Annotated in this window: 49 protein-coding genes (1 of these 49 running past the window's edge); 26 read left to right on the plus strand and 23 right to left on the minus strand. The window is 62.7% G+C overall.

Features of this window, described 5'->3' with window-relative positions:
• Nucleotides 1-227 precede the first annotated feature (227 nt).
• Nucleotides 228-515, plus strand: coding sequence for a GIY-YIG nuclease family protein (locus HNS03_RS15805; RefSeq protein ID WP_367196607.1), 288 nt, complete (start codon nt 228-230; stop codon nt 513-515).
• 438 nt (nt 516-953) lie between these two features.
• On the plus strand, nt 954-1580 hold the full coding sequence (locus HNS03_RS15810; protein ID WP_367196777.1) for a hypothetical protein: 627 nt from the start codon (nt 954-956) through the stop codon (nt 1578-1580).
• Here HNS03_RS15810 and HNS03_RS15815 read toward each other — a convergent pair.
• From HNS03_RS15815 to HNS03_RS15840, 6 genes are all read right to left on the minus strand, one after another.
• Nucleotides 1524-2345 (minus strand): biosynthetic peptidoglycan transglycosylase, encoded by an 822-nt coding sequence (locus HNS03_RS15815; RefSeq protein ID WP_367196608.1) that lies wholly within the window; start codon nt 2343-2345, stop codon nt 1524-1526. The genes HNS03_RS15810 and HNS03_RS15815 overlap by 57 nt on opposite strands.
• Nucleotides 2346-2429: 84 nt before the next feature.
• Entirely contained in the window at nt 2430-5123 is a 2694-nt protein-coding gene (gene uvrB / locus HNS03_RS15820) for an excinuclease ABC subunit UvrB (RefSeq protein ID WP_367196610.1), read from the minus strand.
• Nucleotides 5124-5170: 47 nt separating this feature from the next.
• Entirely contained in the window at nt 5171-6196 is a 1026-nt protein-coding gene (locus HNS03_RS15825; RefSeq protein ID WP_367196611.1) for a DUF1624 domain-containing protein, read from the minus strand.
• A gap of 267 nt (nt 6197-6463) precedes the next feature.
• Nucleotides 6464-7354 (minus strand): LysR family transcriptional regulator, encoded by an 891-nt coding sequence (locus tag HNS03_RS15830; protein ID WP_367196613.1) that lies wholly within the window; start codon nt 7352-7354, stop codon nt 6464-6466.
• A 75-nt stretch (nt 7355-7429) separates the two neighbouring features.
• On the minus strand, nt 7430-8398 hold the full coding sequence (gene trxB / locus HNS03_RS15835; RefSeq protein ID WP_367196615.1) for a thioredoxin-disulfide reductase: 969 nt from the start codon (nt 8396-8398) through the stop codon (nt 7430-7432).
• A gap of 210 nt (nt 8399-8608) precedes the next feature.
• Nucleotides 8609-9616: a mitochondrial fission ELM1 family protein gene (locus HNS03_RS15840; protein WP_367196617.1), complete on the minus strand. Its 1008-nt coding sequence runs from the start codon at nt 9614-9616 to the stop codon at nt 8609-8611.
• Nucleotides 9617-9723: 107 nt separating this feature from the next.
• On the opposite strand from HNS03_RS15840, the gene HNS03_RS15845 reads away from it, so the two are divergent.
• Entirely contained in the window at nt 9724-10191 is a 468-nt protein-coding gene (locus tag HNS03_RS15845; protein WP_367196618.1) for an Lrp/AsnC family transcriptional regulator, read from the plus strand.
• A 7-nt stretch (nt 10192-10198) separates the two neighbouring features.
• On the opposite strand, the gene HNS03_RS15850 is transcribed toward HNS03_RS15845, so the two are convergent.
• The 3 genes from HNS03_RS15850 to HNS03_RS15860 form a co-directional block, all read right to left on the minus strand.
• Nucleotides 10199-10747, minus strand: coding sequence for an LptA/OstA family protein (locus HNS03_RS15850; protein WP_367196620.1), 549 nt, complete (start codon nt 10745-10747; stop codon nt 10199-10201).
• Nucleotides 10744-11412 (minus strand): LPS export ABC transporter periplasmic protein LptC, encoded by a 669-nt coding sequence (lptC, locus tag HNS03_RS15855; RefSeq protein WP_367196622.1) that lies wholly within the window; start codon nt 11410-11412, stop codon nt 10744-10746. Before lptC ends, HNS03_RS15850 begins: the two co-directional genes overlap by 4 nt.
• Before the next feature lie 156 nt (nt 11413-11568).
• The gene (locus tag HNS03_RS15860; protein ID WP_367196623.1) at nt 11569-12183 is read right to left on the minus strand and encodes a ribonuclease D; all 615 of its coding nucleotides are present in this window, start codon (nt 12181-12183) and stop codon (nt 11569-11571) included.
• Nucleotides 12184-12397: 214 nt separating this feature from the next.
• Here HNS03_RS15860 and ftsH point away from each other — a divergent pair, with 214 nt between their 5' ends.
• Nucleotides 12398-14254, plus strand: coding sequence for an ATP-dependent zinc metalloprotease FtsH (ftsH, locus tag HNS03_RS15865; RefSeq protein ID WP_367196624.1), 1857 nt, complete (start codon nt 12398-12400; stop codon nt 14252-14254).
• Between the two features lie 107 nt (nt 14255-14361).
• On the opposite strand, the gene nadC is transcribed toward ftsH, so the two are convergent.
• The 3 genes from nadC to HNS03_RS15880 form a co-directional block, all read right to left on the minus strand.
• Complete coding sequence (gene nadC / locus HNS03_RS15870; RefSeq protein WP_367196625.1) at nt 14362-15207, minus strand: carboxylating nicotinate-nucleotide diphosphorylase; 846 nt, start codon at nt 15205-15207, stop codon at nt 14362-14364.
• Nucleotides 15208-15218: 11 nt separating this feature from the next.
• Nucleotides 15219-16241, minus strand: a complete 1023-nt coding sequence (gene nadA, locus HNS03_RS15875; RefSeq protein WP_367196627.1) for a quinolinate synthase NadA — start codon at nt 16239-16241, stop codon at nt 15219-15221.
• Between the two features lie 185 nt (nt 16242-16426).
• The gene (locus tag HNS03_RS15880; protein ID WP_367196628.1) at nt 16427-17395 is read right to left on the minus strand and encodes a hypothetical protein; all 969 of its coding nucleotides are present in this window, start codon (nt 17393-17395) and stop codon (nt 16427-16429) included.
• 241 nt (nt 17396-17636) lie between these two features.
• Here HNS03_RS15880 and HNS03_RS15885 point away from each other — a divergent pair, with 241 nt between their 5' ends.
• Nucleotides 17637-18410 carry a phosphatase PAP2 family protein gene (locus tag HNS03_RS15885; protein ID WP_367196630.1) on the plus strand — a complete coding sequence of 258 codons (774 nt, stop codon included), beginning with the start codon at nt 17637-17639 and terminating at the stop codon, nt 18408-18410.
• Between the two features lie 16 nt (nt 18411-18426).
• On the opposite strand, the gene HNS03_RS15890 is transcribed toward HNS03_RS15885, so the two are convergent.
• Both HNS03_RS15890 and HNS03_RS15895 read right to left on the minus strand, forming a co-directional pair.
• Nucleotides 18427-18999 (minus strand): hypothetical protein, encoded by a 573-nt coding sequence (locus tag HNS03_RS15890; protein WP_367196632.1) that lies wholly within the window; start codon nt 18997-18999, stop codon nt 18427-18429.
• Between the two features lie 427 nt (nt 19000-19426).
• On the minus strand, nt 19427-20020 hold the full coding sequence (locus HNS03_RS15895) for a cyclopropane-fatty-acyl-phospholipid synthase family protein (RefSeq protein ID WP_367196634.1): 594 nt from the start codon (nt 20018-20020) through the stop codon (nt 19427-19429).
• Nucleotides 20021-20524: 504 nt separating this feature from the next.
• Between HNS03_RS15895 and asnB the strand changes: the two genes are divergently transcribed.
• The 3 genes from asnB (at nt 20525) to HNS03_RS15910 (ending at nt 24775) form a co-directional block, all read left to right on the plus strand.
• A complete protein-coding gene (asnB, locus tag HNS03_RS15900) occupies nt 20525-22519 on the plus strand; it encodes an asparagine synthase (glutamine-hydrolyzing) (RefSeq protein ID WP_367196636.1) in 1995 nt (664 codons plus the stop codon).
• A 62-nt stretch (nt 22520-22581) separates the two neighbouring features.
• Nucleotides 22582-23622, plus strand: coding sequence for a glycosyltransferase family 4 protein (locus HNS03_RS15905; protein ID WP_367196638.1), 1041 nt, complete (start codon nt 22582-22584; stop codon nt 23620-23622).
• Between the two features lie 79 nt (nt 23623-23701).
• A complete protein-coding gene (locus HNS03_RS15910) occupies nt 23702-24775 on the plus strand; it encodes an EpsG family protein (protein WP_367196639.1) in 1074 nt (357 codons plus the stop codon).
• Nucleotides 24776-24825: 50 nt separating this feature from the next.
• Here the strand turns inward: HNS03_RS15910 and HNS03_RS15915 are convergent, their stop codons facing one another.
• The 6 genes from HNS03_RS15915 to HNS03_RS15940 form a co-directional block, all read right to left on the minus strand.
• Nucleotides 24826-25941, minus strand: a complete 1116-nt coding sequence (locus tag HNS03_RS15915; RefSeq protein WP_367196641.1) for a glycosyltransferase family 4 protein — start codon at nt 25939-25941, stop codon at nt 24826-24828.
• Between the two features lie 60 nt (nt 25942-26001).
• Nucleotides 26002-26517 carry a YdcF family protein gene (locus HNS03_RS15920; protein ID WP_367196643.1) on the minus strand — a complete coding sequence of 172 codons (516 nt, stop codon included), beginning with the start codon at nt 26515-26517 and terminating at the stop codon, nt 26002-26004.
• 198 nt (nt 26518-26715) lie between these two features.
• A complete protein-coding gene (locus HNS03_RS15925) occupies nt 26716-27711 on the minus strand; it encodes a GNAT family N-acetyltransferase (RefSeq protein WP_367196644.1) in 996 nt (331 codons plus the stop codon).
• The gene (locus HNS03_RS15930; RefSeq protein ID WP_367196646.1) at nt 27708-28655 is read right to left on the minus strand and encodes a polysaccharide deacetylase family protein; all 948 of its coding nucleotides are present in this window, start codon (nt 28653-28655) and stop codon (nt 27708-27710) included. The genes HNS03_RS15925 and HNS03_RS15930 overlap by 4 nt, the downstream gene beginning before the upstream one ends.
• 244 nt (nt 28656-28899) lie before the next feature.
• Nucleotides 28900-29922 carry an NAD-dependent epimerase gene (locus HNS03_RS15935; protein ID WP_367196647.1) on the minus strand — a complete coding sequence of 341 codons (1023 nt, stop codon included), beginning with the start codon at nt 29920-29922 and terminating at the stop codon, nt 28900-28902.
• 179 nt (nt 29923-30101) lie between these two features.
• On the minus strand, nt 30102-31388 hold the full coding sequence (locus HNS03_RS15940) for a nucleotide sugar dehydrogenase (RefSeq protein WP_367196649.1): 1287 nt from the start codon (nt 31386-31388) through the stop codon (nt 30102-30104).
• 324 nt (nt 31389-31712) lie between these two features.
• On the opposite strand from HNS03_RS15940, the gene HNS03_RS15945 reads away from it, so the two are divergent.
• The 6 genes from HNS03_RS15945 (at nt 31713) to HNS03_RS15970 (ending at nt 39828) form a co-directional block, all read left to right on the plus strand.
• Entirely contained in the window at nt 31713-33752 is a 2040-nt protein-coding gene (locus HNS03_RS15945) for an FAD-dependent oxidoreductase (RefSeq protein WP_367196651.1), read from the plus strand.
• Nucleotides 33753-34407: 655 nt separating this feature from the next.
• Nucleotides 34408-35958 carry an ABC transporter substrate-binding protein gene (locus HNS03_RS15950; RefSeq protein ID WP_367196652.1) on the plus strand — a complete coding sequence of 517 codons (1551 nt, stop codon included), beginning with the start codon at nt 34408-34410 and terminating at the stop codon, nt 35956-35958.
• A 268-nt stretch (nt 35959-36226) separates the two neighbouring features.
• The gene (locus HNS03_RS15955) at nt 36227-37234 is read left to right on the plus strand and encodes an ABC transporter permease (protein WP_367196654.1); all 1008 of its coding nucleotides are present in this window, start codon (nt 36227-36229) and stop codon (nt 37232-37234) included.
• Between the two features lie 61 nt (nt 37235-37295).
• Nucleotides 37296-38117: an ABC transporter permease gene (locus HNS03_RS15960; protein WP_367196764.1), complete on the plus strand. Its 822-nt coding sequence runs from the start codon at nt 37296-37298 to the stop codon at nt 38115-38117.
• Nucleotides 38114-38992, plus strand: a complete 879-nt coding sequence (locus tag HNS03_RS15965) for an ABC transporter ATP-binding protein (RefSeq protein ID WP_367196656.1) — start codon at nt 38114-38116, stop codon at nt 38990-38992. The genes HNS03_RS15960 and HNS03_RS15965 overlap by 4 nt, the downstream gene beginning before the upstream one ends.
• Nucleotides 38989-39828, plus strand: coding sequence for an ATP-binding cassette domain-containing protein (locus HNS03_RS15970; protein WP_367196657.1), 840 nt, complete (start codon nt 38989-38991; stop codon nt 39826-39828). Before HNS03_RS15965 ends, HNS03_RS15970 begins: the two co-directional genes overlap by 4 nt.
• A gap of 134 nt (nt 39829-39962) precedes the next feature.
• Here HNS03_RS15970 and HNS03_RS15975 read toward each other — a convergent pair whose 3' ends face one another.
• A complete protein-coding gene (locus HNS03_RS15975; protein WP_367196659.1) occupies nt 39963-41531 on the minus strand; it encodes a phytoene desaturase family protein in 1569 nt (522 codons plus the stop codon).
• A 141-nt stretch (nt 41532-41672) separates the two neighbouring features.
• On the opposite strand from HNS03_RS15975, the gene HNS03_RS15980 reads away from it, so the two are divergent.
• The 12 genes from HNS03_RS15980 to HNS03_RS16035 all read left to right on the plus strand — a co-directional run bounded on the left by HNS03_RS15980 (nt 41673) and on the right by HNS03_RS16035 (nt 55410).
• The gene (locus HNS03_RS15980) at nt 41673-42461 is read left to right on the plus strand and encodes a cyclase family protein (protein ID WP_367196660.1); all 789 of its coding nucleotides are present in this window, start codon (nt 41673-41675) and stop codon (nt 42459-42461) included.
• A 33-nt stretch (nt 42462-42494) separates the two neighbouring features.
• Nucleotides 42495-44069 (plus strand): phytoene desaturase family protein, encoded by a 1575-nt coding sequence (locus tag HNS03_RS15985; RefSeq protein WP_367196661.1) that lies wholly within the window; start codon nt 42495-42497, stop codon nt 44067-44069.
• Between the two features lie 401 nt (nt 44070-44470).
• The gene (locus HNS03_RS15990; protein WP_367196663.1) at nt 44471-44959 is read left to right on the plus strand and encodes a MarR family winged helix-turn-helix transcriptional regulator; all 489 of its coding nucleotides are present in this window, start codon (nt 44471-44473) and stop codon (nt 44957-44959) included.
• Nucleotides 44960-45058: 99 nt separating this feature from the next.
• Nucleotides 45059-45613, plus strand: coding sequence for a VOC family protein (locus HNS03_RS15995; protein WP_367196766.1), 555 nt, complete (start codon nt 45059-45061; stop codon nt 45611-45613).
• Between the two features lie 38 nt (nt 45614-45651).
• Entirely contained in the window at nt 45652-47799 is a 2148-nt protein-coding gene (locus tag HNS03_RS16000; RefSeq protein ID WP_367196664.1) for a thiamine pyrophosphate-dependent enzyme, read from the plus strand.
• A gap of 5 nt (nt 47800-47804) precedes the next feature.
• A complete protein-coding gene (locus HNS03_RS16005; protein ID WP_367196666.1) occupies nt 47805-49385 on the plus strand; it encodes an indolepyruvate oxidoreductase subunit beta family protein in 1581 nt (526 codons plus the stop codon).
• Nucleotides 49386-49479: 94 nt separating this feature from the next.
• Complete coding sequence (locus tag HNS03_RS16010; protein WP_367196668.1) at nt 49480-50604, plus strand: cupin domain-containing protein; 1125 nt, start codon at nt 49480-49482, stop codon at nt 50602-50604.
• A gap of 331 nt (nt 50605-50935) precedes the next feature.
• A complete protein-coding gene (locus tag HNS03_RS16015) occupies nt 50936-51847 on the plus strand; it encodes a fumarylacetoacetate hydrolase family protein (protein ID WP_367196670.1) in 912 nt (303 codons plus the stop codon).
• 4 nt (nt 51848-51851) lie between these two features.
• On the plus strand, nt 51852-52508 hold the full coding sequence (locus HNS03_RS16020; protein ID WP_367196671.1) for a flavin reductase family protein: 657 nt from the start codon (nt 51852-51854) through the stop codon (nt 52506-52508).
• The gene (locus HNS03_RS16025) at nt 52505-53428 is read left to right on the plus strand and encodes a carbon-nitrogen hydrolase family protein (RefSeq protein ID WP_367196673.1); all 924 of its coding nucleotides are present in this window, start codon (nt 52505-52507) and stop codon (nt 53426-53428) included. Before HNS03_RS16020 ends, HNS03_RS16025 begins: the two co-directional genes overlap by 4 nt.
• Before the next feature lie 95 nt (nt 53429-53523).
• Nucleotides 53524-54111: a hypothetical protein gene (locus HNS03_RS16030; RefSeq protein WP_367196675.1), complete on the plus strand. Its 588-nt coding sequence runs from the start codon at nt 53524-53526 to the stop codon at nt 54109-54111.
• Between the two features lie 150 nt (nt 54112-54261).
• Complete coding sequence (locus tag HNS03_RS16035) at nt 54262-55410, plus strand: DUF4147 domain-containing protein (protein ID WP_367196677.1); 1149 nt, start codon at nt 54262-54264, stop codon at nt 55408-55410.
• 66 nt (nt 55411-55476) lie between these two features.
• Here HNS03_RS16035 and HNS03_RS16040 read toward each other — a convergent pair whose 3' ends face one another.
• Together HNS03_RS16040 and HNS03_RS16045 are read right to left on the minus strand one after the other, a co-directional pair.
• Nucleotides 55477-56892 (minus strand): adenylate/guanylate cyclase domain-containing protein, encoded by a 1416-nt coding sequence (locus HNS03_RS16040; RefSeq protein WP_367196678.1) that lies wholly within the window; start codon nt 56890-56892, stop codon nt 55477-55479.
• Between the two features lie 681 nt (nt 56893-57573).
• On the minus strand, nt 57574-57671 hold the end of the coding sequence (locus HNS03_RS16045) for a winged helix-turn-helix transcriptional regulator (protein WP_367196680.1). The gene runs 337 nt beyond the window's last position; the window shows 98 of its 435 coding nt (coding positions 338-435); its start codon lies off the right edge, out of view; its stop codon occupies nt 57574-57576.

The following is a 57671-nucleotide window of genomic DNA, read 5'->3' on the forward strand; positions in this document are numbered from 1 at the left end:
AGGGCCAAACTCATCCTCGGTCGCGTCACGACAGACACGACCCGCGGAGTGACGGCCGCCTGACCGCGTCGGGAGGCCTCGCCACGCCTTCCGACGCTCAAGCAAACCACAAATCAAACACACAAGCGGAGTGTGAGGGGAGGCCGAGCCAATAACGGCAGCAGAGGAGGGCGAGCACTCCGCACATCCGGCGCGTCTTTCCGCACATATGGGCGTAAGCTCGCCCCATGGCCTTCACAGTCTATCTTCTAGCCAGCGGACCATCGGGCACCCTCTATGTCGGCATGACCGACGATCTTGCGCGCCGTGTGCACGAGCACCGGGAGAAGCTGCGCCGCGGCTTCACCCGGACCTACGGTGTCACTCGGCTCGTCTGGTACGAGATGCACGACACTCGCGAGGCGGCCTTCGCCCGCGAACGGCAGATCAAGAAATGGCGGCGGGCCTGGAAGATCGAGTTGATCCAGCGCATGAACCCGGAATGGACTGACCTCTACGAAACGCTTCAGAATTGAACCGGAGGGCATGGAGGCTCGCGGTTCATCTGCCGATCGTCCGTGGACGGTGATCATGCGGAGGGGGGTGCAGGTGCGCTCGGCTTCCGTCCACTCTCCACTATGCCTGTTTGCGGGCGCCAGCCCAGAGTCCGCCGGAACAGGTACGTGTGGCGTAAGCCCCACCCGCTCATTCCCGCGCAAGCGGGAATCCATAGGGCCTCTCGGGGATCATCGGCCCGGCGGCTCGGAGAACGGTAATCCGGATCGGCCGAACGGACGTCTCGAGTGCTTTTGAGTGCCGCCGCCTCATGATGGATTCCCGCTTTCGCGGGAATGAGCGGAGTGTGTAGGCTCCACATTACATGCTGGTATGATAACCAGAAATAATAAATCTCGCTTCCCGCTCTTAACACGGGACGCTAAAATTTCGCTGTAAGCCATGTTTTGGAGGCCGACATGATCGAAGGATTGTTGCTCTTGTTGATAACAATCGTTCTGTCGATTGTCGGCGCTGCTGTTGCAAGTTCCCTCCAGCACAAGGCATGGGAGGTTCAAAACAGAAGGTCGATAGAAGATGCTCAGCTTGTTCGAGCTCAGGAACTTTCGGACAAAATAGTACATCTAGCTGATCGTAGGATCTACAGGGCTCGGCGCCTTTGCTGGAGCTTGGAGGGGAATAGCTCTATTAGCCGAGATCGCGCTTTAAATGATTATAGAGAATCTGTCTTTGAATGGAACGATAGTTTTGGTTATATTAGGGCGAATTTATTATCTCTCTACAATTTCGATTGTGTTACTAATTTCGAAGAAGAAATTCATGCTGAATTCCAGAGTATAGGGTCTCTGTTGGAGCGTGCTCTCCGTGGCAGGTGTGTGCCGAGTCCAGCCCTTCAGAGGCGTTTGGACGTTCTTTCTAGCAAGTCTTATAAATTCACTGCTCGTTTGAAAGGGCCTATAAGAGAGAGAAATCTTCCCCATTTTGAAGATTTGGATGCTATTGAATACGAGAATGCAGATCGATTGTCATCAGTATATCTTGTAAAGAGGCTTTACGGTATAAGTACGAAGCCTCGCCGCATATGAGGCCCGCCGGCGCATCCGCTCGACCCATCGCGGTTCGATTTTTTCAAAGAGGGTGAATATTTCTTCCGTGGATCCGAAGGGTGGAGCTTTGGAAGCCCATACTTTATGTACAGGAATAACAATTTTTTTTGGTATTGGGTATACTAATAGGCTAGCTATAAAGTCAGCTTGATCCTTTTGTAATTGGGCGGCCGGCTTGCCGAATAGCATTATCGAAGGGGCATCTATGCCGGTCAAACGGTAGCCTGTATATGCAATGGACAAATAGGTTCGAAGAATTGTGAATTTCCGCTTTCTATAGCTTACAGCGTTCGCGACAATGCTCTCTCTTATTTTCCGAGAAATTGTCCTTCGGCGATCATCGAGCACGGTTCTAACCAACTGCTGCTCGATAGTGCTTATGCCTCCAACTCGACGAAAAGTGACGAGCTGGCGAACAACTCGTAGGCACGCACGGGGGAAATCCACTCCAGCGTGAACTAAAAATCGGCGATCTTCGAGTAGGAGAACGGACCACTCAATTTCAGAGATATTGTCATGTTCAAATAGTGAGCACTTGATCGGATACGCAAATCGTTGGTTATCGATCTCTTCGATGACCGCGTCAGCGGACTTATTTAAAGCTATAAGAATGCTTTTGGGATGCGGGGGCCAAATAACTCTTCGAGATTTAAAAGTATATCTAGCAAGATCTGGGGCACTGAGGAGATATCTCGCGATTCGCTGACGCGTTGCAGGTAACGTAAATTTATGACGCCAGCTCATCGGTCAGTTTTCTGTTCCATTGCCTTCGTAGCGTAGCATATCAGAGAATGCCCACGTAGCAGTAGATGGCCCCTATCACTCCCCCTACCGCTCCCGCTTCGGCAACGGCCCCCTGCGCTTCGGCTTTTCGGTGCGTCCCACCGTCATCTCGTCCAGTGTGTTTTTGCGGGCGCGGGTCTTGGGCTCCCCGTCCGAGCCGCGGCTGCCTCCGCCTGAGCCACCCTTGCCGGAACCGGCCATGCCGGCGCTGGCGCCGCGGGAGGTCCTGGTTGTCCCGGGATCGTCGGCGTAGGCGAGGGCGGCGTCGTTCAGCCGCTTGATCTCGTCGCGGATGCGGGCGGCCTCCTCGAACTCGAGGTTGGCGGCGGCGTCGCGCATGCGCTTTTCCAGGTCCTCGACGGTGGCTTCCAGGTTGTGGCCGATGCGGGCGCCATCCTCGGCAAAGCCGGTGTCGACGCGGACGTGGTCGCGCTCGTAGACCGACTCCAGAATGTCGCCGATGGAGCGCTTCACCGATTCCGGCGTGATGCCGTTTTCCGCGTTGTAGGCGAGCTGCTTTTCGCGCCGGCGCTCCGTCTCCGCCAGCGCCCGCTCCATGGAGCCGGTGGTGCGGTCGGCGTAGAGGATCACCTTGCCGTCGACGTTGCGCGCCGCGCGGCCGATGGTCTGGATCAGCGAGGTTTCGGAGCGCAGGAAGCCCTCCTTGTCGGCGTCCAGGATGGCGACCAGCCCGCACTCGGGGATGTCGAGGCCCTCGCGCAAGAGGTTGATGCCGATCAGCACGTCGAAGGCGCCGAGGCGGAGATCGCGGATGATCTCGATGCGCTCCAGCGTGTCGATGTCGGAGTGCATGTAGCGCACCCGCACGCCCTGCTCGTGGAGATATTCCGTCAGGTCCTCCGCCATCCGCTTGGTGAGCACCGTCACCAGCGAGCGGTAGCCGGCCTGGGCGACGGCGCGGACCTCGCCGAGCAGGTCGTCGACCTGGTGGCGCGCGGCGCGGATCTCCACCGGCGGGTCGACCAGCCCGGTGGGGCGGATCACCTGCTCCACGAACACGCCGCCGGCCTCCTCCATCTCCCAGGAGCCGGGGGTGGCGGAGACGGCGACCGACTGCGGCCGCATGGCATCCCATTCCTCGAAGCGCAGCGGCCGGTTGTCCATGCACGACGGCAGGCGGAAGCCGAACTCCGCCAGCGTCGCCTTGCGGCGGAAGTCGCCCCGGTACATGCCGCCGATCTGCGGGATGGTGACGTGGCTCTCGTCGACGAACACGAGCGCGTTGTCGGGCAGATACTCAAACAGCGTCGGCGGCGGCTCGCCCGGCTGGCGGCCGGTGAGGTAGCGCGAATAGTTCTCGATGCCGGGGCAGGAGCCGGTCGCCTCCATCATCTCCAGGTCGAAGCGGGTGCGCTGCTCCAGCCGCTGCGCCTCCAGGAGGCGGCCGGCGTCGTTGAGCTCGGCCAGGCGGGCGCGCAGCTCCGCCTTGATGGCCTTGGTCGCCTGGTTCAGCGTTGGCTTGGGCGTGACGTAGTGGGAGTTGGCGTAGACCTTCACGAACTCCAGCTCGTCGGTCTTGTGGCCGGTGAGCGGGTCGAACTCGGTGATCGATTCCACTTCGTCGCCGAACAGCGAGACGCGCCAGCCGCGGTCCTCGTAGTGGGCGGGGAAGATCTCGATGGTGTCGCCGCGCACCCGGAAGGTGCCGCGGATGAAGTTGATGTCGGCGCGCTTGTATTGCAGCGCGACCAGGTCGGCCAGAAGCTGGCGCTGGTCCAGCCGGTCGCCGACCTGGATGGAAAAGGTCATGGCCGTGTAGGTTTCGACCGAGCCGATACCGTAGATGCAGGACACCGAGGCGACGATGACGACGTCGTCGCGCTCCAGGAGGGCGCGGGTGGCGGAGTGACGCATCCGGTCGATCTGCTCGTTGATCGACGATTCCTTCTCGATATAGGTGTCGGTGCGCGGTACGTACGCCTCCGGCTGATAGTAGTCGTAGTAGGAGACGAAATACTCCACCGCATTGTCCGGAAAGAAGCTCTTGAACTCGCCGTAGAGCTGCGCCGCCAGCGTCTTGTTGGGGGCGAGGATGAGCGCTGGGCGCTGGGTCGCCTCGATCACCTTGGCCATGGTGTAGGTCTTGCCGGAGCCGGTGACGCCGAGCAGCACCTGCATGCGCTCGTGCTCGCCCACGCCCTCCACCAGCTCCTTGATGGCGGTGGGCTGGTCGCCCTTGGGCTCGTATTCCGACTTGATGACGAGCGGGACGCCGCCCTCCGACTTCTCCGGCCGGTGCGGGCGATGCGGGGTCCAGGTGCCGTCCTTGAATTCGGGCCGTCCGGTCTGGATCAGCTCTTCCAGGGCGGCGACGGTCTTGGTGACGGCCGATTCCGGCAGCGCCTCGGCATCTTCCAGGCCGATATCGAGGCCCGCGACGGGGTTGAGGCCACCGGCGGCACGCTCCTTGGCCGTCGCCTTGCCGCCCATGGAGGTGCCGCGGGCGGTCTTGGTGGCGCCGTCGGATTTCTTTGAACGGCCACCGGATTTCGGTTTGGCCGGCTTCGGGGTGGCCGGCTTAGCGGTGTCGGCTTCCTGGTCGGTCAACTCCTCGATCCGGCGGGCCCAGTCGCCGACCGGGCCGGAAAAGGCCTCGCCGGTATCGAACGACGCCTGCGGCGCCTCTTCGAAGCCGGAGGTGTCTTGAGCCGCGGAACCGGCCGTCTTGTGGCCGGATCCGGAGCGCTTGCGGGAGGGGGAGGGGGAGCCGGAGGTCATGAGACCAAATATAGAACGGACGGCCCCGCCGTGAAAGGGATCGGCTGCTACTGCCGACCCGACACGTTCGGTGGTTCGCCCTGGATCTGCAGTCCGCAGGCCTCGACGATCTGGTCGATCCGGTCCTGGTCCTGTGGCCGAAGCGTCTGGTTGACGGTGCGCTGCCACAGCCCAGCTTCCTCGATGTCGTCGGCGGCGCAGACGCAGATCGAGCGGCAGGAGGTGCGGTTGCCGAGCAGGGGCGTGCAGCGGTCCACGCAGGCGGCGACGAAGGTGGCGCGCTCCTGGTCCGTTGCCGCGCGCTGGCTCGGCACGCCGAGCGCGACGAGCCCGACAAGGCCGAACAGGATCGGCTGATGGGCGAGGTAGATCCACAGCGACTGGCGGCCCGACCAGGCGATCATTCGGGTGGCGCCATCGCGGGCGCGGAAGCGGCTCCAGGCTTCGCGTGGCCGTACGGCAAGCGCGATGCGGGCGACCGCCACGCCGGCGAAGGTGCAGCCGACCCAGGGGAAGATCGGTTCGTAGTCGTTGGCCGGCGGCGGGGGTAGCGAGCCGAGCCCGACCCAGGCGAGCCAAGGTGCGTCGAAGACGTCGAACTGGACGACAAAGGGCAGCGCGAAGAACAGGGCGGAAAGCGCGATCGGCACGATCAGAGGCGCACGGACCGACGGCAGCGCGATCAGGCTGGCCGCCGCGATGCAGTGCAGGATGCCGAAATAGATCCAGGCGTCCGGGAAGGTGAGGTAGGTCGCCACCGAGACCAGGGCGGCGGCCACGACCAGCACCGCCAACCGGGTGAAGAAGGGGCTCCAGCGGATCCCTTTGCGGTGGGCCAGCTCCAGGCTCACGCCGACGAGAAACAGGAAGCTGCCGGCAATCAGCCTGGCGAACCAGCGCCAGCCGGGATCGCTGTCCACGTCCCAGGGAACGAAGCCGTAGAAGCTCAGATCCCAGGAGAAATGATAGACGACCATCGCCGCAATGGCGATGCCGCGCAGAATGTCGACAAGGTCGATACGGCTCGGGCGGGAGGCGGGCGAAAGCTCCATGGCCGCCCTGATACGCTTCAACTTGGGCAGCGTCCAGGCGGTGATAGGGTCCGTTTGTCCGGAGCCGGTTCGCGAAGCGAATTCGGCGTGAGGGGGATTTTTTCTACGCAATTCCGGACGGAAAACCGGATCCCACTTTTCCTGGAATTGCTGACCCACCAGCGCGCGACTGCGCGCCGGCCGGGGGCCGCCCACCCGGAGCCGGTTCGCGAAGCGAATTCGGCGTGAGGGGGATTTTTTCTACGCAATTCCGGACGGAAAACCGGATCCCACTTTTCCTGGAATTGCTTAGTACGTCCAGGCTTCGGCCTTGGCGACCAGGAAATCGCGGAAGGCGCGCACGCGAGCCGTGGTCTTCAGTTCCGCCGGATAGACGAAATAGCTTTGGTAGCTCGGAAGCGTTTCTTCCGGCAGCACGCGGACCAGCCCGGAATCCGGCTCGATCAGATAGTCGGGCAGGAGCGCGATCCCGACCCCACGCTGGACGGCGCGCTTGATCGCCATGACGTGATTGACTTTGAGCACCGGCTTGCGCGGTTGGTCGACCGGACGTCCGGCGGTTTCGAGCCAGTTCATTTCGCGTAGATAGGTGGGGCCGGTTTCGCCGAAGGTGACGATGCGGTGGTCGTCCATGTCCTCCAGGCTCTCCGGGCTGCCGAACCGCTTCAGGTAGGTCGGCGAGGCGTAGATGTGGAAGTGGACGGTGAACAGGCGACGCTGGATCAGGTCCGGCTGGACCGGCTGGCGCAGGCGGATGGCCACGTCCGCTTCGCGCATGTTCAGGTTCAACTCGTCATTGTCCAGGATCAGGTGGAGCTGCACCTCCGGATAGAGGTCGACGAACTCGTTGATGCGCGAGGTCAACCAGGAGGCCCCGAGCCCGACCGTGGTGGTCACGCGCAAGGTGCCTGTCGGCAGGTCGCGGGAATCGGTTAGCCGCGCCTGAACCGCGTCGAGCTTCATGACCACCTCGCGGGCGGTACGGAACAGGTGCTCGCCCTGTTCCGTCAGCACCAGACCGCGTGCATGGCGGTGGAACAGGGGCACGCCGAGCTCCTGTTCCAGGGCTGAGACCTGCCGGCTGACGGCCGACTGGCTCATGTTGAGCGCTTCGCCCGCATGGGTGAAGCTGCCGGCCTGCGCGGCGGCGTGGAAGACCTTGAGCTTGTCCCAGTCCATCGGCCCCGTCGGACGCCGGTTCCCCGCGGCGTTCGTCCCTGTTCGGTTGTTTTGTTATCGAGCGGGAAGCGCTTTTCAGGCGGCCGCCGCGGCGTCGGTGTCGGCATGCTCGGCGATGAAGCGTTCCGCCTCGAGCGCCGCCATGCAGCCCATGCCGGCCGCCGTCACGGCCTGACGATAGGTCTCGTCGGTCACGTCTCCGGCCGCGAACACGCCGGGAATGTTGGTGGCCGTGGAGTCCGGCGCCGTCCAGATGTAGCCGGAGGACTTGAGCTGGAGCTGATCCTTGAACACCTCGGTCGCCGGCTGGTGGCCGATCGCCACGAACACGCCGTCGACGGAAAGCTCGGTGGTCTCTCCGGTCTTGATGTTCTTCAAGCGTGCGCCGGTAACGGCAAGCGGCTCACCGCCGCCGAGCACCTCGTCCAGCACGCAGTCCCAGACCACCTCGACCTTGGGATGATTGAACAGTCGATCCTGCAGGATCTTTTCCGCGCGTAGATGGTCGCGGCGGTGGACGAGCGTAACCTTGCTGGCGTGATTGGTCAGGTAAAGCGCCTCCTCGACGGCCGTATTGCCGCCGCCGATCACCAGCACCTCCCTGTCGCGATAGAAGAAGCCGTCGCAGGTGGCGCAGGCCGACACGCCGAAGCCCTTGTAGAGGGTCTCCGATTCCAGGCCGAGCCACTTGGCCTGGGCGCCGGTCGCCACCACCAGCGCGTCGCAGGTGTAGGTCGTGCCGGAGTCGCTCTGAAGCGTGAACGGACGCTTGGAGAGATCGGCGGAGGTGATCACGTCATAGAGGATCTTGGTGCCGACATGCTCGGCCTGCTCGCGCATCTGCTCCATCAGCCAGGGGCCCTGGATCACGTCGGCGAAGCCCGGATAGTTTTCCACGTCGGTGGTGATGGTCATCTGGCCGCCCGGCTGAATGCCTGCCACCATCACCGGCTCGAGCATGGCACGCGCGGCATAGATCGCGGCCGTGTAGCCGGCGGGGCCGGACCCGACGATCAGAAGCTTGGTGTGCAGCGTGTCGCCCATCGCTCTCGTCTCCCGTCTCAAATCGAGCGGGACGGGTCACGCGCCTTCCGGCTGCGGGACCGAGCCCCAGCTCCTCCAGCATATATAGGACGCTTACCCGAATTGCCGGAATGGCGACCCGGAGCGTGCCTTGTCAAGCCGCGCCCATCGAACGCGTCTCCTGAGAGCACCCGGCGCCTAGTCGGCATCGCCCGATGCTCTCGTCCTTCATCACGGTCGTGCCGGTTTTCGCGAAAAACCGGCACCCGCATTTTGCCCCGGGGCATTTCCGCCCGGCGCTTCCAAAAGCCGCTCGCGGATCGCCGCGGCAACTGCCGCGGTGGTGTCGAACGACGGATACGAAGCCGCCGGCCACGTGCCGTCGAACCAGCGCATGGCGCCATGCGCGACCATGGCCTCGTGAAAGCGACCGAATTTTGCCCGTCCGCCCGGAAGCGGCCAGGCCAGGATGGGTTTCCCCGTAAAGCTTGCCTCGCCGATCATATTCACGCTGTCGCAGGTCACCACGAAAGCGTCTGCACCACCGTAGATGCCGAAAAGCGGATTGTCGCCCTCGCCGCGCCAGATCCAATGCGGAGTGGCCGCGAGCCGGGCCTCGAGGACGTCCACATTGTCCTCTCCCGTCCGCCGCGACGGGGTGATCACCAGGCTGACATCGTGGCGCGCGGCGAAGGTGGCCAGCGCGTCACCGAGGGCGGCTGCCTCGTCCGGACCGAACCGATAGCTTTGGCTCGTGCCTCCCACCAGGACGCCGACCCAAGGCGTCGGCAGGTCGGGGAGGCGGGCTCGCAGATGAGCCGCCGCGACGGCGAGCCCGTCCTTTGTCAGTCGGTTCGGGCTCGTTACGGATGTGATGACGTTCGGTCCGGAAAGCCGGTCATGGGTATTGGCCCAGACCAGATCGAAATCGGCGGGATTGGTGCGCGGGGCCTGGATCGCCACCACCAGCGGGCGAGGGGACTGCCGGCGCGCGATCGCCCGGGCCAGGGGAATCGCCTGGCGGCCGGAGGCGAGCACGAGGTCGGCATCGGTGGCGATATGGTGCGACAGCGACGGTTGCGCCGGGCCATGCGGCGCCAGCCACGACCAGGGCGGACGCAAGGTCACGCGTAGGATGTCCGGAGTCGCGCCGAGTGCCTCGGCGACGCCGACGCACTGGACCTCGTGGCCCATTTTGCCGGCCGGGACGATGACCAGGGTGGAGGGCGCGTCACTCATCCGACACGGGCCGATCGCGCCCGACACGCGGCCGAGACAAGCTCCGGGCTTGCGGCGACGCCCGCTCTCGGGTTCTTGAGGGGCTGCGAATTGGCGGAAGCGACGCGATGACCCTGCACCTCGATGCCGTGGACTGGAAGATCCTGAAGGAGCTTCAGTCGAACGGCCGGATCACCAACGTGGAACTTGCCCGGCGTGTCGGGATCTCCGCGCCGCCCTGCCTGCGCCGGGTGCGCGCGCTGGAAGAGGCCGGGGCGATCCGCGCCTACCGGGCGCTTCTGGACGAGCACCGGCTGGGTTTCGAGATCTCCGCCTTCGCGATGGTGAGCCTGACCGGGCAGAGCGAGGCCGATCTGCAGGCGTTCGAATCGCGGGTGGCGGATTGGGAAATCGTGCGCCATGCCTGGATCATGTCCGGCGATATCGACTTCATGCTGGAGTGCGTCGCACCGACGTTGAAGGCTTTTCACGATTTCGTGCTCAGCGAGCTCGTGGCTGTGGATAACGTCGACACGGTGCGCACCGCACTGACGATTCGCGAAGTGAAGAACGCGCCGCGGGTGCCGATCGTCTGACCGGCGCCTACTCCTGTTTGGCGCTGTTGGGAACCAGAAGCACCCGCACACGCGAATCCGACAGAACCTTCGCCCGCCCGGTGGCGAGATCCACGGTCAGCTTGTCGCCGTTCACCACGTTCGGCCCCTGGGTCAGCGTCACGTTGCCGTTCAGCTCCAGGATGTTGGTCTTCATGTCGACGTTGCCGGTGTCGCCGGTCGCGGTCTGCTCCTTGCTGGTGACCACGACGCCGCCAGTGGCTTCCAGGCTCGAAATCTGCTGGTCCTGGCCGCCAGTCGTTCCGCTTTCGCCGCTGGTGGCCGCGCCGCCGCCCTCATAGTGGACGATGAGCTTGGCCGCCTTCATGCGGGAGTCGCCTTGAACCACAACCACGCTGCCGGAGAAGATCGCCAAGCCCTCCTGGTCGCGCACCTCCAACTCGTCGGATTCGATCTGGATCGGCTCGTTCGATTCGCCGCCCAGACCGGAGAAGCCCGTCTCGAACGTCTGGGCGGAGAGTGGCGTCGCCCAGACCAGCGCCATGGCGAAGAAAGCGATCAGTCGGCGCGGGGTCATGGCATGCCTTTCATTTGACCGCGGAGCGTCAGGTGGACGTCGCCAACGAAGCGAACCACCTTGCCTTCGTCCTGAATGTCGACGGAATTCGCCGAAAGGTCGAATTTTTCCGACGTGATGTTCACCGGCTCGTCCGACACCATCGAGCCGGCCTTGAAGTCGAGCGTGGCGTTGGAGAGGTCCACCTTGTAGCCGTCGGTGGTGGTCAGAACGATGCCGTCGTTGAGCGTCAGCCATTCGTCGTCGGTGTCGAACAGGCCGCTGCGGCTGTTCATCGTAACGGTCTGGTCGTCGCTTTCCGCCAGGGTCGCCACCAGATCGGTCAGCGCGATCCGGGAGGTGTCGGCGAAGCTCTGCACGGCCTTGCCGGCGCGCACGTGATAGGCGCGACCATCGTTGAGCCGGCCGGCGAGGTTGGGATCGTTCATCTCCAGCCCTTCGCTGGTGACGTTGATCGACCCGATCCCCGGAATCGGCAGGAAGGATTGCACCGCCGCCATGCCGAACGTCACCACAACGATCGCAAGCCCCGTCAGCGGCAGCACCAGACGCAGCGTTTTCACCAGACGCGTGTGACGGCGCGCGGCACGGCGCTGGCGCTCGCGGCGCGCACCGGCGGCCCGGTCGTTGGGCTGATCGAGGAAACCGATATCGCTGGCGGTCATCGTCCTTCCAAAACCGGCGTTGCGTCGGCTTGAGGCGGAGCCGTCACACAAAGAAGCGAGGTCTTGCCCCCGCATTTAAGATCCAAACTATGAAAAACTAGCTTGGATTTTCGGCGAAGCTGCGACCATGTCGGCGTTTGCGCACGCCGCTGCGGATCACGAATGCGCGAAAATGTCGTCCTCGGCGAAGCCGGCCAGATCGAGTTTCACCCGGGTCGGCAGGAAGTCGAAGCAGCTTCGGGCAAGCGCCATGCGCTCCTCGCGCTCCAGCAGCGTCGAGAGCCGGTCCTTCAAGGTATGAAGATAGAGCACGTCGGAGGCGGCATAGGCGAGCTGGGCGTCGGAGAGCTTGCTCGACCCCCAGTCGGAGCTCTGCTGCTGCTTGGAGATGTCGACCTCGACCAGCTCGCGCACCAGATCCTTGAGGCCGTGGCGGTCGGTGTAGGTGCGCACCAGGCGCGAGGCGATCTTGGTGCAGAACACCGGCTCCGGCATCACGCCGAAGGTCTTGTAAAGGATGCCCATGTCGAAGCGGGCATAGTGAAAAATCTTCACGACCGACGGGTCGCCGAGCAGGGCGACGAGATTGTCCGCCGTCTGCTGCCCCTTGGCGATCTGGACCAGCTCGGCGTTGCCGTCGCCGACGGAGAGCTGAACCAAACACAGCCGATCGCGGAACGGGTTAAGCCCCATGGTCTCCGTGTCGATTGCGACGCTAGCAACGTCGCCGAGCGGGGCGGGAAGATCGCGATCGTGAAGGCGATTGGTCATGACGGGTCGGATGAACCTTGTGCGGTTGCGGGGACGGCGGGCGCCTGCGCTCGGAAACGCGGACGATGGCCGTTGTTTTCGTTAGTATAGCGGCGATCGGCGATCAATCCGCACGCGGCCGGGATCGCGGCGATTGAGAAATGCCAATGTCGCCGGACCGCCGTCGTGTCAGCGTCGCGGCGAAACCGATTTCGAACACCGCTTGGACAGGCTCATGAAGGACCACGTCAAGGAAAACGCGCCGTTCCACATCGTCTATTGGATTGCCGCGATCCTCGGCGTCATCATGCTTCAATATCTGGTCGCTGGTGTCGAGCAGACCGCGCGGGTGCCCTATAGCGAATTCGCCCAATATCTGCAGGACGGTCGGATCGAGGAGGTCTCGATCTCCGATCAGTTCATCCGCGGCAAGCTCACCTCGCCGCTGCCGGACGGCGAGACGCGGTTCATCACGACCCGGGTCGACCCGGCCTTCGCCGCCGATCTGGAGAAATACGGCGTCAAATTCTCCGGCGAGGTGGAAAACACCTTCCTGCGCGACTTCCTGTCCTGGGTGGTTCCGACGGCGCTGTTCATCGGGGTCTGGTTTTTCCTGATCCGCCGCATGATGGGCGGGGCGGCGGGCGGCGGCCTGATGCAGGTCGGCAAGAGCCGGGCCAAGGTCTACGTGGAGTCCGACACCAAGATCACGTTCGACGACGTGGCCGGGGTCGACGAGGCCAAGGACGAGTTGAAGGAGATCGTCGCCTTCCTGAAGGATCCGGCCGACTATGGCCGTCTTGGTGGGCGACTGCCGAAAGGCATCCTGCTGGTCGGCCCGCCCGGCACCGGCAAGACGCTTTTGGCCAAGGCGATCGCCGGCGAGGCCAAGGTGCCGTTCTTCTCCATCTCCGGCTCCGAGTTCGTGGAGATGTTCGTGGGGGTGGGCGCTGCGCGGGTGCGCGACCTGTTCGAGCAGGCGCGGGCACGGGCGCCGGCGATCATTTTCATCGACGAGCTGGACGCGCTCGGGCGCGCCCGTGGCGTGGGACCGCTCGGTGGCGGCCACGACGAGAAGGAACAGACGCTGAATCAGCTCCTGGCGGAGCTAGACGGCTTCGATTCGTCGACCGGGCTGGTGCTGCTTGCCGCCACCAACCGGCCGGAAATCCTCGATCCCGCGCTGTTGCGCGCCGGCCGCTTCGATCGCCAGATCCTGGTCGATCGGCCGGACAAGGTCGGCCGGGTCCAGATTCTCAACGTCCATCTGAAAAAGGCGAAGATCGCGGCGGAAGTGAACCCGGAGACCCTCGCCGAACTGACGCCGGGCTTCACCGGGGCCGACCTCGCCAATCTCGTCAACGAGGCGACCTTGCTTGCCACCCGCCGGGGGGCGGACGCGGTTTCCATGGACGACTTCACGCGCGCGGTTGAGCGGATCGTCGCCGGGCTGGAGAAACGCAATCGGCTCCTGAACCCGAAGGAGCGGGAAGTCGTCGCCTATCACGAGATGGGGCACGCGCTGGTGGCCATGTCGCTGCCCGGCTCCGACCGGGTGCACAAGGTCTCGATCATTCCTCGCGGTGTCGGGGCGCTCGGCTACACCATCCAGCGGCCCACCGAAGACCGCTTTTTGATGACCCGCGAGGAGCTGCAGAACAAGATGGCCGTGCTCCTGGGCGGGCGCGCCGCCGAATGGGTCGTCTACAACCACCTGTCGACGGGTGCGGCCGACGATCTCGTCAAGGTGACCGATATCGCGCGCGCCATGGTCACCCGCTACGGCATGTCGGACACGCTCGGTCATGTCGCGCTCGATCGAGAGCAGCAGACCTTCCTGGCTCCGACGGGACCGATGGCGGCACCGGCCCAGCACGATTACGGCGAAAAAACCGCCGACGCGATCGACGCGGAGGTAAGGACGATCGTCGACCAGGCGTTCGAGCGGACGGTGGCCCTCTTAAAGGAGCGGCGCGACCTTCTGGAGCGCACGGCCAAGGCCCTTCTCGCCAAGGAGACCCTCGACGAGGCGGACCTCGTCGACATCTCCAAAGAGGTGGCCGCTCTCGGCAGGGCGAACGCGGCCGAGTAGAGGGATCCGGACGGATATCTGGTGTCCTGGAAACATCTTCCCGCTCGCATGAACGGGACCGGCACGACTATGTTCCGGATACCGGATTCGAGCTCCGCCGCAAGCGCTCAGTCGACGACGATGTCGAGGCCGAGATCGAGCGCCTTGGAGGAGTGGGTCAGCCAGCCGGCCGACAGGATGTCGACGCCGGTCTCGGCAATTGCCGGAGCACTCTCCAGGGTGATGCCCCCGGAAGCCTCGGTGATGGCGCATCCGGCAACGATGTCCACCGCCTGAGCCAGCGCCTCCGGCCCCATATTGTCGAAGAGCACGGCATCCGGCGCGGCCGGCATGGCTTCGCGGAGTTGATCGAGGGTGTCGACCTCCACCTCGATCTTCACCAGATGGCCGACCCGGGCGCGGATCGTCTCGATCGCAATCGCGACCCCGCCGGCCACGGCGATGTGGTTGTCCTTGATCAGCACGGCGTCGTCGAGCCCGAACCGGTGATTGGCGCCGCCGCCGGCGCGCACGGCCGCCTTCTCCAGCGCCCTGAGACCAGGCGTGGTCTTTCGGGTGCAGGTGATCTTGGCCTTGGTACCGGCGACCGCTTCGACCAGCGCGGCCGTCGCCGTCGCGATCCCGGAAAGCCGGCAGGCGAGGTTGAGGCCGACCCGCTCGGCGGACAACAGCGCCCGTGCCTTGCCTTCGACGGTGAGAACCGCGTCGCCGGGGGCAACCCGGGTCCCGTCCGGGGCGTGGACCGTCAGCCGCGCGGCCGGGTCCATGAGCGCAAAGGCGATCTCGGCACAGCGCACGCCGGCGACGGTGCCGGGCTGGCGCGCGACGATCGCCGCCTTGGCGGTGCGTTCGGGGCCGATGAGGGCGTCGGTGGTGAGATCGCCGGCGCGGCCGAGATCCTCCAGAAGCGCGGATCGGACGATCGGTTCGATCAGGAGATCGGGAAGCGACATCAACGTGGTCCTCACTTCACCGCCAGCATGCGTTCCACCGCGACGCGGGCCTTTTCGGCGATTGCCGGATCCACGGTCACCTGCGGCTGAAGCGTTTCCAGCGCCCGGCGGATCTTCGGCAGCGACATCAGCTTCATGTGCGGGCAGAGGCCGCACGGCTTCATGAACTCCACGTCGGGCGCTTCCGCCGCGATGTTGTCGCTCATGGAGCATTCCGTCAGAAGCAGCACGCGGGCGGGGCGCTTCTCCTTCACATAGGTCGCCATTTCCGCGGTCGAGCCGGCGAAGTCGGAGGCCGCAATCACCTCCGGCGGGCATTCCGGATGGGCGATGACGACCACGCCGTCGACGGCATCGCGGTAGCCCTGAATGTCGTTGGCGTCAAAGCGCTCGTGCACCTCGCACTGGCCCTGCCAAGTGACGATCTCGATGTCCGTCTTGCTCGCCACGTAGCTCGCCAGATAGCGATCCGGGATCATGATGACCCGCTTCACGCCCAGGGATTCCACGATCTTGATGGCGTTGCCGGAGGTGCAGCAGATATCGGATTCCGCCTTCACCTCGGCGGAGGTGTTGACGTAGGTGACGATCGGCACGCCCGGATAGGCGGCCCGCATGGCGCGCACGTCCGCGCCGGTGATGGAATCGGCGAGCGAACAGCCGGCGCCGGTGTCCGGGATGAGCACGGTCTTGTCCGGGCAGAGGATCTTGGAGGTCTCCGCCATGAAGTGGACGCCGGCCTGGACGATCACATCGGCGTCGGTCTCCGCCGCCTTGCGCGCAAGCGCAAGCGAATCGCCGACGATATCCGCCACGCCGTGATAGATCTCCGGCGTTTGATAGTTGTGGGCGAGCACAATCGCGTTGCGCTCGCGCTTCAACCGGGCGATCGCGTCGATCTCCGGCGCGACCAACGGCCATTCGAAAGCGGGAATGATCCCGTCGAGCCGCTGTCTGGCGGCCTCGGTCCGTTCCGCAACGGCCGGAGTGAAGGGAAGCGGCGCGTGCACGTCATGTTCGACGGAAACGGCCATGGCGTCCTCCTTTTGCTCATAGTGAGCATTTCTTGGGCAGCCATCGACGTCAGGCGCAAGGTGCCGGCGGCCGCGAGAAAGGATTGGGACGGCGCAATGGCCGCTCCCGCATGTCATGACGGCCGGCGATCCTTGTCCTCGCCAAACCGTCCTTATGCTCAATTAGAGTATAATAGCGCTCGCCGTCAAGGATAGCTTGCGCGCCGGCTGGCCGTCAGCCGCACGCCGGGGGCGGGCCGTTCCAGCATGACGTCTTTGCGGAAGCGGACGAGCTTGGCCGGCCGGCCGCCGGTGCGCACGGCGACGCCGCCGGTTTCCTCCACCAGACCCTGGCTTGCCACCAGGCGGCGGAAATTCTGCTTGTGAAGGGGCACGCCCGACAACGCCTCGGCGGTGCGCTGCAACTCCGACAGGGTGAAGGCGGGCGGCATCAGCTCAAACAGCACCGGGCGATATTTGATCTTGGCCCGCAGCCGACTGACGGCGGTCGCCACGATCCGCCGGTGATCGGAGGTCATGGCGACGCCAGGCACGGGCGCCAGCCCGGCCGTGGGTTCTTCTCCGGCGTCGACGGCCGCTTCGGAAACCAGGCCCGCTTCGTAGAGCAGCTCGTAGCGCTCCAGGGCGCGCTCTTCGTCCCAGGCCGCGCCTTCGGTGGCAAATGCCAGCCGGACACGCTCGGCCCGGGCCGGATCGCGGTTGCGGCCAGTTCCGATCCAATCGGAGAGCCGTTCGAGGACGCTGGCGAGCGCGGGCGGGTCGCCGTCGCGCCGATCCTCCCAGGGCAAGAGATCGTACCAGGGCCGCCAGCTTCCCTGGATCGGCGCGCGCTCGCCGGGAACGGGCACCAGCGCCAGATAGGCGATCGAGACCCGGCGATGGGCGAAATGCTCGGCGGCCTCGGCACCGGTCGTCGTGCGGTCGCCGAAGGTGTAGAGCTGCTCGACATAGCCGAGCCGGTAGCCGGTCTGCTTTTCCACCCAGCTGCGCAGGCCGGCCTGGAGTGTGCGGTGATCGGAGCGCAGCGGCCCGTAGGGAAGGGCCGGGCGCGGCTCCTGTTCGACGGTGAGCACGTGCGGCGCGCGATCGTCGACGCTGATGACAACGGCGGTCAGGTCGACGCGGACCCGGCTTTCCTGTTTGTCCGGCGCCATGGCGCTCCATCGTTTCCTAGAAAGCGTCCCGTTCAAATGGATGCAATTTGAACGACAAGGACTTGCTCAAGCATTTGAATCTCGTGCCATTTCTTATCGCTCAGATGGGTCCATCCGAGCGATAAGAAATGGCTCTGAAGCCTGCTACCAGCTGCGAAACCGCGCGCCGATGACGCGGGCGGCTCGTCCGCGCTATATCACTCCGGCTCACAGTCACCGATCCTATCGTCGACGAGGTTCCATGTCGCACAGAACGATGCCCCCATCCAGACCATGGGCCACCCTTCGCGAAATCGGATCCGGTCTCAGGCAACGGATCGGTTGGAACGAGTTCGTGGTGCTGGCCGCCTTGCTTGTCGTTGCCGGCGGTCTCTGGGGCTTTGCGGCGATCGTCGACGAGGTGCTGGAGGGCGAGGCCCATGAGTTCGACGAGGCGATCCTGCTGTCGCTGCGCGTGCCCGGCGACAATGCCGACCCGATCGGCCCGCCGGCGATGGAGGAGGCGATCCGCGACCTGACGGCGCTCGGCGGCTATGCGGTCATCACCCTGATCGCCGTCGTTGCCATCGGCTACCTGCTGATCCTGCGGCGCTGGCCGTCGGTGGTGCTGGTGTTCGTCTCGCTTGCCGGCGGCGCGGCTCTCAATTCAGCCTTGAAACACGCCTTCGGCCGACCGCGCCCCGACCTCGTCGCGCATCTGGTGGAGGTCCAGACGCTCAGCCTGCCCAGTGGCCACGCGATGATTTCCGCGGTCACCTATCTCACGATTGGCGCGCTGGTGGCGCGCGCCCAGCCGAACCGGACGTTGAAGGCCTACACCATCGCGGTCGCCGTCGCGCTGACGCTCGTGATCGGCCTGAGCCGGATTTATCTCGGCGTCCACTGGCCGACCGACGTGCTGGCCGGCTGGTGCATGGGGGCGGCCTGGGCCATGGCCTGCTGGCTGGTTGCGCGCTTCGCCGGCGCGCGGCAGCGCGGCGAACCTGCGCCTGTCCGTTCCGGAGACGCGACTTGAGGAGGCGGATCTGAGGTTAGGAAGAGACAGTTTCCGGCACGGCCGCCTGCTCCTCGGCCACGTCGTTTTCGAAGCCGAAGACGTTCAGCTCGATGACGGCGAAGCACAACAGCCAGAGCCAAGCATCGGCCGTGTCCAGAAACTTGTTGTCGCTGAATGTCCAGACCAGCGCGCAGCCCACCAGGACCGTGTAGAGCCCGATCTTGATGGCGGTGATGGCCCGATATTCCTGCCCTTCATAGTCGCCCGGCGCGTACATCTGGTAGACGAGCACGGCGCAGACCCCGAGCCAGGTGCCGGCGTTGACCGCGTCCAGCCACTCTCCCTCCAGAACGTAGCCGCGGAACGCCAGCACGATCATGGAGTAGGCGAAGATGTTGAGCACCGTCAGGATCACCTTTTCCCGGCGGCTGGAATAGCCTTGGTCGAGCGAGCTGGACTCGTACTCCATCACGCCCAGGAGCACGAGCCACGCGGCGCTGTCGATGAACGCGGTGACCTTGCCCGCAACGCTCAGGAACAGCACCGTGTTGAGGGCCAGGAGCCCGTAGACAGTCCACTTGAAGATCCGAAACCTGGCCGCGTTCATACCCGCACTTTCGCTTGCGCGCGCCGCCCAGGCCTATTGGGCCGCCGCGCCGCCGTCCGACATCCCACCGGCTCGCGCCAATCTCGGGCAAGCGTGCGTAACACGCCCTGAATTCGGCTGAACATGGCAATCGTCGCGCGATCCAATTCATCGACGGATCCGGCAATCTCCAGGGCGAGATCGACGGCGCGGATCCGGTCGATTTCTTCCTTTGGACCACTGTCTGTTGTCGACCGAACCTGCCGGAGTGTGCGGCGCAACGTAAAACTAGGCGATGACACCGCATTGACGGCGGGAAGGGGGCGGCGGCGCATCCCTCAAGAGACGCGAGGCGTCTCTTCGCTTTGGCTAGATCAGGGTGACGCGAGGGGGAAAAGCGGGTTGCCGTCCGAAACCCCTTTCGCGCTTTTCTTCGATTTTGGCGGCTTCAGGGCTTTCGCGCCACCAGGTCGATCAGGGCGGAGCGGCCGACATGGCCATGGCCTTCGTTGATGTCCGCGTCATAGGAGTCGAGTTCTTCGATCACCAGATCGGAAAACGCCTCGCGCAACAGCGCTTCGGTGTACATGTTCTCCCGGTGCGGCGGGCCGCCGGTGCCGTAGTCGACCTGCTCGGGCCGGTAGCCATGCAGCATTAAGCGCCCGCCCGGACGGAGCGTGCGGATCATACCCTGAAACACGGCGGGACGTTCGGCGGGGGTGAGGAACTGAATGAACACGGCCACCACCAGGTCATAGGCTTCGGGCGTCCAGTTCCAGCGATGAATGTCGGCAATCTGGAAATCGATCGAGACACCGCGCTCGGCAGCGAGCCGCTTGGCTTTCTCGATCCCCACCGACGAGGCGTCCATAGCGGTGACGCTCAGCCCCTTCTGCGCGAGAAAGACGGAATTACGGCCTTCCCCGTCGGCGACCGCGAGCGCCGTCTGACCGGGCGCCAGCAGATCGGCGCGCGCACGGAGAAAGTCCGCGGGCTCCGTTCCGAACACGTAGCCTTCGCTGCCGTAGCGATCGTCCCACATTGCTTTTTCCTCGTCGGTTGGCATTCTGCGCCGGATGGCGAGCGCGTTGTGCGTTCGCTTGAGATCGCCTTTCGTTGGCCGCTCGTCGAGCGGACCGATTGTCCCGGGGTGTCCTCCGGCAAGCAGTTCTTTTGACGTGTGATCGAATAGAGCTGGTGACGGCTCGGCTTTGTTGAACGGGTCTCCGGGCTCTGCTAAATCCGTCAAGCGCGTGGGACGATTTGGTCTTTGCAAGCGATAGTCGAAATGCGACGGCCCGAGTGGGGATCGGAGCGGGCAGTTTGCGCCTCGTTTCTGGTCGTTTCCAGCCAATCCGATTGGATTTCACGCACGGCTTTGATGTCTTGATCTCCAGTTTCGCCGACGAGCGGTCAGATCGTCGGCTGCGAGGGTCACTGTGGTTGATCTCGAGCGCTGCCAAATGATGGCGATTGGACGGGTATCTCTCAAGGTATCTGGGCAGTTGGGATGTTTGCGGTCCTCACTGCGCGAAAAGCAGCGCTAATGTGCGGTCTGGCAGGGTTTCTCGACCATTCCGGGTTGTCCACTGGCGAAGCCCGGCAGCGGGTGGGATCGATGACCGACACGCTCACGCACCGGGGGCCCGATGCCGGCGGGAGCTGGGTGGATGGTCCGGTTGCTTTGGGCCATCGTCGGCTGTCGATCCTCGATTTGAGCGCGTCCGGGGCACAGCCGATGCATTCCGCCGATGGGCGGTTCGTGATCGTCTTTAACGGGGAAATTTACAATCACCTGGATCTGCGCCAGGAGCTTGAGGCCTCCGGGCTCGCTCCGGCGTGGCGCGGTCATTCCGATACGGAAACGCTTTTGGCCGCGATCGGACCCTGGGGTGTCGCCGAAGCCCTCAAACGGTGTTCGGGCATGTTTGCGTTTGCGCTCTGGGACCGGCGAGAGGATTGTCTTGTCCTGGCCCGCGATCGGATCGGCGAAAAGCCTCTCTATTGGGGATGGGCCGGGGATGCGTTGGTCTTCGGATCGGAACTCAAGGCGCTGAGAGCCCATCCGGCTGCTTCGGCCGAGATCTGCCGCGGAGCGTTGGCGCAATATCTTCGGTTCGGGTACGTGCCGAGCCCTCGCAGTATCTACAAGGGGATCTACAAGCTGGAGCCGGGGTCGGTTCTGGTCGTCGATGGAAGCGCTCCGGTGTCGCCGCCTGCGACGCCGATCCGGCCCGGCGAGCGCTACGAGAACATCTCGTTGGAGCGATATTGGTCGCTGAATGCAGAGATCGAGACCGGTGCCTCCCATCGGATCGTCGACGAAGGGGCGGCCATCGACGAGCTGGAACGGCTGATCGGCGAGGCGGCGGAGCGGCAGATGATTTCCGATGTGCCGCTCGGGGCGTTCCTGTCCGGCGGTGTCGACAGCTCCACGGTCGTCGCGCTGATGCAGTCGCGCAGCGCGCATCCCGTCAAGACATTTACCATCGGGTTCGACGTGCCGGATTTTGATGAATCGGCGCATGCGGCGGCCGTCGCGAACCATCTTGGCACCGATCATCACGAACTGCGCGTGAGCGAAGCCGACGCGCAAGCCGTCATTCCAAATCTGCCGTTCCTTTATGACGAGCCGTTCGCCGATTCCTCTCAGATCCCGACCCATTTCGTCTGCCGTGCGGCGCGCGAGCACGTAACGGTGGCGCTTTCCGGAGACGCGGGAGACGAGCTGTTCGGCGGCTACAACCGCTATGTCTGGGGGCCGGGCATTTGGGAACGGGCGTCGGCGGTGCCGAAACCCATTCGAACCACTTTGGCTCGGGCGGCTTCTTCGATGCCGATCAAGCTGTGGGACGATGTCGGAACGGCGTATCGGCGCGCGGCTGGCCGAAAGGGAGACGTGCTGCAATTCGGCGGTAAGGCCCATCGGGTCGCTTCAAGCCTGTGCGATGCCGGAACCATCGATGACTTTTACGGAAATATCGTCAGCCAATGGATGGCGCCGCTCGATTTGGTCCCAGGATTGACCGATGAACCGAAGGGGCCGCTTGGGGATGAATTGCCCGATGCCGGCGCGGACGATCCGGCCGCCCGGATGATGCTCCAGGATATGCGGAGCTACCTTCCCGATGACATCCTCTGCAAGGTTGACCGGGCGGCGATGGGGATTAGCCTGGAGACCCGTGTTCCATTCCTGGACCCGAATATCTTGCGGTTTTCCGCCCGACTTCCCGCCCGGATGAAGGTGCGCGCTGGCTCCAGCAAATGGATCTTGCGGCAGGTCCTATACCGGCATGTTCCAAAGGACTTGATCGAACGTCCCAAGGCTGGCTTTGCCATGCCGATGGGGCTTTGGCTTCGCGGTCCGCTTCGCGAGTGGGCCGACTCTCTTCTCGCGCCGGAAAAGCTCGCGCGGGACGATCTGCTCGATCCGGGCCCCATTCGCCGGATCTGGCAGGACCATTTATCTGGGCGCCGCGATGCATCCGCTAAGATCTGGGTGATTTTGATGCTTCAGGCGTGGCGTGAGGCTTGGACCTAGCCGTGAAGGTACAATTGCTCTCCCGCTACAGTCGTCTCGGTGCCTCGAGCCGGCTTCGGACCATGCAGTACCTGCCCTATCTGCGCTCGGTTGGAATCGACGTGGAGGTGACGTCGCTTTTCGACGATGCCTATCTGACGTCGATGTACGTGGGGAATAAATCGCTCCGAGCGACATTTGACTCATATCGACATCGGTTGAAGGCGTTAAGGGCACGGCCAAAGCCCGATCTTCTGTGGGTCGAGTATGAAGCGCTTCCGTGGCTACCCTGGGCCATCGAGCACGCGCTGTTACCGGCGGATGTGCCAATCGCGAGCGACTATGACGACGCGATCTTCCATCGCTACGATCTTCATCGCCGGGGACTTGTGCGCCGGATATTGGGGCAGAAGATCGATCGGGTGATGGAGGCATCGGCCGTGGTGATCGCGGGAAATCCCTATCTTGCAGAGCGGGCTCGAAAGGCAGGGGCTTCGCGTATTGAAATCGTGCCGACAGTCGTGGATCTCGACGCCTATATGGTGAAGAACTGGTCTGAAGGTCCCGGATCTGGTGTTGTCGGCTGGATTGGGACGCCGGAGACATGGCAGGCATTCGGTGAGCCCATATACGAGACTCTCCGACCAGTATTAACAAGAACCGGTGCGTTATTTCGAGCCGTGGGTGCCGCAAGTTCCTTTAACAAACTGGACAATCTTGAAGTCGTTCCTTGGTCCGAAAAAAGCGAGGCGGCGCTTATTCGCGGGATGGACATCGGTGTTATGCCCCTTCCCGACACGCCGTGGGCGCAGGGCAAATGTGGTTATAAGTTAATTCAATATATGGCGTGCGGGCTGCCAGTTGTGGCAACGCCTGTCGGTGTGAATGTGGAAATCGTGGACCCCAACGTCAACGGCTATTTGGCGGGCGACGAGACGGATTGGCGCCATCTCGTGGAAATGTTGCTTGGCAATCCATCTCTTCGCAGAAGCTTGGGTGAGGCAGGGCGGCAAAAGGTTGCTGCCGAGTACTCTTTACAGGTTCAAACTCCTAAGCTCGCGAAACTGCTCGTGGATGCGGCTGGGCATATGACGTCGGAGACTGTGTCGCTGAGCCACTTGTGACCTCAAATCCATTTTCGCTCTTGCTGTGTGAGCATGCAAGCCTTGATTTCCTTCATGCCGCTTTTGAGAATTGTTGTATATGTTTTTGTATGTCTCAGTCGTCTTTCTATTATTTAGTTTGCGCTATGTCCTAAAGGATAGCTCTGGGGCTCGATCTCAAGTATACTCTACGGTTCTCATTTCGTTATTTTTATTTACAGCCTTTCGGTTTGAAGTAGGGTGTGATTGGAGTGGATATTTAAACCAATGGAATAATCAGGAATATTCCAGTTTCGATTTAGCTCTTACCAAAACCGAGCCGGTTTGGTGGGCCGCTATGGATGCTTTGCAGGCGGCGGGGCTATCATACCCTTGGCTTAATGTCTTTTCCTCAGCATTGTTTTTTCTAGGGGTGCATGCCGCTGCTCGTCGGCAGCCGGACAGGCTCGGGTTTCTTGTTCTTTTATTTCCGATATTGATTATCAATATGCCGATGTCCGGAATTCGTCAGGGCGCTGCAGTTGGCGTGTTGCTTTTTGCTTTTAACGCTTTCGTCGATAGAAGGCTGGTACGCTTTGTTGTTCTTGTTTTGCTTTCTAGTACTGTCCACAATAGTGCAATCATTTTTCTGCTCTTAACGCCATTGGTGCGAGGTGAGTTTACAAAAAGACGGCTTCTTGCGGCGGGGTTATTGGCGATCCCTGGTGCGGTCGCGCTGTTGAGTGGATCTGCTGCAGAGCAGGCTACGGATCGATATATCGATAGCGGTGTTGATGCGGCAGGATCCGCCTTCCGCGTCGGGCTTTTATGTATCACAGGAGCATTCTACTTCCGGGTTCTCGAAAAGAAATGGCGCGTTGTCTTTCCAAGAGACCATAAGCTGGTAAGCGTTGGAGCGTTAATTATGTGTGCTCTTGTCGTTCTTGTTCCGCTTTCGACGGTTATTGCTGATCGTTTAGGATACTATCTGATTCCGATCCAGACGATGATATTTGCACGGATTCCGTATTTGCCTGTGGGAAAAAATCGAAAGTTTTATTCTGCGGCGCCTTATCTCGGGCTTGCTTTGGTTTTTATTGTTTGGGTCTCATTGTCTCAGCTTTTTTACGGCTGTTATGTGCCATATCAAACTTGGATTTTTGGTTGGCCAGATGTGACAAGATATCTGTATTAGGTGTATTTATGTCGTTTATCCTATTATGGCTTAGTCAATTGCGGTGGAGCCTACGCTTGCCTGGCGGCCTCCGTGATCGCGGCCTGATACGCGTCAATCACGACCGCTTCGTCGAATTCGGTTTCCATCTTGGTCCGGCCGGCTAAGCCCATCTTCTTTTTGGCCGGGTTGGGGAGATTTAGAAATTCGAAGAGGGCGGCCGTGAGGCTTTCATTGCTCTTCACGTCGCATAGGAAGCCGGTGCGGCAATGGTCGACCACGGTGCGGCAGCCGGGTACGTCGGTCGTGACCAGCGGCCTCGCCATGGAGGCGGCTTCGATCAGGGTTCGCGGGGCGCCTTCGCGATAGGAGGGCAGGACGACGCAATGCGCCGCGGCAATATAGGGGCGTACGTCGGACGTTGTGCCGAGATACTCGATCGTTCCGTCCTTCTGCCAGCTCTCCACGATCTCATGGGCAATCGCAGTACGGTTTTCGGACCCGATCGCACCAAGGATCTGGAACCTTGCTGTCGGCACCTGCGATTTTATGCGTCGAGCTGCCTCGACATATTCCAGTACGCCTTTGTCGCGGAGCAGGCGCCCGATCATGAGGAAGATGGGGGCGGCGTCATTTTCCGGATAGGGAGCGACGGCAAAGTGAGCCAAATCGATCCCGGAACCGGGGAGGAGGCGCGCCTGATCTTCCCGGACCAGGTTTCGATTTAGAAATAGATCGCGGTCATCGGCATTTTGGAAAAACACCACTGGCAGTCGGTCGAAGGCGCGGCGGTAGAGCGCCTCGGCGATCTGTTGCAGCAGGCCGCTGGATAAAAAAGCGGTTCCCAGCCCTGTCACGTTCGGTATGAACGGCGTCCCTGTCGCGCGAGCCGCGAGGCTTCCATAGACGTTGTTTTTGATCGTGTAGCTGAGGACGACGTCGGGCTTTTCTGTCCGGAGGAACCTTTTGAAGCTCTGGATCAGCTTCAAATCCTCAAGCGGATTGAGCCCCTTCACTTTCATCTCAAGCGGTGCGAAGCGGCAGCCGAGAGCTTCAAGGTCGGGGACGCTGTCGTCCGGAGGGGCTAAAACCAAGACCTCGTGAGCGTCTCCAAGAAGGGCTTTGATGACGGGACGGCGAAAATTCCAGATGTTCCAGGCCGCATTCGCGGTTGCGATCACCCGCATGCTGTTCGTCCTATCGCTTTTCGATAAAGCGGCGGCAGCAAAAACCCAGCCAACAGTGGGTTAACCGGTCCCATTGGAATCGTTCACCATCAGACATGTTTGAATGACGTCGCGCGACCAGAATCGATCCGGGAGGAGGGTGATCGCCCAAGTCGCGGCAAATTTCACGAAGTCGGTAATCGAGCAAGAGCGAGCATCGCCACCGGCCGGATGCGGCACGTCGAGCCGCTCGACCGTCACACGCCATGGAACTGCACGGGCCATCGCCAGCGAGGCTCGCGGCATGTGGCAATCCGACGTAATCAGCGCGATCCGATCAATGTCAGAATTGGCTTCCAGCCAGCAGGCGGTTTCGACGGCGTTCTCCAATGTGGTGTTCGCGTCGGGCGCCAGAACGATCCGGCCTGCCTGTTCGTCAGCCCTGAGTTGCGGGGAAAGGTGAAACTGGTCGGCGAACGTGGCCGAGGTCATTCCGGCGCCCTTGTTCACGCCGGAGATGAAAAGCTCGTCGATCGCGCCATCCGCCATCAGCTGTAGGCCGTACTGGACCCGGTCGAACTGGCCGGTGACCGCCACGGCGGTCTTGGGAAGCGATCCTGCGCTGACTGTGGACTGCATCCGCTCGAAGTAGTCAAATGTTATAAACATGGAAAAAAATAGTATAAGCACAAATATTGCTATTAGTATGTTTTTAAGCATTTATTTCTTCTCTAAATTGTTTTTTTGGCTAATTGTGCTGCCATATTCATATTTATAGAGTGTAGCGTGCCAATTTTATACCGTGTCGCTATCAAGATAGCTCAAATACCAATTCCTAGTGTCATTGACCAGTGCTGCTTGTGCTGAAAGCGGCTTAGCGCCAAACCATATAGAGATAGGTCGAACTCGCTCTGGGAGCGGAAAAAATCCGACCTTCCGCAACGCTTTGTAGTTTGGTGACCATGGAAAGGCCCATGCAAGAGCCAGATCACACTGTTCCTCTTCACGTAGATATCCGAGTTCGGATGCCAAAAGGTCAGTCAAAGAAGAAGAACCGAAAGACTCCATTATATAAGCGATGCGTCCTCCATGTTTGGTCAGAACGCGCGACGCAACGATGGCCCCGAATGCATTTTTTGTATCCGCGACAATGCGATATTCGGTGGACCACGGAGAATTTGTAAGTCGATGTGATAGGTAGCTTCTATCACGAATATTGGAAACTTGAATTCCTTTTGAAAAGCGGTCCCAAATTTCTGAAACGCTATCGTCGATATAATCTATAGATGATAAATTTTGATTTTTATGAATTGATATCGGAAAATCGATATCAATTTTGGCCTTTTTGAGAAAATAACCTGTGCGTAGCGGCTTGATCATAAATGGCGTTTGGCCATGCTTCCGCCAATCCATTTTGGAAAACCAAGCGGGCGCTGCATTGTCATTTGGAAAGCCCCAGACAGCGGCGCCCCCTCTGTCTTTTATGTGGCTCTCATAGGCCTGAGCGAGTGCTGTGAAAACTCCTTTTCCGCGCATTGACGGGGAAACATATGAATCAATGGCTTGGTAGGAATGGCCTGTTGACGGGCCGAACTTCATACGCGACTTGATATATCCAGAAATGCCCACGATTGAACCGGCTTCTCTTGCGACGGAGAATGGTTCCGGATTGTCCCGAAAGGTCCAGGCAATTGCGTCGGGGCCTGACGCTCCTCGGCTTAAGTCTGCGCTCGAATAAGCGTGACAGATTTCCGAATTTAAGCTTTCGATTGCAATCGTCGGCTGGGTCATCCAATATCGCCCATTGATGCCGAAGAGAATCCGAATTCAGAACGGAGAACATCAAAATGTACAAGTATTTTTTCTAGTGCAGATAGGTTTTCTTCTATATTTATTCCAAAATTATGCGGATGCCACCAGAGATGATATACATTTCTCTTTAGAGCGGCCGACGTCATCTGTCGTCTAATGGCTCCTGTGTGTGCGGAATGGAAAGGAGCTAGTCTTCCTGCATAGGGACGTAGAAAGCGGCTTGCTCTAACATTAGTGGGTCGGTCCTTTGGTGGGGAGTAGGTTTGGTCCCCGAAAATACCGAAATATGAATCTATGAGCCGGACTCCTCTACGGAGAGGTGTCTGGTCCTCTGTTTTTGTTTTTCGGTATGCCCAATCGGCCGGATTTCCGCGATATCTGTCAATCCCAAGTTTCTGTGCTGCAGTCAAATGTTCTTCATTAAATTGATTTCTTGGGAAAACAATTGATTTTATTTTAATATTTCGCCTTTGAGCGAGGGTTATTGCAGCGTTTAGATCGGATCGGAATGAACCAAGGTTTTGCCCCTCTTCTAGGCAATAATAATGTGTAAGAGTGTGTGTTCCTATTTCTTGTTTCGGAGTTTTAAGTATTTGAGATATGAGGGAGGGGGCGAAATAATAAGGGTCTTTTGATTCATTAGGGCCGACTTCTGAGATGTATTCATAGTTTGATAGATATTTTTTGTTATATTTTGGCCGGTCCCGCGGAAGAATTTCCAGAAGCTCATCTTTGTTTTCGCAAAACAAAAAGCCAACAGTGGCCCATGTCGCTCGAATTTCGTATTTTTCGAAAAGTTCCAAAATGCGGGGAATAGCGTCACGAGCGCCCAAAATATTTTTTCCATAGGAGTCGCGGTCGGCGTGATCTCGGACACCCCAAAGCAGCTCAAAGTCTAGAGAAATAATGAAAACGCCATTCATGCTGGACTGCCATTTTCAGACATAATTGCTTATTTGAATGTTTTCTCTCCTATGATCGTCCCATCTAGTGAGAAAAGAACTGCTAAAAGTGCGTCTCTTAGAATGCGAAACTACACTTCGCAGAACAAAATTGCCCTGAGATGATCATCCTTTAAAAGCGCTTTTTCAAGTGCGACAAGTTAACGTAACGCAAACGTAGGACCCCTATAGTGGCCTTTCGCTAGCCGCAGCACCGGGCTGCCGATCAGCAGCCATAGTAGTCACGATACCAGGCGACGAAGGCGTTGACACCGTCCTGAACGGATGTGGCGGGGCGGTAGTCGACCGCCTTCTGAAGCTCGGAGACGTTTGCGTAGGTGTCCGGCACGTCTCCTGCCTGAAGCGGCAGCAGCTCCTTGATCGCCGTGCGGCCGAGTGCGGCCTCGATGGCTTCGATATAGGCCGACAGCGTCACCGGGGCATTGTTGCCGATGTTGAGGACCCGGAACGGCGCGTTCGAGGTGGCGGGATCCGGATCGGCCGGATCCCAGGCCGGGTCCGGCTCGGCAATCTGGTCGCTCACCCGAGTCACGCCTTCCACGATGTCGTCGACGTAGGTGAAATCGCGGGTGTGGTTGCCGTGGTTGAAGACCTTGATCGGCTCACCGGCGAGAATGTTCTTTGTGAACAGAAACAGCGCCATGTCGGGCCGACCCCAGGGGCCATACACCGTGAAGAAGCGCAGCCCCGTGGTCGGTAACCGGTAAAGATGGCTGTAGGCGTGGGCCATCAACTCGTTGGCGCGCTTGGTCGCAGCATAGAACTGGAGCGGGTGATCGACGCCGTCGTGCTCGGAAAACGGCATCTTGGTGTTGGCGCCATAGACGCTGGAGGTCGAGGCATAGGTCAGGTGCGGCGTTCCGGCGTGGCGGCAAGCCTCAAGAATGTTGGTGAAGGCAATCAGGTTGGATTCCACATAGGCATGGGGATTGACCAGGCTGTAGCGCACACCGGCCTGGGCGGCGAGGTGGATCACCCGGTCGAAATTGTGCTCCTGGAAGCAGGCATCCACCGCGCTTCGGTCGGCGAGATTGGCCCGGTGGAATGTGTAGCTGCCCTGGGACGTCTGGGCCGTTTCTTCTAGAATGCGCAGCCGCGCTTCTTTGATGTCGGGATCATAATAGTCGTTGACGCAGTCGAACCCGACGACGCTGTCCCCGCGCTCCAACAGCCGCTTGGCCGTGTGGAAGCCGACGAAGCCCGCATTTCCCGTCACCAGTATTTTCATCCGTCTCCGCTTTCGTCGATGGGGCAGGGTCCAGAAGCAGCCGCGAAACGGCCATTGGGTTTGATATCGCGCCGTCTCGGTGGGCGGTCGCTGCGTCGATGGGATCGTCTAATACAATTTCAGGCGGAAGGGCACCGCCGATCCACTGCAATTCGCCCTCGGCGCTGGCTGGTACCCGCTCAGGGGCGCCAAAGCTGGATCCACTCGGGCTTGGCCGCGCGATCGAGACGCGCCTTGAGGTCCATCACGATGCCGGTTCCCTCAGGAAGGCGTCCATGGAGAAATGACCAGCCTCGCGCGAGATAGGCGTCGTGGGGGACGGCGAGGATCACTGCGTCCGCCTCGCCGATCGCCTGCTCGTCGACCAGGTCGAACCCGTACTCGTGGCGAACCTCGTCCGGATCGGCCAGGCAGTCTGCGACGGTCACGTCCATGCCGTAATTCTTTAGCTCGCGGACCACGTCGACGACCTTCGAATTGCGGATGTCGGGCACGTTTTCCTTGAACGTGACGCCCAGCACGGTGACCCGGTGTCCGCGATTGCCGTGACTGGAAAGCAGCCGGACGCAAGTCTGGGCGATCCGGGCTCCGAAATTGTCGTTGGTGCGCCGACCGGCCAGGATGACCTCCGGGTGGAGGCCGAACATCTGGGCCTTGTGAGTCAGATAGTAGGGATCGACGCTGATGCAGTGGCCGCCGACGAGGCCGGGCGTGAACGGCAGGAAGTTCCACTTGGTGCCGGCGGCCGCCAGCACGTCATAGGTGTCGATCTCCATGCGTCCGAAGATCTCGGACAATTCGTTCATGAAGGCGATGTTGAGGTCGCGCTGGGTGTTCTCGATGACCTTGGCGGCTTCGGCCACGCGGATCGATGGCGCGCGATGAATGCCGGCCGTCACCACGGAGCCGTAGACCTCGGCCACGATGTCCAGGGTCCGGTCGTCTTCGGCGGAAACGACCTTGACGATGGTGTCGAGCCGATGCGCCTTGTCGCCCGGATTGATGCGTTCCGGCGAATAGCCGACGGTGAAATCCCGGCTCGGGGTCAAACCGGATAGGGCGGCGAGGACGGGGACGCATTCCTCTTCCGTCGCGCCCGGGTAGACGGTGGATTCGTAGACGACGATATCGCCGGCGGAGAGGACTTTGCCGACCGTCTCGCTTGCCTTGAGAACGGCGGACATGTCGGGCCGGCGGGCGGCGTCGATCGGGGTCGGCACCGTGACGATGTAGAAATCCGAGTCGCGAAGATCGGCGGGATCGTCGCTGAAGACGATCGGTGCGGAGGTCAGCTCCGCCTCGCTGATCTCTCTCGTGTGGTCGTGGCCGGACCGTAGCTCCTCGATCCGTCGCGGATTGACGTCGAAGCCGACGACCGGCGCTCCCGAGCGCGCCAACGCAACCGCGACGGGCAATCCCACGTAGCCGAGACCAATTACCGCGATCTTCCGACCGTGCTGCGTCATGTGCGCTCCGTTGGATTTATGGGTCCTGACCCTAGGACAATGGGCGCTTCCTACCGCTCCGTCGGGATTTCGGCAATTGGAATGCGCGCCGATTGCCGCCCTTTAGGCTGGCAATCGCAACAGGTCGCTTCCAGAACAGCGCTGCCCCGTCGAATGCGCAAAGATGCTGGTTGGAATCACTTAAGTTCGTGCCTGTCTCTCGAGACGGTCGGCCCGAACGGTGACCTCCCGCAAAGACGATCGTCTCCGACGCCATTCGTGTGTGGGGACGCCGAAATGGTCGCGTGACGATCGATGCCTGATCCGCGGCCCTTGGAACACGCCATGTCAAACGATCCGCTGCTGCAGCCCTACACCCTTAAGCATCTGACGCTGAAGAACCGGCTGATGATCTCGTCTCACGAGCCAGCCTATCCGGAAGACGGGATGCCGAAGGAGCGCTACCGCGCCTATCACGTGGAACGGGCGCGCGCCGGCGTCGGACTGACCATGACGGCGGGCTCGGCGGCGGTGGCCCGCGATAGCCCGCCGGTGTTCAACAACATCCTGGCTTGGAAGGACGAGGTGGTCGGCTGGATGCGCCTGCTCGCCGACGAATGCCACGATCATGGCTGTGCCGTGATGATCCAGCTCACCCATCTCGGCCGGCGCACGCGGTGGGACAAGGCGGACTGGCTGCCGGTCGTCTCGGCCGGCTACGAGCGCGAACCGGCCCACCGGGCATTCCCGAAGAAGGTCGAGGATTGGGATATCGCGCGCCTGATTGCAGACTATGCCGGTGCGGCGGCGCGCATGCAGGCGGCCGGTCTCGACGGCATCGAAATCCAGGCCTACGGCCACCTGATGGACCAGTTCTGGTCGCCGCTCACCAACGATCTGGCGCCGCCCTATGGCGGCCCCAGCCTGGACGACCGGCTGCGCTTCACCTTCGAGGTGCTTCAGGCGATCCGCCGCCAATGCGGGCCCGATTTCATCGTGGGCGTACGCTACACCGGCGACGAGCAGCTTGCCGGCGGCCTCAGCAAGGAGGATGGCCTGGAGATCTCCCGCCGTCTCAAGGCGAGCGGTCTCGTCGACTTCCTTAACGTCATCAGAGGCCATATCGACACCGATGCCGGTCTGACCGACGTGATTCCGGTCCAGGGTATGGCGTCGGCGCCCCATCTGGATTTCGCGGGCGAGATCCGCGCGGAAACCCAATTCCCGACCTTCCATGCCGCCAAGATCCAGGATGTGGCCACCGCCCGCCATGCGATTGCGTCGGGGAAGCTCGATCTGGTCGGCATGACGCGCGCTCACATGGCCGATCCGCACATCGTGGCCAAGATGCTGCGCGGGGAGGAGGAGCGCATCCGCCCCTGCGTGGGCGCGAACTACTGCCTCGACCGGATCTACCAAGGCGGCATGGCGCTCTGCCTGCACAATCCTTCCACGGGCCGCGAACTGGAGCAGCCGCACCAGATCGAGCGGGCCGAGACATTGCGCAAGGTGGTGATCGTCGGCGCCGGACCGGCCGGCCTGGAGGCGGCGCGGGTCGCGGCCGCGCGCGGTCACGACGTGACCGTCTTCGAGGCCGCCAACGATGCCGGCGGTCAGATCCGCCTGACGGCCCAGACCGAGCGCCGCAGGGAGATGATGCAGATCATCGACTGGCGCCAGGCGGAGTGCGTCCGGGCAAATGTGCGGTTCCACTTCAACAGCCTGGCCGATGCCGACATGGTGCTCGCCGCCGCGCCGGACGTCGTCGTGGTCGCCACTGGCGGCCTGCCGCACACGGAGGTGCTGAGTGCGGGCAACGAGCTGGTGGTGTCGGCCTGGGACATCCTGTCCGGCGATGCGGCACCGGGCGAGACCGTGCTGATTTACGACGATGCCGGCGACTATCCCGCGCTGCAGGCGGCGGAGAAAATCGCGAAGGCCGGAGCGAAGGTCGAGATCGTGGCGCGCGATCGGGCGATCGTTCCGGAGGTGATGGCGATGTCGCTGACCCCGTCGCTGCGCATCCTGCAGGCGCTGGATGTGACCTTTACGTCGACGTGGCGGGTGGATGCTGTCCGCCGCGACGGCAACGGGCTCGTCGCGACCCTCGGTAGCGACTACGGGGGCGTCACGCGGGAGCGCTGTGTCGACCAGGTCGTCGTCAACCATGGCACGCGGCCGCTCGACGAGCTTTATTTCGAGCTGAAGGACGGTTCCAGCAATCTGGGGGAAGTCGACTACGAGGCGCTGATCGCGCGCCGGTCACAAACGGTTTTGCGCAATTCTGAAGGGCGCTATCAGCTCTTCCGGATCGGTGACGCTGTCGCGGCCCGCAACACTCATGCTGCGATCTATGAGGCGTTGCGTCTTCTGCGTACCCTTTAAAGAGGGCGGAATCGACCGGTTGACGGGGCTTTGGTTAGGGCTGAGGCAGGAATTGCATATCTGGCATGCATGCATGCGTCTTGTTTGTGCAGCGCAAAAGATCCAAATCACTCGCAGCTGATGGATGACACGGGACGCGCTCCTCCCTGCGACCCGTTGATGAAGGCAGCTGTTCCCCTCTGGAAGGTGACGCAGGCGCTTATCGCTTGCGAAACTGCCGGGCTCCTCGGAGCCCGGCTTTTCTTTTTTCTGCCCCGAAAATCCATAGGTTGCGACGCTCAGGCAGAGGCTCGATAGCCCCGGAGCGTCCTGGGCGGGCAGATCAGCCCAAGCCTATGAAACCGATGCCGCCGATCTCCTGACGGATTGCCCTTCGTTCGATTCCACGGCAGGCTTTGTCGTCGGGGCCGCAGATCCGCGTTCGAATTGCGCAAACGAGTTAATTGCATTTTCACGCGTGCAGGGCGCTTTGGTGTTCCTGTCCGGCGTGGCGATGTGGTGGCGACAGCATGCCAAGCGTGCCGCGATGCCGCGGGTCGCGCGACATCGTGGGGCTTGTTCGTTCGCGCGAGTCCGACTACGAATATCGATCTATCCAAACGCATATAATTAAAAACAACCCATCCAGACCGCCTTTCATCCATCGGAGGCCGCCATGACCGGACCATCCTTTTCCCGCCGCACCCTTCTGCAACTTTCGGGCGCGGGCGCCGCAGCTCTCACGCTGCCGCTCGGCTTCGCTGGCCGTGTGCTGGCCCAGGACGGCTCGACCGTCACCATCGCCTACAACGTTAACTTGCCGTCCTTCGATCCGACGGTGGGTGCGTCGGCGGTCAACCCGACGATCCAGACGATCTATCAGGCGGTGTTCGACCCCTATATCCGTCAGGCGCCGGATCTGTCCTTCGAGCCGGGCATTCTGACCGACTGGGGCTGGAACGAGGACAAGACCAAGGTCCATATGACGGTCCGCGACGACGCGGTCTGGCACAACGGCGACAAGGTCACCCCGGAAGACGTGGTGTGGTCACTGGAGCGCGCCGGCAATCCGGAAAGCGGAAACCCGATCCAGTTCGTCTGGTCGAAGATCGGCAACTTCCAGATCGACGGGAACACGGTCACCGCCGACGTGAAGGAATATGAGCCGACCCTGTTCAAGTGGATGGCCTTCCTCACCGGTTACGTGCTGCCGAAGAAATATTTCGAGGAGGTTGGCCCGGAAGGCTTCGAGGCCAAGCCGGTCGGTTCCGGGCCTTATATGGTCGACACCTTCGAGCGCAACGCTTTCCTGCGGCTGAAGGCGAATCCGAACTATTGGGGCGGCAAGCCGGCGTTCGAGACGGTCATCTTCAAGTTCGTGCCGGATGCCACCAGCCGCGTGGCGGAGATCGAGTCAGGTGCTGCCGACGTCACGCTCGAAATTCCGTACGAGGAATTCGATCGTCTGAAGGACAAGCCGGGCATCGTCGGCGAGACCATTCCGGTCTCCGATATCGCGATGATCTTCATCAACGATATCGGCGTCATGAAGGACGAGAATGTCCGTAGGGCGGCGGCGATGTCGATCAACAAGAAGGCGATCGTCGATCGACTTCTCCGGGGCTACGGCGTGCCGCTCGATACGCTGCAAACGCCCGAATACGACGCCTACGATCCCTCCATCAAGGTGCCTTACGATCCCGACCAGGCGCAGGCGCTTCTGGAAAAGAGCGGCTATTCGCCCGACAACCCGGTCAAGTTCACCATCCAGACCACTCGCGGCTTCAAGCCGAAGGACTATGAGATGGTGCAGGCGATCGTCGGCATGTGGCGCAAGGTGGGTATCGACGCGACCATCGAGGTCTACGAGATCGCCAAGCACTACGAGCTGCGTGCCCGCGACGAGCTGGCCGAGGCGGCCTTCTACAACTGGGGCAATGCGATCGGCGATCCCGGCACCTCAACGGGCTTTGCCATGTTCGGCCCGTCGCCGCACTCCGTCTGGGATGGCCAGGAGGTGTTCGATGCGATCGCGCCGCTCTGGGCCGAAAAGGACGAAGAGAAGCGCATCGCCGGCTGGAAGAAGGTCGACAAGCTGATCGCCGACAAGGGCGCGGTGATCCCGCTCCTGCAGTTCGTGCAGCCGATCGTGCACACCGACAAGGTGGCGGTCGTGCCGCAGGCAAACGGCATGCTTCTGCCGCAGAAGATGACGCCGGAAGGCTGACGGGCACGCGTCTTGCTGCCTGGCTGGAGCCGTTCAGCTTTTCATGGAAGCGCCGAACGGCTCTAACCGTTTGCATTCACGCATTTCCGGACGGTCAACTGGTTTCCACTTGGCCTGGAAATGCTCTCGTCGCAAGTCGTCTCATCAGCCGGCCGCCCACACGGTTCGACTTCGGAGCCGAAGCTCCGAAGTCGACGTGGGCTTGGGCCGTATTCACACGAATTCGGCCGATCCGATCGTTCTCTTCCGTTGCGGGAATTTCTGACGCATGGGCCGCACAGCCCTTCTTCGCCGCCTTCTTCTGGTGCCGCCGACCTTGATCGGTGTCGCCATCGTCGTGTTCGTGCTGCTTCGGGTCGTCCCCGGCGACCCGATCGCCATGATGATTCCGCCCGGCGCGAGCGCCGAGGACATCGATCGCCTGCGCGCGCTCTACGGGCTCGACCAATCGATCCTGGTCCAGCTTTTCGCATGGTTCGGCGATCTGGTGACCGGTGATCTCGGCACGTCGATCAGTCTGCGCCAGAATGTGGCGACGCTGATCCTCGGGCGGCTGCCGGCTACGCTGGAGCTGGTGGCCTTTGCCACCGTGATCGCCGTCGTTCTCGGCGGGTTTCTGGCACTCATCGGCGCGTTCTATCGCCGGCGCGCCGGCGAATGGATCGTCGACGGGGTGATCGGCTTTGTCGTCGCGATCCCGGATTTCCTCTGGGGCCTGATCTTCATCCTGGTGTTCGGCGTGGTCTATCCGCTGTTGCCGATCTCCGGGCGGATCGACCCGCGGCTCTCCACCGATTTCGCGACCCAGTTCTATCTGGTGGAATCGCTGGTCACCGGACAGTTCACGATCTTGAAGGGGCTGCTCGCCCACATGCTGATGCCGGCGCTCGCCCTTGCGCTGCCGCTGTCGGCAATCATCGCACGGGTGCTGAAGTCGTCGCTCGCGGTGGCGGAGAGTGCCGAATACGCCCAGATGGCGACGGCGCGCGGTTTTTCCCGTCGCTCGGTGCTGATCGAGGAGGCGCTGCCGAACGCGGCGATCCCGACGGTGACGCTTACCGGGGTTCAGTTCACCTTTCTGGTGGGCGGTACGGTGCTGATCGAGCGGATCTTTTCCTATGAGGGGATCGGCAACATGGCGGTCGATGCCGTCATCAACCGCGATCTGCCGCTGATCCAGGGGATCGTGCTGACCTTCGCCATCCTGTTCATCGCCATCAATCTGGCGATCGACATTCTCGTCACCTTCCTGAACCCGAGGCTGCGTCGTGGCTGAACCGGCTTCTTCCCCTGCCGCCGATGCCGCGCCCGCGGCACCCCGGCGTCCCTCCCACCCGATCGAACCGCGGCTGGTGATCGGTCTGATCGTCGTCGGCGCGCTGCTGATCATCGCGGCCTTCGCGCCGCTAATAGCGCCGCATGACCCGCTGGAGCAGGATCTGCTCTATTCCATGCTGCCTCCGTCATGGCAGTCGGGCGGCGAGCCCGGCTACTTTTTCGGAACCGACAATCTCGGCCGCGACATCCTCTCCCGACTGATCTACGCGACCAGGGTTGCGCTCACGGTTGCCTTCGTCGCAGCGCTCCTGGCGGCTGCGATCGGCTCGCTGCTCGGGCTTTCGGCCGGTTATTTCGGCGGCATCGTCGACCAGGCGGTGTCGCGGCTGGTGGAAGTCTGGATGGCGTTCCCGCCGGTGCTGCTCGCGATCGTGCTCGCCGCCGTTCTGGGCGCGGGGCTCTCTTCGGTCATCGTCGCCATCGTCGTCGTCGACTGGACACGCTTCGCTCGGGTGGTGCGGTCCGAAACCATGGTCGAGCGCGAGATGGAATATGTTGCCTCCGCTCGCACACTGGGCCTTTCCGGCCCATTCATTCTGGCCAAGGAAGTCTTGCCCAACGTGTTGCCGCTGATCATCACGCTGTTGTCGGTGGAGATGGGAATCGCGATCGTCGTCGAGGCGATCCTCTCCTTCGTGGGCCTGTCGGTCTCCACCGACTTTCCGACCTGGGGCGGCATGATCGCGGAGGGGCGACAGGTGGTCTACCAGACGCCCTGGCTGCTTGGGCTGCCGATCGCCTGCATTGTGGTCTCCGTGCTCGGCTTCAACCTGACCGGCGACGGCCTGCGCCACGCCCTCGACCCGGTGCATCGGCGATGACGACACCGATCCTGACCGTCGACCACCTGGTGGTCACCATCAAGGGTACGCCGGTGCTGCGCGACGTTTCGCTTCGTGTGGCGCCGGGCGAGGTGCACGGCCTGGTGGGTGAATCCGGCGCCGGCAAGTCGACCATCGGCAAGGCCGTGCTGGGCCTATTGCCGCGAGCGGCGAAGATCGCCGGTGGCTACGTCATGTTTGATGGGGTCGATCTCGTCGGCATGGGCGAGGCCGAGCGGCGAAAGCTCCTGACCAAGGAGATCGCGCTCATTCCGCAGGACCCAATGACCGCGCTCAATCCGGTCAAGCGGATCGGCGCCCAAATAATCCGGCCGCTGACCCGCCATCTCGGCCTCTCCAAGCAGGAGGCCCGGGCGCGGGCGCTTTCGCTGCTCGGAGAAGTCGCGATCCGCGATCCGGAAGGTGTGTTGGAGCGCTACCCGCATGAGCTCTCCGGCGGCATGCGCCAGCGCGTGCTGATCGCGATGGCGTTTTCCACCACGCCGCGCCTGATCATCGCCGATGAACCTACCACGGCGCTCGACGTCACCGTCCAGCGCCAGATCCTTGCGCTGATCCGGGACCTGCAGACACGCCACGATGCCGCCCTGCTGTTCGTCACCCACGATCTCGGCGTGGTGGCGAAGATCTGTGACCGGGTGACGGTGCTGCATGCCGGCCGCGTGTTGGAGCAAGGGAGCTGCGCGCAGGTGATCGAACACCCGCACCACGCCTACACGCAGGCACTGCTCGCCGCGACGCCGCGCTTCGACCGTCCGGGCGAGGTGCTGGCGCCGGTGCCGGCCGAGCTCGCCGCCTCGCTTTGGAAGGAAGCGGCGAGCTGGGATGCCCAGCATCCGGGAGGGGCGCGATGACCGACGCACCGCTGATGCAGGCGCGGGGGCTGACCGTCGCGCTCCCCAATCGGGCCAAATCCAAGGTGTTCGGCCCCCCGCCCACCATTACCCTGGTCAAGAGCATCGATTTGGACGTCGCGCGCGGGGCGGCCATCGGGCTAGTCGGCGAATCCGGCTCCGGCAAGACCACGCTCGGCCGGGCGTTGATCCGCCTGCTTCCGATCGCTTCCGGGTCGCTTCTCTTCAACGGCACCGACATCGCCAAGGCCGAGGAGGGGGCGCTGCGCCCGCTTCGGCCGAAGATGCAGATGATCTTTCAGGATCCGATGTCGTCGCTCAATCCGCGGCTCAAGCTCGCGACCATCCTGACCCGGCCGTTCGAGGCGTTCGGCGTGCCGTTTCCCGATGGCTCCCGGCGCGACACAGCGGCCCGTCTGCTGGATCTGGTCGGCCTGCCGACCGCGTTCGTCGACCGCTATCCGCACGAGCTTTCCGGTGGCCAGCGCCAGCGTGTCGGCATCGCGCGGGCGATCGCGCTGGAACCCGATTTCATCGTGGCCGACGAGATTGTCTCGGGCCTAGACGTCTCGACCCAGGCGCAGATCCTGATCCTGTTGAAGGAGCTGCGCGCCCGGATGGGGCTTACGCTCGTCTTCATCAGCCACGACCTTTCCGTGGTCCGGGCGCTTTGCGACGAGCTGGTCGTGCTCCTCCATGGCGAGATCGTCGAGCGCGGGCCTTGCGCCGAGGTCTTCGAGGCACCCAAGGCCGACTATACCCGCGCCCTCATAGAGGCCGTGCCGCTACCGGAAATTGATCCGGCTTGGCTCGGCGCGCCCTCGGCGGAGGCCTGAGCGGGGCTTGGGGCACGCCGGTTATTGCCTCCCCCGGAGCGGCGATCGGGGGCGCCGACCCGGCTTTCAGCGGAAGCCGGAGGGTGGCTCAATAAATATGCACCTGCATATAAATTGCGCTATGACGTGTTGTCTCAAGCGCCGCCGAGCATCCGGCCGAGCGTGAAGCCGGAGCCGGCTCCCGTGCCGCCGCCGGGCCAGGTGGATGCGCCGATCAGGTAGAGATCTTTGATCGGGGTGCGATGGTCGGCGTAGCCGGCCACCGGGCGGAACAGGAAGTTCTGGAACAGATGGTGGCTGCCGCCGAGGCTGTCGCCGCCGACCAGATTGGGATTGCGGCGCTCCAGGTCCGCCGGGCTCTCCACGTAGCGCCCGATAATCTTGTCCTTGGTGCCCGGCGCATAGCCTTCCAGAATGTCGATCACCCGGTCCGCGAACGGCTCGCGCGCTTCGTCCCAGGTGCGCGCGGAGATCTGGCCGGCGGCGTCGCCCTTGATCTCTCCAGGCGCCATGCGGACCTGGACCCAAAGCGTGTGCTTGCCGTCCGGCGCCCTCGACGAATCGACCGTGGTCTGCTGGCCGACGACCAGCACCGGTTCTTCCGGCAAAAGGCCCGAGAGTGCCTGGGAATAGGCGCGCGAGATCATGTCGAGATCCGGGGCGAGGTGGACGTAGAGGAAGCGCTTCAGCTCCTCTCCGGCGGTCCAGTCGGGCAGGTCGGAGAGCGCCAGATGCACCATCATCGCGCCCGGCGCGTGGCGGAATTTCCGCGCGCCTTCGTCGAAGCGGCGATCGCCGGAGTTGCCGCCGGCGAGCTTCACCAGCGCCTTCGGGGTCACGCTTGCAACGACGGCGCGCTTGGCGCGGACAACGGTGCCGTCCGCCAGCTCGATCGCCGTCGCCTTGCCGCCTTCGTGGCGGATGGCGGTTACCTCCGCGCCGGTTTTGACCGTGCCGCCAAGCTCCTCAACGCGGGCGACCATGGCGTTGATGATGGTGTCGGCGCCGCCTTGGCCGATGACCATGCCGAAGCTCTGATCGGCCATCGATTCCAGGTAGGGAAACAGCGCTCCGCCGGCGACGTCGGGGCTGAAATCCAGGTGCATGCCCCAGGTCGCAAGCGCGGTCCGGATCTCCGGCGATTCGAAATTTTCCTCCACGAATTCCCGCGGCGACGAGGCGATCAGGCGGGCCGTGTCGAGCAGCCAGCGCGCGCCTTTCCTGCGCCAGGCCTTGAAGCCGAAAGCGGCGATCGACCGCCACGTCATTCGCGCGCCCAGCAGGCCGAACAGGAAGGGCGCATCCTCGCCGAACCGCTGCACCATCGCCCGCCAGCGCTCGCCATCGGCGGCGGAAAAGCCCGCCGCGCGCGCCGCTGTGGTCTCCAGATCCTTCGACAGGCCGAACCAGGTGCCCTCGCGGGTGGGAGAGGCAAAGCAATGCTCCGCCGGCACGAACGCGAGCCCATGCTTTTGCAGCGCCTCTCCGTGGGTCTGGAAAAAAGCGGAGCCCGCAAACATGCCCAGGTTGGTTGCGTAGAGGTCATGACGGAAGCCGGGCAGGGTAGCCTCCTCGGTCCGCACCGCGCCGCCCGGCCGGTCGTTGCGCTCGAATATGCCGACCGACCAGCCCTTGCTGGCCAGATGCACCGCAGCCGCCAGCGCATTGTGTCCGGCGCCGACGAAAATTGCATCGAATTCCATGGTGTCGTGCGCTCCTCTCGCCGCAGCGGCCCAGTGATTGGGCACTCTAACCGGGTGGTGAATTTACTTGCAAATACATAAATCGACGTTAGTCTGGTTCCAAGGAATGGTCAGACGGCGACCAAATCGGAGGAGTCGACTATGACGGCGTCGGACGCGCTTCAGAACGTGGCGAGCATGCTTCTGTCGGGACAGGTTGAGGTGGTGGACCTTGCGGTGCCGCTCGGGCCGGACACGCCGCTAATCAAGTTGCCTGACCAGTTCAAGCAGACGCCGCCGGTCAAGGTTCACGAGATCTCCAACTATGACGACAACGGCCCGTTCTGGTCCTGGAACTGGTACGAGCTGGGCGAGCACTCCGGCACCCATTTCGATGCCCCGGTGCACTGGATCACCGGCAAGGATTATGAGGACGGTTTTACCGACTCGCTGCCGCCGCAGAGCTTCGTGGCGCCGGTCAATGTGATCGACTGCTCCAAGGAGACCGCGGAGAATCCGGACTTTCTCCTGACCGTTGAAGGCATCAAGGCCTGGGAGGCCGAGCACGGCGAGATCGAGGCCGGGACCTGGGTTGTCATGCGCACCGACTGGTGGCCGCGCAACCGTAGCCAGGACGACTTCCTGAACGTCGACGAGAACGGGCCGCATTCCCCTGGGCCCACGGCCGAGGCCATCCAGTTCCTGATCGATAAGGGCATTTGCGGTTGGGGTACGGAGTGTGTCGGCACCGACGCCGGCGCCGCCGGCGGGTTCGAGCCGCCGTTCCCGGCGCACAATCTCCTGCACAAGAACAAGCGTCTTGGCCTGGCCAGCCTCGCCCATCTCGACAAGCTGCCGGCCAAGGGCGCGATCCTGATCGCGGCGCCGCTGAAGTTCGTGAAGGGCACGGGCAGCCCGATCCGGGCGCTCGCCCTGGTCCCGAAGGCCTGAGGCGGGCCCGGGCTACGGTAAAGCGGGTGTTGCATGGCTGAGGCGGACTACATCGTCGTCGGATCGGGCATCAACGGCCTCACCTGTGCCGCGCTTCTCGGCAAGCGCGGCAAAAAGGTGGCCGTGCTCGAGCGGGAAGACGTGGTCGGCGGCTGCATGCGCACCGACGAGATCACCGTGCCGGGCTATCGTCACGATGTGATGGCGGCGACGTTCGTGTTGTTCATCACTTCGCCGGCCTTCGCCAAGCTCGGCGACGATCTGGCGCGGCACGGGTTGGAATTCTGCCATACCGACCATCCGACGGCAGTGGTCCGGCCGGATGGAGAAAGCCTGGTCTTCACCACCGATCGCGCGACCAATGCCGCCCGCTTCGACGCGTTGGCGCCGGGCGAAGGGGATCGCCTGCGCGGCGAGGTCGGGGTGGTCGAGCAGGACGCGGAACTCCTGTTCGGTTTGCTCGGCGGAAGTCTCTGGAGCTGGGATACGGCCAAGCTCCTGTTCCGCGAAGTGCGAAAGCGCGGCGCGCGCGGGCTTGCCGCCCGGTTGGGCGAGGCGATGCGACCGGGCCGGACCTGGCTGGAGACCTCGTTCCGGTCCGAGCTAGCGCGCGATCTGTTCGCGCCTTGGGTGCTGCATGCCGGGCTCGGTCCGGAGACGGCCTTTTCCGGCGAAATGGCACGCATCATCGCCTTCGCCCTGGAGGCGGCGGGGGCTCCGATCGTCAAGGGTGGCTCCGCCGTGGCGCCGGCCGCCTTCGCCAGCCTGATCGACGAATATGGTGGCGAGGTGCGTACCGGCGCGGATGTTGCCGAGATCGTCTTGTCCGATGGGCGGGCCACGGGGGTTCGTCTGGCCGACGGCACCACGCTGAGCGCGCGCGAGGGCGTTATCTGCTCCGTCACGCCGACACAGCTCTACGGTCGTCTGCTGCCCGCATCCGAGGTGGATGAGGATACGCGCCGCCATACCGAGGCCTATCGCTACGGCAAGGGCGATATGCAGATCCACTATGCGCTGAAAGCGCCGCCTAAGTGGAAGACGCCGGGACTGGAGAAGGTGGCGCTCACCCATTTGACGCCCGGTCTCGATGGGGTGTCGAAGGCGGTCAACGAGTGCGAGCGCGGGATGCTGCCGGAAACGCCGACGATCTGCGTCGGTCAGCCCCACGCGCTGGATTCGTCCCGGTGTCCGGATGGTGCGGGCGTGCTGTGGCTGCAGCTTCCCGAAATCCCGCGTCATGTGAAGGGCGACGCGGCCGGTGGGCTCGAAGCGCCCGCCGATGGCGCCTGGACGGAAGCGCTGCGCGAAGCCTATGCCGATCGCGTCGAGGCGATCCTTGCGAGCCACATCGATGACTTTGCCGACAATGTCCTCGGCCGTCGCGTCTATTCGCCCGCCGATTTGGAGGCAATGAACATCAACCTCGTGGGCGGCGATCCTTATGGCGGATCGGCCACCATCGATCAGTTCTTCATTTGGCGGCCGTTTGCCAATTCGGTGAACCACCGGACACGGGTGAAGGGCCTTTACCATATTGGGGCCTCGACCCATCCGGGGCCGGGCCTCGGCGGCGGTTCGGGCTTCGCGCTTGCTGAGAGGCTTTAAGAGCAAATCCAGGAAAAGTGGGAACCGGTTTTCCGTCCGGATTTGCGGGAGAAAAAAGGAAGTTGGAATTTCGCAGCGGCCGGTTTGGCGCTGGGAGGCCCGCAAATCCAGGAAAAGTGGGAACCGGTTTTCCGTCCGGATTTGCGGCGAGATGGAATCGGAAGGTCTTTCGCTTCGGCGAAGTGCCTCCGGCAAATTAAGGGTGAGTGGAACGCAGGTCCTCTTTCGGACTTGCGACAAACGACGAGTTGAAACGTGGCCCGGTCTGGCCGGGTGGGATCGACAGATCAGGGGGAGATCGGTCGCGGCAGAGAGTGGGCGTTTGGCTGCGCGCGTTCCGGCGCGGGCGAGGTGAGGGGCTATTGGGAAACCGGCGAATGGATCAAAGGCAGGATTTTCCGATGGCTGATGCAGAGGTCGAGCGCCGGCGGGACTCCACGCCGCGCACGCTTGGCGAGATCGGGCTCGACCATTTCGCGCCCTATCTCATCAACCGGATCTCCGCGCGCTGGAATGCCGACATGTTGCTGCGGCTCAAGGAGCATGGCCTGTCGACGCTGGAGATGCGGGTCCTGGCCATCCTCTCGGTGATGCCGGGGATCACGATCAACGAGCTCGCGGTTTTCGCGGTCACCGAACAGTCCACCATGAGCCGCACGCTGCACGCGCTGGAAGGGCACGGCCTGGTGACGCTGCGCCGGCGCGAAGGCGATCAGCGGGTGCGCGAACCTTATCTCACCTCCGCGGGCCGGGAAGCCTTCCGGCAGGTTTGGCCGGAAATGCACGACTCGCTCGATCGCATGTTCGCGGGCTTCAGCGCCGACGAATACGAGACGCTGATTACGCTGCTGACGCGGGTCTTGAGGAACATTCGGCATCACGATTTCTGAGGCGCATTGGCATCGGTCGCGGTGTCCATCGTGGAGGGGAAGGCGATGAAGGGTCGCTCTTGGGTTTCCGGTCTGTGCGGTGCGTTCGCGGCGGCCATCATGGCTGCGGCGCCGGCCTCGGCGGATGGTCTGCCGGGAATGAAAGGCATCGACCATGTGGGCGTCACCGTCCCGAACATGGATGAAGCGGTCGGCTTCTTTGTCGACGTGCTGGGTTGCCGGAAGGCAATGTCGTTCGGCCCGTTTCGCGACGACGAGGGCACCTTCATGACCGACCTCGTGAATGTCCACCCGCGCGCGGTGATCGATACCATCACGCTGGTGAGGTGCGGCAACGGCAGCAACATCGAGCTGTTTCAGTATCAGGCGCCGGATCAGGCCACCGAGCCGCCGAAAAACAGCGATGTCGGCGGGCATCACATCGCCTTTTACGTGGACGATATCGACGCGGCCGCGACCTACCTGCGCGATCAGGGCGTGCGGACCATGATGGGTCCGGTGCCGATCGAGGACGGCTCCGCCGCCGGCCAGTCCATCATGTACTTCCTTGCGCCTTGGGGCCTGCAGCTCGAGGCGATCTCGTATCCAAACGGCATGGCCTACGAAAAGGACGGAGGCACGGTCCTCTGGTCTCCTCGCGATCAAGATAAATGATCGTGGGGCGGTAGCGCCGACAAGTATGGGAGCATTCCATGGCTGAACGCTCGTTCGCAAAAGAAGTCCAGCAACTGCGTATCGGCGCGGGCGAGGAATTTCGTGGCGAGGGGATCCTCGCGGTCACGAAGGCTTTGCTCGAATGTGGCGTCGGCTACGTCGCCGGCTATCAGGGCGCGCCGATCTCGCATCTGATGGACGTCCTGTCCGATGCCGAGGACATTCTTGGGGAACTCGGCGTCCACTTCGAGCAGTCGGGCTCCGAGGCGGTCGCCGGCGCGACGCTTGCCGCCTCGGTTCACTATCCGATCCGTGGCGCGGTGACCTTCAAGTCGCCGGTCGGCACCAACGTTGCCTCCGACGCGCTCGCCAACTTGTCTTCCGGTGGCGTCACAGGCGGCGCGCTCATCATCATCGGCGAGGACTACGGCGAGGGCGCGTCGATCATGCAGGAGCGCACCCACGCTTTTGCAATGAAGTCGCAGCTTTGGCTGCTCGATCCGCGTCCCAACCTGGAATCGATCGTCAAGGCGGTGCGCGACGGCTTCGAGCTGTCGGAAGTGTCCAACACACCGGTGATGCTGGAGATGCGCATCCGCGCCTGCCACGTGCACGGCCGGTTCATGGCGCAGGACAATGTCCGTCCGAAGATGTCGCTGGCCGAGGCGTTGGAGAACCCAAAGCGCGACCTGAACCGCATCGTGCTGCCGCCGGCCTCCTTCCTGCACGAGAAGGAAAAGGTGGAGAGCCGCTGGCCGAACGCGGTGACCTTCATCAAGGAACGAGGTCTCAACGAGTTCTTCGGCGGGGACGGAAAAGTCGGCATCGTCCTGCAGGGCGGGATGTACAACGGCGTCATGCGGGCGCTGCAGCGGCTGGGCCTGGCCGATATCCGCGGCCACACCGACATTCCGCTCTATGTCCTCAACGTCACCTATCCTCTGGTCGACGATCAGTTTCTCGACTTCGCCCGCGACAAGGATGCCGTCCTGGTCGTGGAGGAAGGCCAGCCGAACCATATCGAACAGGCGTTCGGCGCGATGCTGCACAAGGCGGGCCTGGAGACCAAGCTTTTCGGCAAGGACCCGTTCCCGGTCGCCGGCGAATATACCGGTCCGGTCATGCTGGATGCGATCCGGGGCTTCCTGCTGGAGAATGCGCCGGCCGTTCTGAGCGATTCCGATCGCGCGCCGAACCGGCCGCAGATGGAATTGCCGGACCTTTCCAAGACCGTGCCGCCGCGCCCGCCGGGCTTCTGTGTCGGCTGCCCCGAGCGACCGATCTTCGCCGGCATGAAGCTGGTCCAGGAAGAGCTTGGAGAGCACCACGTCGCCGCCGATATCGGCTGCCACCTCTTCTCCATCATGCCGCCCTTCAATATCGGTGCGAGCACCATGGGCTACGGTCTCGGGCCGGCATCGGCGTCGGCGTTCAACGTCAAGGCGAAGAAGCGGTCGATCTCCGTCATGGGCGACGGCGGCTTCTGGCACAACGGCCTGTCGACCGGCATCACCAATGCCGTCTTCAACAAGCATGACGGCGTCATCCTGGTGGTCGACAACTACTATTCGGCGGCGACTGGCGGTCAGGACATTCCCTCCTCGCGCGCGAACAACAAGTCGCGCTCGACTGCCCATCCGATCACCGAGGCGGTGAAGGGCGTCGGGGCCAAATGGGTGCGCCAGATCGACCGCACCTATGACGTGACGAAGGTGCGCGACACCTTCCGCGAGGCGCTGACCACCAACGAGAAGGGTCCCAAGGTCATCGTGGCCTCGTCGGAATGCATGCTGAACCGGCAGCGCCGCGAGAAGCCGCAAATGGCCAAGGCCATCTCCGGCGGAGAGCGGGTCGTGAAGCCGAAATTCGGTGTGGATGAAGACGTCTGCACCGGCGATCACGCCTGCATGCGGCTCTCCGGCTGCCCGTCGTTGTCGGTGAAGGAACTCGACGATCCGCTACGCGACGATCCGATCGCCGCCATCGACCAGAACTGCGTGGGCTGCGGCAATTGCGGCGAGGTCGCCGACGCGGCCGTGCTGTGTCCGTCCTTCTATCGGGCGGATGTGGTCCACAATCCGACCAGGTGGGATCGGCGGATCGCCAAATTCAGGCAGGGCGTGATGTCGTGGCTGCAGAAGCGGCGCGACGCCCGCCGTCTCGTTTTCGCGGCGGAAGGCGCGTGAGCATCATGGACGCAATCGCTCCGAAAACGTTCGACCAGGTTCCGGACCGCGATCGGACCATCAAGCTTGCCATCCTGGCCGTCGGCGGCCAGGGCGGCGGCGTCATCACGAGCTGGATCGTCGATCTCGCCGAGCGCAATGGCTGGTATGCCCAGTCGACCTCGGTTCCCGGCGTCGCCCAGCGCACCGGCGCAACGGTCTACTATGTGGAGATGGTGCCGGAAGGCGAAAGCACGCCGGTGCTCGGCATGATGCCGTCGCCCGGCGATGTCGACGTGGTCATGGCCGCGGAGCTGATGGAGGCGGGCCGGGCGATCCAGCGCGGCTTCGTGAGCCCCGATCGCACCACGCTCATCTTCTCCACCGATCGCACCATGGCGGTCGCCGAGAAGATCGTGCCGGGCGATGGGATCGCCGACTCCGTCCCTGTGATGGAGGCCGCACGCGAGGTGGCGAAGGAGGTTCATGCCGCGCGGCTGGAGCTTCTGGCGACCCAGAGCGGCAGCGTCATTTCCTCCAGCCTGTTCGGCGCGCTGGCCGGATCGGGTGCCTTGCCGTTCCCGCGCGAGACCTTCGAGCAGACCATCGAGGCAAGCGGACGCGGCGTGAAGGCGAGCCTGAAGGCCTTCGCCGCCGGGTTCGATGCCGTTCGGGGAACGGCAGGTGTCCAAGAGGCGACGCGGGCTTCCGAAGCGCCGGATATCGCCGCGCCTGCGCCCGCCGGGCCGGCGGTAGCCGGGCCTGAAAAGATGCGCCAAGCGTGGGACACGCTGCTTCAGCGCATCGAGCGCGAGTTTCCGGCCGAAGCCCAGATGATGGCGCGTGCGGGCCTGAAAAAGGTCGTCGACTTTCAGGACGTGCGCTACGGCAAGGAATATCTCGATCGGCTGGCCGCCATGCTGCGCATCGACGAAGCCGCCGGTGGGGCGGAGCGCGATCATGACTTCACCGTCGCGGCGGCGAAATATATCGCCAACGCCATGGCCTATGACGACGTGATCCGGGTTGCCGACCTGAAAACGCGGGGAAGTCGGATTGAGCGCGTGGGCGCCGACGTGCGAGTCACGTCGGAGCAGGTGCTGCAGATCACGGAGTTCATGCATCCGCGTCTGGAGGAAATGTGCGGCATGCTGCCCGCCTCCTTCGGCCGACGGATCCTGGCCAACGAAGGCCTTTCCAAGCGTCTCGACCGTTTCATCAACAAGGGGCGTCGGGTGCGCACCGACACGATCCGTGGCTTCCTGACGCTTTATGCGATCGGCAGTTTGCGCGGATATCGCCGCCGGACCCTGCGCCATGAGATGGAAGTGGCGCACCTGGAAAAATGGTTGGCGCTTGCGAGCGAAACGGTTGCCGAGGACTATGGGCTCGGCGTGGAGGTTTTGCGGGCGCGCCGGCTGATCAAGGGCTACAGCGATACCCATGTGCGCGGCGAATCCAAGTTCGATCGGGTGCTGTCGGCCGTGCCGCTCCTGAAAGGCCGTGACGACAGCGCCACTTGGCTCAACCGTCTGATCGAGGCGTCCTTGAAGGACGAGAAGGGCGACATGCTCGATGGGGCGCTCAAGACCATTCGCACGTTATGAGGTCCGCCGCGATCGAAGGAAAATAGGCCCGTCGTTCGGTCAGGGAACGAGGCTAGATTCTGCCGTTCGGCGGCACAGCTAAGAGGGTTTTCGGATGACGAAGGCTTACGACACGTATCGCGAGGACGTGGCCGGTCGGGCGAACGTTGAGGACACCCCGGAGCTGGTCGCCTATTACGAGGAGCTGGCCGAGGCCGACACGGCCGCGCTGTGGACGGTGGCCAACAAGATCGAGCCGTGGGAACCAGTGTCGTCGTCGGTGCCGGTTTTGTGGCGCTATGCCGATCTCCGCGACAAGGTGTTGAAGTCGCTTGAGCTCGTCTCGGCGGAAAAGGCCGGACGGCGGGTGATCTACCTCAACAATCCCGGCCGCACCGATGTCGCCGCCGCCGTCGGCTGGCTCTATTCCGGTCTGCAGGTGATGAAGCCGGGCGAGCGCGCTTCCGCCCACATCCATGCCGCCTCCGCGCTGCGCTTCATCATCGAGGGGCAGGGCGCCTATACCATCGTCGACGGCCACAAGATGACGCTCGGGCCGAACGATTTCGTGCTGACGCCGAATGGCACCTGGCACGAGCATGCGATCGCCGAGGATGGCACCGAGTGCATCTGGCAAGACGGGCTCGACATCCCGTTGACCAACGCGCTGGAGGCGAATTTCTACGGCGTGCACAAGGACCTGCACCAGGCGGTTGGCTATCCGGTCAACGATTCGACCTATCGCTGGGCGGCACCCGGGATGCTGCCGGCCGGCGAGACCTGGAAGAACGGCTATTCGCCGCTCTTCAAATATGAGTGGGAACCGGCTTACGAGGCGTTGACCCGTCACGCGGAAGCTTCCGACGGCTCGCCCTATGACGGCATCTTGATGAACTACGTCAATCCGGCGACCGGCGGACACGTCATGCAGACGATCGGCGCGAGCATGCAGCTTTTGCGACCGGGCGAGCGCACCAAGGCCCATCGCCACACCGGCTCGTTCCTCTACCATTGCGCCAAGGGCCAGGGTTATTCGATCATCAACGGCAAGCGCTTCGAGTGGAAGGAGCACGACATTTTCTGCGTGCCGTCCTGGGCGTGGCACGAGCACGGCAACTTATCGGACAGTGACGATGCCTGCCTGTTCTGCTTCAACGACATGCCGGTGATGGAGAAGCTCGGCTTCTGGCGCGAGGAAGCGTTCGGCGACAATGGCGGGCAGCAGCCGGTCCTGTCCTGAGCCTCTTGAGAAGGCGGCCCGCGCGCCCGGGGAGGGAACCCGTTGGTCGTCTTTTTTCCGCTCGTTCCCGCGAAAGCGGGACTCCATAGGGAGCCGGAGTTGCACCTCTGCCCGCGGAGCATAACGGCCAAGACCCGATCTTCCGGCGTGACGACGAAAGGCTGAACGATCAGACCGATAGGCCGTATGGATTCCCGCTTTCGCGGGAATGAGCGGAGATTGGGGCAAGCCGGATCCAACGCTCTCGGGTTATGTTCCCGCGGCCAGTCTCCCCATCCTCCGATCCGAACCCCGTAGCGCTGCTCCGGCGGCGGCCCGAAAGAAGGCACAGATGAAGCTCGTCACCTACCGCAAGACCGTCGAATGTCCGGCCCGTCTGGGCGCGCTGGCCGAAGGGTTCGTGCTCGATGTGGAGCGCCTGGGCTTTGGACTCGGGCTTTCGCTTCCTGACCGGATGCTCGATTTCATCGATGCCGGACCGGCTACCTGGCGGGTGCTGCGCCAGATCATCGACGCCGGCTTCGACGATTGGGCCGTGGATGCGGTGATCCCGGCCTCCAATGTGACGTTGCTCGCTCCAATCCCGCGCCCGCAAAAGAACATCTTCGGCATCGGCCTCAACTATGTGGAGCACGTGGCGGAATCCTCGCGCGCGCTCGATACGTCCGCCGACCTGCCGAAGGAGCCGGTGATCTTCTCCAAACCGCCGACGAGCGTCATCGGGCCGGATGAGCCGATCCGCCACAACGCGGCGCTGACGCAGCAGCTCGACTGGGAGGTCGAGCTTGCCGCCATCATCGGCACCACCGCGCGCGGCGTCGGCAAGGACACCGCCCTCGATCACGTGTTCGGCTATTCGGTGATGGTCGACGTTTCGGCCCGCGATTGCCGCCGTGCCGGCCAGTGGATCGTCTCGAAAGGCCAGAACAGTTTCGCGCCGTTCGGCCCCATGATCGTGACCGCCGACGAGATCGGCGATCCGCAGGATCTCGATCTCTGGCTGACGATCAACGGCGAGGAAAAGCAGCGCTCCAACACCAGGCACATGCTGTTCAAGGTCGACCATCTGGTCTCCGATATTTCCTCCTGCATGACGCTGGAGCCGGGCGACATCATCGCCACTGGCACGCCGTCCGGCGTTGGCGCGGGGCGCGATCCGCAAGAGTGGATGTGGCCGGGCGACGTGCTGGAGTGCGGGGTGGAGAAGATTGGGACGCTGCGCCACTCGGTCGTGAAGGCGTGAGTCGATGAGCGGCCCCGGCTTCCGCTCCTTTGACTTCACCACCATGACGGGGGACGAGTGCTATCGCCTGCTCGCCTCCTCCATCGTGCCGCGCCCGATTGCCTGGATCGTGTCGCGCTCGAGCGACGGCGTTCTCAACGCCGCGCCCTATTCCTTCTTCAATTGTTTCGGCGGCGACCCACCGACCGTCGCCGCCGGCTTCCTGCCACAGGATCCGATCAAGGATACGCCCAAGAACATCCTCGATACCGGCGAATTCGTCGTGCATCTGGTGTCGGAGGAGCTCGGCGAGGCGATGAACCTGACCTGCGTCGACGCGCCGCCGGAAGTGGACGAGTTGGCTCTTGCCGGGCTGGAGACGTTGCCGAGCGTTCAGGTCGGTCCACCGCGGCTTGCGTCCGCCGTCGCGGCCTTCGAGTGCCGGATGGTCCATCATATCTGGACCGGGCCGAAGCAGCTCCTGGTCGTCGGTACAATCGTCGAGGCCCATTTCCGCGCCGATATCATTGGCGAAGGCGAGCGGCCACGGCTTTCCACCCCGGACATGCATCTCATCGGCCGCATGCATGGACGCGGTGTCTATGCCCGTACCACGGACCTCTACGAGATGGATCGGCCGCGCTGGGCCGATATCGGCGGAAAGACGGAGACGGACGCATGACCAAGGTGACGCTGGCGGTGGTGCAGGCCGCGACGATCCCCTTCGATGCGGAAGCGGCGACCGACAAATGTGTCGGCCTGATCGCTGAAGCTGCCACGCGAGGGGCGGAGCTTGCCGTCTTTCCCGAAGCCTTTATCGGCGGCTATCCGAAAGGGCTGGACTTCGGCTGCTCCATCGGCCGGCGCACGCCGGAAGGCCGCGACGATTTCCGCCGCTATGTGGCCGGTGCGATCACGGTGCCGGGGCCGGAGGTCGACCGGCTGGTCGAGGCGTGTGCCGAAGCGGAGCTCCACGCCGTCGTCGGCGTGATCGAGCGCGATGGCGGCACGATCTACTGCACCGCGCTCTATCTCTCGCCGAATGGCTTGCTCGGCAAGCACCGCAAGACCATGCCGACCGGCTCGGAGCGTCTGGTCTGGGGCTTCGGTGACGGCTCGACGCTGACGGCGGTGGACACGCCGTATGGCAAGCTCGGCGGCGCGATCTGCTGGGAAAACTACATGCCGATGTTGCGCATGGCGATGTATGCCAAGGGCGTGCAGATCTGGGCCGCGCCTACGGCCGACGACCGCGAGACCTGGGCGTCGACCATGCGCCACATCGCCATGGAAGGACGCTGCTTCGTGCTCGGCGCCTGCCAGGTGATGCGCCGCTCCGATTTTCCCGAGGACTATGAAAGCCGGATCGAGGCCGCGCCCGACGACTATCTCATGCACGGTCGCTCGATCATCGTCGGTCCGCTCGGCGAAGTGTTGGCCGGCCCGTTGGTCGACGAGGAGGGGATTTTAGTCGCCGAGGTCGAGCTCGACGATCTCGTGGGCGCCAAGCTCGACTTCGATGTCGCAGGCCACTATGCCCGCCCGGACCTCTTCAAGCTCGTGGTTGACGAGCGGGCGAAGCCTCCGGTCGCGCCGGAGTAGCTGGCTGTTCGGCCTTGGCGGTGTCGTTGCGGCCGAAAACCAATGCTCGGAGGCTCCCTCAAACTGAGGGGGCGCGTCGGGCGCGGTTGACTGTCTTGCTCGCCAAAGGCACGAGCGATGTGGCGAGAGTAAGCAGCCAAAAGGCGGCGGTGAGACCGATCGCCTGGGCCGTGATGCCGATCAGGGCAGGGCCTAAAAGCAAGCCCGCATATCCTGCCGCCGTGACCGCGGCGATGGCCATGCTTTCTGGCATCACCGTTTGCCGTCCAGCGAGGCTGCACCTCGGCGGACAGCAGCATCCTTATCCCGCCCGCGCCCACGAAGCCTCCAACGCTAAAGACAGCGTGAAAACCGGACATGAGAGGTTTGGCTGCGGCCCTTTCCACCTCGACCGCATGGACGTTCATTGCGACGTCGCAGTCGAGCAAATCGGCCCGCTCCTCGAGCTTTCCCAGGAAAAGCGGTTCCCACTTTTCCGTCCGGGAGTGCAGTCTCTCTTTCGGCCGCATGTTCCGGCGCTTCGTGCGAAAGGCACGTCGCTGGAAACTGTTCGACGGACGCCAAAACGACTGCGATCTGCATCGTTGAGCTGCTCAGACGGGGGGAAGACCCTGTCCGACCGGCTCTCCTGGCATCTCTTTGCTGTTTCAGGCGCTGAAACATTCGCCTTTATGAGTCCATGACCTAGACCGTTCCGCCTTTTTTGGACTCACGGAGCGGATCTAAGTTATTGTTTCGAAGCGTTTCCGGACGGCCAAACGGTGTCCACTTGGCCTGGAAACGCTCTAACGCCTTCTCCGCGGAAGCCGGAGTTAAAGCAAGAGCAGCCGGCAATGCGCAGTGCGACCCGAGATCTGTTGGGTAATCTCTTCTGGCTGGGTGTGGAGGCTGTCAAAGGCGAAGTTGCCGTCGGCAACTGGGTCTCCACGCAGCAATTGGAGAGGCCGACCCGGATTCTTGCGGTCGGCAAGGCCGCGCTGGCGATGTTCAACGGACTGCCCGACGACTGGCGTCGCGGTGCCTCCGTATTGATCGTAACGAAAACCGGTCATCTCGGGGAAACCGTCTTCGGCCACAACGTAGTGGCGCTTGAAACGGCCCATCCGGTGCCCGATCGATCTTCACTGGAAGCCGGCAGACGCGCTTTGGACTTTGTCGAAAGCTGCGGTCCGAACGATCGGCTGCTGATGCTGGTATCCGGTGGAGCGTCGTCGTTGCTCGAGCATCTGCGAGAGGGCGTCAGCCACGACACCCTCGTGTCGGTCACGACCGCCGCCCTCGCCGAAGGTGCCGACATCGCCGAACTCAACCGCAGGCGCAATGAACTGTCAGCCGTCAAGGGTGGCCGCCTGCTGTCACAGTTCGGAGGCGCAAAGGTTGACGTCGCGGCGATTTCGGACGTTCGCGGTGATGATATCGGTGTAATTGGATCGGGCATTGCCGCATGCGCCGAGGCATGTGGGTTCGACTACAATTGTGAGATCGTTGCCTCGAACGCGATTGCCCGCCAAGCGATATTGGCGGCTGCGCGAGCCAAAGGCCCCAAGATCGTGGCCGATGGCGAAACGCTCTACGGCGATGTTGAGGACGTGGCTGCCGCCATCGCATCGGAGGTCGATCAGGGGGCGAACGGCCTCTACGTCTATGGCGGCGAACCAACGGTCGTGCTTCCGGAAAATCCCGGTTTGGGGGGGCGCAATCAGACCCTCGCGCTTCTCCTTGCGGCCCATTTTCAAGGTAGAGACGATGTGATCGGATTGGTCGCCGGGACAGACGGGACGGACGGACCGACCGAGGCCACGGGCGCATTCTTCGATGGAGAGACCTACCAATCTCCCGCAGCGCGCGATGCGCTAACAAGCGCGAATTCGGCCGAGTATCTTGCGGGCGTTGGCGATCAATTCGTCACCGGACCCACGGGCACCAACGTGATGGATCTGGCGCTAATCCTGAAATCTCCGGGGGGCAGTCGGGCGGGGTGAACCGTACCGGCCTCCCCAAAGGAGACAGGTTTTAGCCTCAGGCTCCCTTCGGAGCGAACCGGGCGCTTACGATTGCAGCTCTGCGGATCGTTGCGACGACGCTATGGGCGGATCGGTCCATAGCGATGCGTTTCTGGTGTCTTCGCGTCCGTGCTCCCGATCGTTCCAGACCCAGATCGAGACGGGGCATCGGCGGCCGCGCACTTCCGAGTTCTGGCTTTCTGTGAAGGCAGTCAGGAGCTCGGGAGCGCACCTGCCCTCATGGTGGACCGCGTCGATCAAATTGCCGCTGGCGATCAGAGGGACGTCGTAGCGACGGGTCAGACGCTCGATCCTGCTGGCAACGTTGACGACATCTCCGATCACCGTGAATTCGAGCCGGCGCGTATCGCCGATGTTGCCGGCAACGACCGGGCCATAGTGAACCCCGATGCCGATCTTGATCAGCGTCGCACCGCGCGCCGTGCGCTTGACGTTCCAACGTTCGATCTCCCGCAGCATGTCGTGCGCGCAGAGGAGGGCATTCGTCGCGTCCGTGGGCCCGGGCTGCGGCGTTCCGAAGGTGGCCAGCACGGCGTCGCCGATATATTTGTCGATGGTGCCGTGATGGGCGAATACGATGCGGCACATGCGCTGGTGAAAATTGCGCAACAGCGCAAATGCCCGCTCGGGCTCCATCGTCTCCGCCATCGCGGTGAAATCCACGATATCGACGAACAGGACAGCGGCGTTCTGCGCGCGCGGGATGTCGAACGGTCGGTCGGCGCTGGCAAGTTGATCGACCAGATTCGGCGAGAAATAGCGCACCAGGTTCGAGCGCGCCTGTTCCGTTGCAATCTGCCGCAGCACGAGACGGCGTGAGCGCCACACCGCCGTCGCCAGCAGACCGGCGACGATCAGCATCAGCACGACCTCGTTCTGCCATTGCACGACGTTGACGAAGTAGGGGCTCAGAAAGCCTTCCGGGTCCGTGAGGCCGTGGCCCACGTCGGTGATCGTGTCCGGACGCGACCAGATCGCATAGACGCCCACGCTCCACATCGCAGCGGCAGCGACACCGTTCCACAGAACCTGCATCGGCGAATAGCTAAACGCGGCCCCGGCAAGGAAGACGAAGAAATACAGGAAGTTGTGAAAGCGCAGGGTCATCTGCAGCGGCCAGGTCGTCTCGTACAAAGGATTGGGCGCAAGCAGTGCGTAGGTCAGCAACGCAGCATCGAGCAGGGCGACGATGGCGATCGCGCCCGTACCCCACCGACCGTAATTGCGTAGCAGGAGCGGCGCTCCGCCCAGGATGATGAACAGAGCGATCAGGCCGAGATAGTAGAGAACGCGGACGTCGTGGATGCTGTAGATCAGCCACGCCGCGATCGCGAGAAGGGTGACAAGGCGCAAGCGGAAGGCGAAGCGCAGACCCGCGTAGTCTTCCCGCGAGAAGGCCTCTTTTAGGTATCCGTTTTCTAGCTGTTGCGTTGCCCGCATTGTGCGTGAATCCAATGAACCATTCGTTCGAAAACTCACTCTGGGGTGCTTTGGCGTCCGAAAAGCGACGGGGATAAGAAGAATAAAGGCGCGAATGGGGTCAAAAAATTGAGGGGGATCTTGAAAAGACGTGCTTTGATTTGCGGTCGCCCGGATCAGGTAGGTGACCGCAGAGGAGGGGCGGAGATCGGGTCACTCCGAATGCGGGGGGGCCGACGTAAGCGGGACGGAGAGGATCTGGTTGTCTCCTGCGCCGCGCGTGAGGATTGGGCATGCGCAATGGAGGTCGCTGGGAGGGTGGCAACGCTCATCGTCAGCGCAAGGACGGTCGTCGCGAACCGGACCACGGCGGTCCTTTCAATGGTTGCTTGTGTCCGGAACCTGCTGAACCGCTTGCGACCACCACCGGTGCATTCGGTGAAATCCGGGCTTTGCATCGTCAATGCTCCCACTTCGACTTGGAGTGGGAGGAATTACTCTCGATTTGTCCGACAAATATGCCGCACCGATATCGCAATGTCGCAGCCCGATCGCGCAACGCGGCCTTTGCGACAGGGTTCTCTGATGTCTCCACCAGGCGAAAAGCGGCATGGCCGCTTCGTCGAAAAGATCGTTCGGGGGCCAACGGTCGGGTAAGTTCTTTCGCGGAAAAGATATTAAAAATTCAATGTCGATAAGTTTCTACGACCCGCGTCTTTCAGACTCTTGAGCGTCGGCGAAAGCTTTTCTGGCGGCCTGGACCTCGTCATAATGGGTCTCGGCCCAAATCCAGACGCCGC

Source organism: Amorphus sp. 3PC139-8 (assembly GCF_040750475.1).
Lineage (GTDB): Bacteria > Pseudomonadota > Alphaproteobacteria > Rhizobiales > Amorphaceae > Amorphus.

Excerpts from the sequence above, each read along its gene's own strand:
- HNS03_RS15805 (WP_367196607.1), top strand. The coding sequence starts at position 228 with ATGGCCTTCACAGTCTATCTTCTAGCCAGCGGACCATCGGGCACCCTC.
- HNS03_RS15810 (WP_367196777.1), top strand. The coding sequence starts at position 954 with ATGATCGAAGGATTGTTGCTCTTGTTGATAACAATCGTTCTGTCGATT.
- HNS03_RS15815 (WP_367196608.1), bottom strand. The coding sequence starts at position 2,345 with ATGAGCTGGCGTCATAAATTTACGTTACCTGCAACGCGTCAGCGAATC.
- uvrB (WP_367196610.1), bottom strand. The coding sequence starts at position 5,123 with ATGACCTCCGGCTCCCCCTCCCCCTCCCGCAAGCGCTCCGGATCCGGC.
- HNS03_RS15830 (WP_367196613.1), bottom strand. The coding sequence starts at position 7,354 with ATGGACTGGGACAAGCTCAAGGTCTTCCACGCCGCCGCGCAGGCCGGC.
- trxB (WP_367196615.1), bottom strand. The coding sequence starts at position 8,398 with ATGGGCGACACGCTGCACACCAAGCTTCTGATCGTCGGGTCCGGCCCC.
- HNS03_RS15840 (WP_367196617.1), bottom strand. The coding sequence starts at position 9,616 with ATGAGTGACGCGCCCTCCACCCTGGTCATCGTCCCGGCCGGCAAAATG.
- HNS03_RS15845 (WP_367196618.1), top strand. The coding sequence starts at position 9,724 with ATGACCCTGCACCTCGATGCCGTGGACTGGAAGATCCTGAAGGAGCTT.
- HNS03_RS15850 (WP_367196620.1), bottom strand. The coding sequence starts at position 10,747 with ATGACCCCGCGCCGACTGATCGCTTTCTTCGCCATGGCGCTGGTCTGG.
- lptC (WP_367196622.1), bottom strand. The coding sequence starts at position 11,412 with ATGACCGCCAGCGATATCGGTTTCCTCGATCAGCCCAACGACCGGGCC.
- HNS03_RS15860 (WP_367196623.1), bottom strand. The coding sequence starts at position 12,183 with ATGACCAATCGCCTTCACGATCGCGATCTTCCCGCCCCGCTCGGCGAC.
- ftsH (WP_367196624.1), top strand. The coding sequence starts at position 12,398 with ATGAAGGACCACGTCAAGGAAAACGCGCCGTTCCACATCGTCTATTGG.
- nadC (WP_367196625.1), bottom strand. The coding sequence starts at position 15,207 with ATGTCGCTTCCCGATCTCCTGATCGAACCGATCGTCCGATCCGCGCTT.
- nadA (WP_367196627.1), bottom strand. The coding sequence starts at position 16,241 with ATGGCCGTTTCCGTCGAACATGACGTGCACGCGCCGCTTCCCTTCACT.
- HNS03_RS15880 (WP_367196628.1), bottom strand. The coding sequence starts at position 17,395 with ATGGCGCCGGACAAACAGGAAAGCCGGGTCCGCGTCGACCTGACCGCC.
- HNS03_RS15885 (WP_367196630.1), top strand. The coding sequence starts at position 17,637 with ATGTCGCACAGAACGATGCCCCCATCCAGACCATGGGCCACCCTTCGC.
- HNS03_RS15890 (WP_367196632.1), bottom strand. The coding sequence starts at position 18,999 with ATGAACGCGGCCAGGTTTCGGATCTTCAAGTGGACTGTCTACGGGCTC.
- HNS03_RS15895 (WP_367196634.1), bottom strand. The coding sequence starts at position 20,020 with ATGTGGGACGATCGCTACGGCAGCGAAGGCTACGTGTTCGGAACGGAG.
- asnB (WP_367196636.1), top strand. The coding sequence starts at position 20,525 with ATGTGCGGTCTGGCAGGGTTTCTCGACCATTCCGGGTTGTCCACTGGC.
- HNS03_RS15905 (WP_367196638.1), top strand. The coding sequence starts at position 22,582 with ATGCAGTACCTGCCCTATCTGCGCTCGGTTGGAATCGACGTGGAGGTG.
- HNS03_RS15910 (WP_367196639.1), top strand. The coding sequence starts at position 23,702 with ATGTTTTTGTATGTCTCAGTCGTCTTTCTATTATTTAGTTTGCGCTAT.
- HNS03_RS15915 (WP_367196641.1), bottom strand. The coding sequence starts at position 25,941 with ATGCGGGTGATCGCAACCGCGAATGCGGCCTGGAACATCTGGAATTTT.
- HNS03_RS15925 (WP_367196644.1), bottom strand. The coding sequence starts at position 27,711 with ATGACCCAGCCGACGATTGCAATCGAAAGCTTAAATTCGGAAATCTGT.
- HNS03_RS15930 (WP_367196646.1), bottom strand. The coding sequence starts at position 28,655 with ATGAATGGCGTTTTCATTATTTCTCTAGACTTTGAGCTGCTTTGGGGT.
- HNS03_RS15935 (WP_367196647.1), bottom strand. The coding sequence starts at position 29,922 with ATGAAAATACTGGTGACGGGAAATGCGGGCTTCGTCGGCTTCCACACG.
- HNS03_RS15940 (WP_367196649.1), bottom strand. The coding sequence starts at position 31,388 with ATGACGCAGCACGGTCGGAAGATCGCGGTAATTGGTCTCGGCTACGTG.
- HNS03_RS15945 (WP_367196651.1), top strand. The coding sequence starts at position 31,713 with ATGTCAAACGATCCGCTGCTGCAGCCCTACACCCTTAAGCATCTGACG.
- HNS03_RS15950 (WP_367196652.1), top strand. The coding sequence starts at position 34,408 with ATGACCGGACCATCCTTTTCCCGCCGCACCCTTCTGCAACTTTCGGGC.
- HNS03_RS15955 (WP_367196654.1), top strand. The coding sequence starts at position 36,227 with ATGGGCCGCACAGCCCTTCTTCGCCGCCTTCTTCTGGTGCCGCCGACC.
- HNS03_RS15965 (WP_367196656.1), top strand. The coding sequence starts at position 38,114 with ATGACGACACCGATCCTGACCGTCGACCACCTGGTGGTCACCATCAAG.
- HNS03_RS15970 (WP_367196657.1), top strand. The coding sequence starts at position 38,989 with ATGACCGACGCACCGCTGATGCAGGCGCGGGGGCTGACCGTCGCGCTC.
- HNS03_RS15975 (WP_367196659.1), bottom strand. The coding sequence starts at position 41,531 with ATGGAATTCGATGCAATTTTCGTCGGCGCCGGACACAATGCGCTGGCG.
- HNS03_RS15980 (WP_367196660.1), top strand. The coding sequence starts at position 41,673 with ATGACGGCGTCGGACGCGCTTCAGAACGTGGCGAGCATGCTTCTGTCG.
- HNS03_RS15985 (WP_367196661.1), top strand. The coding sequence starts at position 42,495 with ATGGCTGAGGCGGACTACATCGTCGTCGGATCGGGCATCAACGGCCTC.
- HNS03_RS15990 (WP_367196663.1), top strand. The coding sequence starts at position 44,471 with ATGGCTGATGCAGAGGTCGAGCGCCGGCGGGACTCCACGCCGCGCACG.
- HNS03_RS15995 (WP_367196766.1), top strand. The coding sequence starts at position 45,059 with ATGGCTGCGGCGCCGGCCTCGGCGGATGGTCTGCCGGGAATGAAAGGC.
- HNS03_RS16000 (WP_367196664.1), top strand. The coding sequence starts at position 45,652 with ATGGCTGAACGCTCGTTCGCAAAAGAAGTCCAGCAACTGCGTATCGGC.
- HNS03_RS16005 (WP_367196666.1), top strand. The coding sequence starts at position 47,805 with ATGGACGCAATCGCTCCGAAAACGTTCGACCAGGTTCCGGACCGCGAT.
- HNS03_RS16010 (WP_367196668.1), top strand. The coding sequence starts at position 49,480 with ATGACGAAGGCTTACGACACGTATCGCGAGGACGTGGCCGGTCGGGCG.
- HNS03_RS16015 (WP_367196670.1), top strand. The coding sequence starts at position 50,936 with ATGAAGCTCGTCACCTACCGCAAGACCGTCGAATGTCCGGCCCGTCTG.
- HNS03_RS16020 (WP_367196671.1), top strand. The coding sequence starts at position 51,852 with ATGAGCGGCCCCGGCTTCCGCTCCTTTGACTTCACCACCATGACGGGG.
- HNS03_RS16025 (WP_367196673.1), top strand. The coding sequence starts at position 52,505 with ATGACCAAGGTGACGCTGGCGGTGGTGCAGGCCGCGACGATCCCCTTC.
- HNS03_RS16035 (WP_367196677.1), top strand. The coding sequence starts at position 54,262 with ATGCGCAGTGCGACCCGAGATCTGTTGGGTAATCTCTTCTGGCTGGGT.
- HNS03_RS16040 (WP_367196678.1), bottom strand. The coding sequence starts at position 56,892 with ATGCGGGCAACGCAACAGCTAGAAAACGGATACCTAAAAGAGGCCTTC.